This window comes from Microbispora sp. KK1-11 (genome assembly GCF_006874435.1).
GTDB lineage: Bacteria > Actinomycetota > Actinomycetes > Streptosporangiales > Streptosporangiaceae > Microbispora > Microbispora catharanthi.
The window spans coordinates 1-56,654 of record NZ_VIRJ01000044.1 but is presented as its reverse complement, the minus strand read 5'-3'; the positions used below and the strand labels follow the sequence as shown (position 1 = coordinate 56,654).

Sequence of the window (56,654 nt, the reverse complement as noted above, 5' to 3'; positions counted from 1 at the left end):
GGATCGTGCCCGAAGAGCATCATGAGCAGGGTCATCGAGGCGGGGGCGATGAGCGCGCCGCCGACGCCCTGCACACCACGGCCCAGGATCTCCACCCAAGGGCTGCTCGCCGCGGCGGCCACGGCCGACCCGGCGATCAGGATGAGCCAGCCGGTGGTGAAGATCCTTCGGGCGCCGAACAGGTCGGACAGACGACCTCCGAGCAGCAGCAGGCCGCCGAAGGCGATGACATAGGCGTTGAAGACCCACTGCAGCGTGTCCGGGGAGAAACCCAGGTCGCGCTGCATGTCGGGTAACGCGACACCGATGATCGAGGTGTCCATGATGACCATGAACTGTGCCGCGGCGAGCACGACCAGTGCCCGCCACCTGCGCGGATTGACGGCGTTCATGCCGCACTCCTGTTCTTCGCGTCCGCCCCGCGATGGGAGGATGCGCTAGTGGGTTGGGTGTGATGCCGAATCGGACCGACCCCACAGGTGGGCGTGCATGCCAGTGCACGCCCACCGCCTTCTTCGGGGCTCGACCCGCTAGACCTGGCTCGCCAGCTGATAGCCGGCCTGTTCCACCGCGGCGCGGATCTGCTCGTCGGTGAATCCCACGCCGCTGACGGTGACCGCGCCAGTCGGCAGGTCGACGGCCACCCCGGTCACGCCGCCGACCTTGCCGATCTCCCCGGACACCGAGGAGACGCAGTGGCCGCAGGTCATCCCGCTCACCGAATAGACCTTGCCGTCCGCCGCACTCGCCTCAGCGGCCGCCGCGGTCTGAGCCGACTCCGTGCCGCACGCACATGCAGTGCACATGCCGTCCTCCTTATGTCGCTTACCCCCATGGGGTATCTGTCGCGAGAGACCATAGCATACCCTAGGGGGGTGTCAACGCCGCGGAGCACGTGACCGGGCTTCAGGCGCGCATCACCCGCCGGTGGTGCTCCACCCCGCCTCCGTACGCGACCCCTACGCGCCGCCCCCACGGTCATCGGCGCGCAAAGGGGTTGCATCCGGTACCCGGGTACAGGCTTACCGTCAGAGGCGTGACACAGGACATCGCCCTTGACCAGGGATGGGCTCCCTCAGCATGCACCCTGCCCACCGCGGCGCAGCCGCTGCGGGCGGCCGAGTTCGACGCCCTGTTCGCCGAGGCGGTCCGGGCGGTGCGGCGCCCTGGGCGTGAGCGGCTGCGGCTGGAGCTCGTATTCAGCCCGGAGCACGCGGCCAGGACGGCCGAGCTGACCGCGCGGGAGAACGGCTGCTGCTCCTTCTTCTCCTTCACCCTGACCGTCGCCGACGGCAGTCTGGCACTGGACGTGGCGGTGCCGTCGGCGCAGATCAAGGTGCTGGACGCGCTGCAGGCGCGCGCCGCTGCGGCGGCCGCATCGGGGTCTGCCGCATCGCGAGGATCGGCGTGAGGCAGCATCTCGACGGGCCCTACCTGCGCAGCGGGCAGGTGGCCAAGCGGGCCGGGGTCAACCTGCAGACGTTGCGCTACTACGAGCGTCGCGGGCTGATCGCCGAACCGGCGCGCAGTCCCGGCGGGCACCGCGCCTACCCGCCGGAGACCGTCACCCTGCTGACCGTCATCAAGGCCGCCCAGCGGCTCGGCTTCACCCTGGACGAGGTCGCCGAACTGATCGACACCGGCCGGCGTGGTCACCCCACTCCCGACCTGCGTGCCCGCGCCCAGGCCAAGATCGCCGAGGTGGACGCGCGCATCGCCGACCTGACCACCATCCGCACCGCGCTGACCCAGGTGGTCACCGCAGGCTGCGACAGCCTGACGAACTGCACCTGCCCCGACTGCCCGCTGCCGTACGCCGACCTGGCCACCGGCCACACCCCCGAGAGGGGCTGACCATCGTGAGCACCCGCCCCGGCCATCCGGCCCCCGTCCCCCTCACCACAACGGGCACCGAGGCCGTCAGCCGTCCGCCGGGCGGTGACGGCCCGCCGCTGCGCAGCAAGATCGCCGCCGCCCTGGCGGTGCCGGCGTGCCGCGGATGCGGCGGGAGCGGCTGCGGATGCTGAGCACCCGCACCGCGGCGAGGAGGGTGACCCGGCGGCGGATGGGTCGCTGCCATGCGCTGTACTACCGGCCATGACCGTCATCCGCTCCCTGCTGCTTTTCGTCCTGGCCGCCCTCGCCGAGATCGGCGGAGCGTGGCTGGTCTGGCAAGGCGTACGCGAGCAGCGCGGCCTGCTGTGGGTCGGCGGCGGCGTGGTCGCACTGGGCCTGTACGGGCTGGTCGCCACACTCCAGCCGGACGCGAACTTCGGCCGTATTCTGGCCGCCTACGGAGGCGTCTTCGTCGCCGGGTCCCTGGCCTGGGGCATGTTCGTCGACGGGTTCCGACCCGACCGCTGGGATGTCATCGGCGCGCTCGTCTGCCTGGCCGGCGTCCTGATCATCATGTACGTGCCACGTGGCTGACCGAGCAAGGCGGGTGGACCGATCAACTTGGCGCCGACACTCGCTGAGCAGCTCCGAGAACCTGCCCTCATCTTCATCAGAATGAGCTCAAGGGCGGCGCCTCCGGCCCCGCGCCCGCTCGGGCCGCCCCTGCGCCGCACATCCATGAGCCGGACGCCCCGCTCACGTTCAGGCAGCGACAGTCAGCGCCTTCGCTGCCACCATGGCCACTCAGGCGACGCATGCTCGTCCAGCGACGTCCTGGCGAGAAACCGTCTGTCCAGCGGAAGAACCAAGGAGTACAGGTAGGGCCTGGCCCAAGGCGGCAATGCCGTGAGCGCCCGTTCAAGCCTCCAGCGTGGGGCCGCTCCGCAGCATTCAGGGCACATGCATGTCGGTGCGATCCGGTCCGCGGTTCCGGGGATCACCGCCTGTGTCCACGCGAGCAACGCCTCCGCCACCTCGCCCGGCCGCATTCTGGTGTGTTCAAGCCTGATCACCGCGGCCATGGGACGACGGCCGAGGCCAGGGACCTGATGGGTCGAGGCTCTGTGAGTTCCGCACACCGACCCACGTGCACAAACCTGAGAGGGGCGCCTACGCGGCATAGCCCTTTCTGATCGACGTCATAGCCATGATGATCGCACCCCCATGTAACGACCTGCGTCATCACTCGTCGCCGTCCGAGTACAGAGGTCGCGAAGTCGAGGAACACGCTAATGCTCAGCGGGCAGGTCGCCGTGGGTTTCGAGATGGCTGTCCGGTTCGGCCGCTTGTGATCCGACGCCCGTCCGGGTGGGTGCTGTCCGGGCCATGGAGGCGAGGAGGCGTAGTTTCTCGTCGCTCTCGCTGCCCTGATCGGCGTAGTAGAGGACCAGGAGCAGATCGTCTACAGGGAGCTTGTCCCGGTGCAGGCGCAGCTCACCCACGACGGGATGGTTCACGGTAGTGGTGCCGCCCTCGAGGTTGCGGATGTCATGGCGCGCCCAGAGGGTTCGGAAGCGTTCGCTCGACAGGGCGAGCTCGCCCACCAGTTCCACGAACCGCGGGTTGTCGATGTCGTCCCCGACGGACTTCCTGAAGGCGGCGATGAATCCTTCCGTGGAGCGCATCCAGTGCTGCTGGAACGCCTGCTCCTCGGGATCGAGCAGCAGCGACCGCAGGCGGTTGTACCCGGGCTGGAGGCGCGGAGAGAGCGCGACCGCGAGCCGGTTGGACGCGAGCACGTCGAACGCGCGCCCCTCCACGAAGGCGGGAACCTGCACGCTCGCCAGGAGCTGGTGCAACCGTGCGGGGACACGTTCGGGCTTCCTACGCCGCTGAGGCCTGGGGCGCGCGGCGGCCAGGCCAAGGAGGTATTCCTGTTCGAGCTCGTCGAGGTGCAGGACCCGCGCGAGCGATTCGAGGACCTGCGATGAGGGATTCTTGTCGCGGCCGCGCTCCAGCCGCAGGTAGTAGTCGGCGCTGATGCCCGCGAGCATGGCGACCTCTTCACGGCGAAGCCCCGGAACGCGCCGGTTCGTACCCGGCGCAAGCCCGGCCTGCTCCGGGGTGACCAGGGCCCGCCGGGCACGGAGGTAGCCGCCGAGCAGGTTGGCGCGGTCGTCGTCGCTCATGTTCGCCATCGTATTTCGGGCTCTCTCGGCCAAGGGGGGCCCTGACAGGACCCCGGAAGACGGGGGCACTGCCTCCATCCGGAGAACGGGCCAACACTGAAGGTGTCGCCGCGCAGGAGAGGAGCCGAAGGCGGCGATGCCGAAACCGTGCTGGTCGCAGCTCGCGCCGCCCTGTCGCCGCGTTGGCTCGGATGCGTCTCCGCTGCCATACGGCTACGCACTGCGTACGGGCGTACGCGGCCCCTGCCGGGAAGCAGCCGTGTTCCCCCATCGCGACGTGCGCCCGGGCGGACGCAACGGCCACTTTCCCGTCCGTGTGACGCGACCGACGGGAACCGTAACCCATCACTTCATCGACCGCGCCCACCGGCTTGCCGCTGGTCGGCGAGCCCTGAGCAGGAGCAATCAATGGACATCACCAACCGCACCGTCTTCATCGCCGGCGCTACCTCGGGAATCGGTCTCGAGCTCGCTCGCCGCTTCGCCGCAGCCGGCAGCTCCGTCGTCATCGGCGGCCGGCGAGCCGACCTGCTCGACCGACTCGCAACTGAGGGGTTCGGCACCGTTCCCATCGACGTGACCGACCAGGACAGCGTCGACCGTGCCCGCGACACGATCCTCCGCAGTTACCCGGGCCTCGACACGATCGTGACCATGTCCGGGATCGGCATCCCTGAGGACCTGCGCGATCCCGCGCACTTCGGCGCCGCACAGCAAATGATCGACACCAACCTGCTTGGCACCATCCGCGTCATCGACGCGTTCACCCCGCACCTGGTCGGGCGCGGCGCCGGCACCATCATCACGGTCACCTCGGGTATCGGGTTCCTTCCGTTCCCGGTCATGCCGACCTACGCAGCCTCGAAGGCCGGCGTGCACGCCTACTCCGAGGCGTTGCGCGCGCAACTGGACGGCACCGGCATCGAGGTGTCCGAACTCGTCCCCCCGGCTGTCGCCACCACGCCGGAGCAGGCTCAGCTCAACCCCCGCGCGCTCGACCTGGCCGAGTTCGTCACCGAGGTGATGGACCTGCTCCAGACCAACCCCACTCCGCACGAGATCCTCGTCAAGGGCGTGATGATGCACCGGTGGGCCGAGCGCGACGGCACCTATGCCGATCTGGTCGCCCAGCGGTCGCAGGCGCTCGCGATGCTCCCGAGCCGTCAGTAGGCACGACAGCCGCTCGGGGCGTCGGCACGCGGCAGCAATGCGGCCCGGACGGGCCCCGCAAGCGGGTCTCGACCGACCGGCAGGCGATTGCCCGGCAGGATCTCGTCCTTACCGAGGCCGGATCGAGGACCCGGTGACGTCGGAGGCGGACGCGGGCACCTCCAGCCGACACCACCCGCTCCAGCGTCCGAAGTTCGGCGAGCTACTCACGTACGCGCGGCGAGCATTGGCGGCGCCCCTTCTATCTGGGAATCAATAGTGCCGAATGAGGGCTATCAATCAGGTCCTCGTCCAGACGTACGCCACTTTCCGCCTCGATCACTGCCAGGCCTGCCGCCGTGATGTCCACCTGTGCCTCCGCCTCCTCGCTGTCGTAGCCGCTCACGAGCAACTCGCACAGGGCCAGGGATGTGGAGACGGAACTATGGGCGCTCAGACGCGCCCCGCGCGACATGTCAGGACACTTCACTGCGGCTTCCACCGGGGTGCCGACCTCAATTCTGCAATGGCTACGCAGTCCCGCGGGCGGGGGAAGACGGCGATCACGTCGATGTCTCCGTCCATCGACGTGAACCACCATCATCCGCAGATCCCGCAGTGGTCAGTGTGAGTGGCGCGGCGGGGCGCTGCCGCTGCCACCGGCGAGGAAGTCCAGGTCCGCGCCTCTGTCGGCCTGCAGGACGTGCTCGCTGTACAGACGTACCCAGCCCCGGTCGGCCGCCGGTCGCGGAGGCTGCCAGGCGGCGCGACGGCGCTCGAGTTCCGCGCGGTCGACCAGCAGGTCCAGACGCCGTGTCGGGACGTCGAGCCGAATCACATCGCCGGTACGCACGAGTGCGAGAGGGCCGCCCACCGACGCCTCGGGGGCCACGTGCAGGACGCAGGTGCCGTAGCCGGTCCCGCTCATCCGGGCATCGGAGATTCGCACCATGTCGGTGATCCCCTCGGTGAGCAGCCGCCGCGGCATGGGCACGTTCCCCACCTCGGGAAACCCGGGATAACCGCGTGGTCCGGCGTTCCGCACCACGATGACCGTGTCGGGGGTGACGTCCAGCTCCGGGTCGTCGGCCACGGCGATATAGTCCTCGATCCGGTCGAACACGAGCGCCTGTCCGGTGTGCTGCAGCAGATGGGGCGAGGCGGCGGAGACCTTCAGCACGGCCCCGGACGGCGCGAGCGACCCGCGCAGCACGACGGTCCCCGACCCGGCGGGCTGGAACGGCTCCTCCATCGTGCCGATGACCTCTCGGTTCCAGCACTGGGCACCGCTGACGTTGTCGGCCACGCTCTTCCCGCTGACGGTGACGTGGTCCAGGTGCAGCAGGGAGGCGATCTCCTTCATCACCGCCGGGAGTCCGCCCGCGTACGCGAAGTCCTCCATCAGGTACGTGCCGGAGGGCATCAGGTTCACCAGCATGGGCACATCGGCGGTGAGCGTGTCGAAGTCCTCCAGCGACAGGGGGACGCCGAGGCGCCCGGCGATCGCGAGCAGGTGCACCACGGCGTTGGTGGAGCCGCCGATCGCGGCGTTCACCCGGATGGCGTTCTCGAAGGCCTCCCGGGTGAGCACCGTGGACAGCCGCTGGTCCTCTTCGACCATTCCCACGATGCGGCGCCCGGCGGCGTGCGCGAGCGCGTACCGGCGGGAGTCGACCGCGGGTACGGCGGCGGCCCCCGGCAACTGGACGCCGAGGGCCTCGGTCACGCAGGCCATCGTGGAGGCGGTCCCCATGGTCATGCAGTGCCCGCGGCTGCGGGACATGCAGACTTCCGCCTCGGCGCAATCCGCCGCGGTCATCCGGCCGGCGCGCAACTCCTCGGTGAAACGCCACACGTCGGTGCCCGAGCCGATGTCCCGGCCGCGGAACTTGCCGTTCAGCATCGGGCCGCCGGTGACCATCAACGTGGGCAGGTCGACACTGGCCGCGCCCATGAGCAGCCCGGGCGTGGTCTTGTCACAGCCGGACAGCAGCACCACCCCGTCGAGCGGGTTGGCCCGGATCAGTTCCTCCGCCTCCATGGCCAGCAGGTTGCGGTAGAGCATGGTCGTCGGCCGCATCAGCGGCTCCCCCAGGCTCATCGCCGGAAACTCCAGCGGCAGGCCGCCGCTCTCCCACACGCCGCGCTTCACCGACTCGGCCAGGTCGTGCAGGTGGGCGTTGCACGGCGTCAGCTCCGACCAGGTCGTGGCGATGCCGATCACCGGCCGGCCGTCGAAGACGTCGTCCGCGAACCCCTGGTTGCGCATCCACGATCGGTGAATGAACCCGTTGCGGCCCTCCGCTCCGAACCACTCCTGGCTGCGCAGCGGGCGATTCGTCATCGACATCGGAACACCTCTCTGTCGTTGTGATTGACTGCTGGACGACCGGCCGCGGCTACCTCAGGCCTCCGACGGACAGTCCGCCGCGCCAGTGCCGCTGGAGGGTGAAGAAGGCGACGATGAGCGGGATCACCGACACGAGCGCGCCCAGAATGATGAGGCTCCAAAGGGAGGTACTACCCGCGTTGTTCGCCGAGGCGATTCCCTGCCAGAGGCCGAGGCCGACGGTGACGGGGAACAGGCGGTTGTCGGAGAGCATGGCGAGAGGCAGGAAGTAGTTGTTCCAGGACGCCACGGCGGACAGGAGCAGCACCGTGACCACCGCGGGCCGCATCAGCGGGAACGCGACCTGGAGGAACGTCCGCAGTTCACCCGCGCCGTCGACCCGCGCCGCGTCCAGGATCTCGTCGGGAACCGCGTCGCGCGCGTACACGTGCATCAGGTAGACCCCGAACGGGTTGAGCAGTGACGGGAGGATCACCGCCCAAATCGTGTTCGTCAGGCCGAGCCCGGAGAACATCATGAAGGTGGGGATCACCAGGGCGGTCGCGGGCACCATCAACGCGCCGAGCAGGATCGAGAAGCTGAAGCGCCTGCCGGCGAACCGGTACTTCGCGAATCCGTAGCCGGCCAGGACGGCCAGGATCGTGGCGCCGATCCCGCCTGCGAACGCGTACAGCGTGGAGTTGAGGATCCACCTGCCGTAGATGCCGCCGTCGTAGGTGAACAGTCGCTGGAGGTTCCCGAAGTAGTCGACCCGATCGGCGAACCACAGGGTGTTGCTGCCGCTGAACAGGCCGGGGGCGTCCTTGGAACCGTTGACGATGACCCACCAGAACGGCACGAGGAAGTACACGACCAGGAAGCCGAGGAGAATCTGCACAGGGAGGTGGCGTTGGGGACGGCGGCGTGCGCCGGCGCCGGAGCTGCCGGTCATCAGAAGAAGCTCCTCCGCTTGCGGGTGAAGAACAGGAAGGCGTAGACGCAGACGAACACGATCCCGCCGAGGGCGAAGGAGATCGCCGATCCGTAGTTGAAGTTCGCGAGCCCGAACGCCTGCTGGTACGCGTACATGTTGGGGGTGAATCCCGGTGCGATCGTGCCGGCCGCGAGGTATCGCAGAATCTGTGGTTCGTTGAAGAACTGCAGGGTGCCGATGAGCGAGAAGACCAGGATCAGGAGCAGCGCGGGGGCGATCAGCGGGATTTTGATCCGAAGCGCGATCTGCCATTTTCCGGCGCCGTCCATACGGGCGGCCTCGTAAAGCGTCGGGTCGATGCCCTGGAGCGCCGCATACAAAATGATCATGTAATAGCCGGCCCACTGCCAGGTGACGACGTTGATCAGGCCGTAGAAAATCAGATTGCTGCTGAAGAAGTCGGGCGCGGTGGCGCCGAACAACCCGAAGATGTCGGAGAGCGGCCCGAAGCTCTTGCTGTACAGGAATCCCCACATGACGGCCCCGATGACCGTGGGAATGGCATAGGGGAGGAAAATCATGAGACGGGAGAAGCGGGTGAACAGCGAGGTCACGGCGTCCAGGATCAGGGCCATCGCGAGCGCGATGATGATCTGCAGCGGGATGGCGACGAGCGAGAAACGAATGACGAACCACGCCCCGGAGAGGAAAGTCGGGTCGGTGAACGCCTTCACGTAGTTGCCGAAGAGGACGAAGCTGATGCCGCCGATCAGCTTCTTCTGCCAGAGGCTGAGGTAGAACGCGTACGCGAGCGGCGCGATGAGAAGCGCGAGGAAGACGATCCCGAATGGCCCGACGAAGAGCCACCCCATCAGGTGCTCACGGAGGCGCACCTTGCCGCGGACCTTGTGCGCTTGCTCTTGAGTGCTCGCCGCACTCTTCTCGGTCAGGAGGGTCAACTTGGGCTCCGCAAAGTCGATGCTGGGGGTCACGGGTGGGCCGGCCGGGGACGGACCGGCCCACCCGTGTTGTCACTGAACGGTGAACCCTTGCTCCTTGGCGTAGCTCACCACGTCCTCCTGAATCCGGTCAGCGGCCTGCGCACCGGTGACGGAGCCCTCGATGAGGGCGCTGACCTGCTTCGTCATGGCGTCGAAGTAGTACTGGCCGAACGGGGCGTAGGTCATACCCTTGTAGGCGTTCGCCGCGGGGACGTAGACCTCCTTGTTCGCCTGCTGGCCGTCGAAGAACGCCACCTTGAGGTCCACGAAGTCGGGCTTGTTGAGCGCCTTGAGATTCAGCGGGAAAATGATCTGGTTGGTCCAGCCGTCGGTGAGCGACTCCTCGTCGGCGTAGAGGCCGTACGCCGCCTTCGCCGCGAGTTCGGGGTTCTTGGCCTGGCTCGTCACCGAGAAGGCCGACCCGCCCCAGTTCACCTGCACCGGGTTGCCGGGATCCCACTGCGGAAGCGGCGCCACCGCGAACTTGCCGGTGTCCTTGCCCTTGCCCACGCCGGCACCCGTGAGGTATCCGGGCGCCCATGCCGCCGAGATGTACGTCGCGTACTTACCGTTGACCACACCGGCGATGTACTCCGGCGTGAACTGGTCCTGCGTTCCGACCAGGCCCTTCTTTGCGAGGCGCCCCCAGTAGTCGAGCACATCCTTGGATGCCTGGTCGTTCAGCTTGATGCCGATCGATTCCGGCCGCGCGGGATCGTAGGCGAACGGAGCCGCGCCCTTCTGGATCTGCAGCGCCATCATGACGGCCGGCACGTTCGCGCCCAGGTCGCCGAACAGCGGGCCGCCCGCGTCCTTCACCTTCTGCGCCGCCTGCTCGTACTCGGCCCACGTCTTCGGCGGCTTGATGTCGTACTTGTCGAAGATGTCCTTGCGGTAGATCATCGCCATCGGTCCGCCGTCGACCGGCACGCCGTAGACCCCACCACCGATCGAGACGTCCTTCCACGCGCCCGGGCCGTAGTTGTCCTTGACGGCGTCATAGCCGTACTTCTTGATGTCGACGAGCGCCTTCTGGATCTGGAAGGTCGGGATCCGGTCCGCCTCGATCATGATCACATCGGGGGCGCCGCTGCCCGCCGAGATGGCCGTCTGGAACTTGTCGTACTCGTCACCGCCCTGGCCGACGTTGGTCCAGCAGACCTGCACCTCGTTGTTCTGCTTGTTGAAGTTGTCGACGACGAGCTGCGTGTTGGGGTACCAGCCCCAGAAGGTCACGACCGGCAGGTCCTTCTTGCTGATCGTGTTCGTGCAGTTGCTCGCGTTGTTTCCGCCGGCGTTGTCCGCGGCCGGGGCGCTTCCGCCCGCGGTGCTTCCGCCCCCGCCCACGTCGGGGGCGCAGGCGGCGAGCGCACTCGCTGCGGCGAGCACGGCTGCCGTGGCGATTATCCTTTTCGTCTTCATTGACATGATCTCCCCTTCGGGATCACAGCGCACAAGGGTCCATGCGCCGCCGCTGAGGCCGGACTGTCGGACGGGACGGGGCACGGATGGCACGATCCGCGCCCCTGTCCCTCCTGCCGATTCTGATGTGAGCGCTCACATATCGCCGTGTCCGAAGTTCATCACCGGGGCGGGAACCCCGGGGTCCCGGTGGAGTCACCTCGGAACGTGCCTGACTAGCGCTTGAACAGGCGCGGAGCCAGGTCGATGAGGTTCTTCTGCCACACGTCCCAGCCGTGCGGCCCGGGGGTGACCCCGTCGAACTCATAGTGGACGCCGAGGTTGTCCATCGTGGTCAGGCCCGCCATGAACGACGGGTTCACGAAGTCGGTCACGTCGCCGACGTACACGCGCAGCAGCTTGGTCCCGTTGTTGATCGCCGCCACGTCGACGCCGGCGCCGCTGCCGAACCCGGCCGAGAACGCCCCGATGTAGGCGAACCGGCCCGGGTGCGCCTTGAGCATCCCGAGCGTCTGCCCACCACCCATCGAGAGGCCGGCGAGGGCCTGCCGCGACGGGTCGCTGGAGACGTTGTAACGGGCGCGGACGGCCGGATCGATGTTGTCCAGCAACTCCTTGTTGAAGTCGGACACGTTGCCGTTGCCCATCACGACCACCATCGGCACCAGGTTTCCGTCAAGGAAGTGGTGGTCGAGGATCTGCTTGGCGCGTCCCATCTCGACCCAGTCCGTGTAGCTCTGGCCGCTACCGTGCTGGAGGTAGAAGACGGGGTACGGCTCCGCGCGGTCCGGGTCGTAGCCGGGCGGGGTCCACACCAACGCGGTCCTGTCCTGGTTCGCCACGGTGCTCCGGTAGGTCAGGCTCTCGACCTTTCCGCCCTGACCGGCGGGAACGTCCGAAAGCAGGCGCGACCTCTCTCCGGAGACGAGGAAGGTGCTCCACGTCGGCTCGGAGGTCACCTTCGTCGGGTTCGACGCGTCCTTGACCGAGACCCGGTCGACGATGAACTTGTAGTAGTAGAACCACGGGTCCAACGGGCCCACGGTCGCCCGCCACCGGTCGCCCTCACGGGACATCGGGATGCGCAGCCAGCTCCCGCCGGGAGCAGTGTTCGCCCATACCGTGACGTGCTGAGCGTCCGTGAAGCCCGTCGTGGTCTCGAAGGTGACGAAGCCGCCCTCGGACACGAACGGCGTCGGAGTGGTGCCTGCTGCGGGCGGGGTGAACTCGCCCTTCAGCGGCCCGTGACCGGCGCTCGGACCGTGATCCGACACCTTGCGGAACAGCCGCGGCACGAAATCGACCAGGTTCTCCTGCCAGGCGTTCCAGTTCGCCCCGGCGTCGGGGTTGACCCCGTCGAACTCGTACCTGATTCCGGCGCGGTTCAGCGCCTTCGTCAGGCGATTGGTCGCGTTGTAGGCCGGGTCGGTCACGTTCCCGGTGTACAGACGCACCAGCTTGACGTCGCGGTTGATCGCCTTCGCGTCCGCCCGGCCGGCGCTGTCCGCCAGCAGGCCCGAGAACGAGCCGACGTAGGCGAACTCGTTCGGCTTGGTCAAAGCGGCACGCAGCGCCCGCGTCCCGCCCTCGGACACACCGGCGATCGCCTGGTGCGCCGGGTCGCGGAGGACGTGGTACTTGTCCGCGGCCGCCTTGCGGAGGTCCTTCAGCTCCTTGTCGTCAGCCGGCCCGTCACCGCCGCTGATCACGACCACCATCGGCTCCATGGAGCCCTGGGCCGACAGGTTGTCGAGGATCTGCTTGGCCCGGCCGAGGTCGAGCCAGTCGGTGGCGTTCTGCCCCTCGCCGGACTGCAGGAACAGCGCCGGGTAACTCTTGGGTCCCTTGGGATCCCCGGCCTGGTAGCCGGGCGGCGTCCAAACCAGAGCCGACCGCTCCTGCTTCTTGACCTGGTAGGTCAGGGTCTCGACCTTGCCGCCCTGTCCCTGAGGTGCGTCCGCCAGCAGGCGCGCCGAGTCGCCCGCGACGAGGAAGGTGCTCCACAGGGGCTTGGACGCCACTCCGGCGCCGTTCGTCGGGTCCTTGAGGCCCTTGGTGTCGTCGCCCGTGACCTGGTAGGAGTACAGCCCCGGCTTGAGCGGGCCGAGGACCCCCGACCAGACGTCGCCCCGGCGGGTCAGACCGAACTCCGCCCAGGTGGAGGAGGGACCGAAGTTCCCCTCGACAACCACCTGCGACACCTGGCCCGCGTTGGCCTGGACGTAGGCCGCCGGGACGGTGAACGACGCGTAGCCGTCTTCCGAAACACTCAGCCAGGGTGTGTCCGCCGCCGCCGGCCGCGGTGCGAGTGACACTGCCGCAATCGCCATGGCCCCGGCGGCGATCGCCGCCGGGAGCCGTCGTGCGCCCGTAGGACGCATCCTGCCGTGATACGATAACGTCATACCGAAACTCCTTTGATGGTCGGCAGCGGGTGGGGCCTCTCAGCCGACCTAGCTTCTCGGGATGTGACGCGGTTTCTGTGTGTCTGCACCTCCGTTCGTCACCGGTTCGTCGTGTATTCCTGAATGCCAGGTGCACCTGGATGGTGCGCCTGTGGCCGGATGTCAGGGTCTCGTTGTGATTTTCGGTGGCGCCGTGGAGCCGCGAACCAGCAGTCGGGTCGGGAGCAGTATTCGGCGGGGGCCTTCCCACTCGCCGATCACCAGCGACTTCAGCATGCGCGCCGCCTCATAGCCGAGGCGGTACATCGACTGGTCCACCGTGGTCAACGCCGGCTCGGCCAGCGCCGACTCAGGGATGTTGTCGAATCCGACCACCGACAGGTCGCCGGGAACGCCGAGCCCCAGCTCCTTCGCGACCTCCAGAACCTTCAGGGCCATCCCGTCGCTCGCCGCGAAGATCGCCGTTGGCCGGTCCGGCCTTTCCAGCAACGCGCGTGCCAACGGGATCGCGGACTCGGGATTGAAGTCCCCTCTGCCGATCAACGTCGGATCGACCGGAACTCCCGCTCCGGCCAGCGCCGTGCGGTACCCCTCCTCACGCGACCATGCCGCCGCGAGGCTGGCACGGCCCGCGATGAATCCGATGCGCCGGTGGCCCAGGCCGAGCAGATGCTCGACCACCTGGGTGGCACCCGCGAGGTTGTCCGCCGTCACCGACGGCGCCGTCGAGTCCCTCGCCGGATCGATGACCACGACCGGAGTGCTGCTCCGCACCTCGCCCCACGGCGTGACGACGATGCATCCGTCCGTGAGCGTGCCCGACAGGCGGGTCAGATGCCGCTGCTCCCAGCCCTCCGAATACGTCCCGTAGAGGTCGCTGTTGGCGTAGATGATCAGATCGAAGCCCGACTGGGTCAACGCCTCCATCACACCCTTGAGCACCTCGGCCGTGTAGGACTGGAAGCTGTGGGTCACCAGACCCAGGACACCGGTACGGCTACGCCGCAGACTCGTCGCCACCAGACTCGACTCGTAGCCCAGCCGCTCAATGGCCGAACGGACCTGCGCGGTGGTGCCGGCACTGACGCCGTAACGCCCGTTGACCACTCGCGACACGGTTGCGACGGAGACGCCGGCCAGCCGGGCGACATCACTCATCGTCACCGGAGCTCCGCCATCGGCCATGCGGCCCTCTCTGTTTGCAATCGTTATCGGTTACGTTTCCGGTTTTTAACGTAAGCGAGAACTATCCCAAACACAAGACCTTTACGGCCTCCCACTATCCCGACCGTAGGCCTTATAAAGGACATGACCAGAATGCAGAAGGCCGGCCAGGGCAGGGCGGCGCTGCCGGCATCGACGACCTGGCGATGTCCGGCATCCCGCTGGCGGCCGGTGTTGGGCGGCGGGTGTTGGGCGGATGGCGAACGGCGGGCCGCGGAGTGCTGCTCCTCCGCCACCCGCCCGGAGCCACGGCTACCCGTCTCGCCTCACACCGTCGTCATCATCGGAGCGGGTGACATCACGTTGCCGACGTCAGTTGGCTGACGCTGACTGTGCCCGTGTAGGCCTTTTGGACCTTCGGCCGGTCAGCGTCGCCGGTGATGGTGAACGTGCCCGCGAAGGTGTGGGTGTCGGAGGAGAAACCGACGTACACCTCGATATGCCCGGTTTCTACCGTGTAGTTCATATCTCGGGCGTAGAAGCCAAGCTGGCCTGTGGGCAGGTGGAAGCGTATGGCCGTTCGCCGCCCGGCACCGGCGGACACGCGGGCGAAGCTCTTCAGTTCGAGCACCGGCCTGGTGACCGTCGCCTGCGGGTCACGAATGTAGAGCTGAACGACTTCCTCGCCGGCTCGATCGCCGATGTTGGCCACGGTGACCTCCACCGCGAGGCTGTCCCCGGCGGTCACTTCGGTCCGGTCCAGCGTCGCCTGTTCGATCACGAACGGGGCGTACCCGAGACCGTGACCGAAGCAGTATCGCGGGCTGACGGGCGAGTCGACGTAGTCGCCGTGCCAGTGTGACCGGCCGCCGGACACCTTGTGCCCGTAGAAGACGGGTATCTGGCCCACGGAGCGCGGGTAGGAGATGGGCAGCTTCCCGCTCGGGTTCACCTCGCCGAGCAGAACCTCGGCGATCGCTTGTGCCCCGGTCTGCCCGGGCAGCCAGGCCATGAGCACCGCGGCGCATTTCTCGTGCAGGAAGTCGCCGCCGACCGGTCGACCGGCGACGAGCACCGCCACCACGGGGGTGCCGGTGGCGACGACGGCACGTACGAGGTCCTCCTGGACACCGGGAAGCTCCAGGCTGGACCGGTCCCGCGACTCTCCCGTGGTGGCACGGGTCGTCAACCCCGAACGATCCCCCAGCACCAGCACCGCGACGTCGGCCGCCGCGGCGGCCGCGACCGCCTCGTCGAAACCGTCCCTCGATGTATCGATCACGTCGCAGCCACGCGCGTAACGCACCCGATCCCCCAGGCGGGCCACGAGCGCGTCACGCACCGAAGGCAGCCCGTCCGTACTCTCCTCGATCTCAAGGTCGTCCGGGATCGTCATCGTCTGGCCGAGCAGGCCCTGCCGCTCGCGCGCCTGCAACAACGACTCCACATGCGCCGCGAAGGAGTAGTCACCGAGCAGGTGCCGCGCGTCGTCGGCGTTCGGCCCGATGAGAGCGACCGTTCCGGCACCCGGCCGCAGCGGCAGGATGCCGTCGTTCTTGAGCAGGACGAGGCTGCGCCGGGCCGTCTCGAGCGCCACCTCCTGGTGCCGCTCGGCGTTCACCGCGACCGCGACCGCGGCCTCGTCGACGTAAGGATTCTCGAACAGGCCGAGCTCGAACTTGTGCCGGAGAACCCGTGAAACCGCTTCGTCCAGTTCCCCTTCGCCGACCTCGTCGGCGTCCAAGGCGCGTGCCAGCGCGCCCGCGTACGCATCCGTTGCCGGAAGCTCGACATCGGTACCAGCGGTGAGCGCGAGAGCCGCCGCTCGCTGCTTGTCCTCGGCGAAGTGGTGATACGAGTGGAGATGGTCGACGGCGAAGTAGTCCGACACGACGGTTCCCGTGAAGCCCCACTCCCCACGGAGGACATCGCGGAGAAGCTCACGGTTGGCATGGCAAGGAATCCCGTCCAGCTCGTGATAGCCGGCCATCACCGACTCAAGTCCCGCCTCGCGGACCGCCGCCTCGAACGGATACAGATACACCTCGCGGAGCAGACGAGGTGGCAGGTGCGCCGGCGCCCAGTTCAACCCGCCCTCGGAGGCTCCGTAACCAACGAAGTGCTTGGCCGTCGCGATGACACCCTCCGTCAGAGAAGCGCCCTGGAGGCCCCGGATGAACGCCACGCCCATGCGGGCCACCAGGTACGGGTCCTCCCCGTAGGTCTCCTCCGTCCGGCCCCACCGCGGGTCGCGCACCACGTCCAGCACCGGTGAGAGCCCCTGGTGGCTTCCCATCGCGCGCATCTGCGTACGAACGGCATCCGCCAGCCGCCGGTTGAGTTCCGGTTCCCAGGTGCTCGCGACACCGATGGCCTGAGGAAAGATGGTCCCCTCCCGCGCCATCAATCCGGAGCACACTTCCTCGTGCACGATCGCCGGTATGCCCAGCCGAGTCTCTGTCATCAGGAACCGCTGGATCGCATTCGCCACCCGCGCCACCTGTAGCGCCTTCAGACTGGTGGCTCCCGCGACACGAGTCACGTGCCCCAAGCCATGCCGAAGGACTGTCCGCGCCCGCTCCGCCGAGAACCGGCCACCCTCGAGCACAGAGAACGCCCAAGCACTCCCCAACTGCGCGAGCTTCTCCTCCCGGGTCATCCGGGCCAGCAGATCCGCCACGCGCTCCCCCACGGGCGCGGCCGGATCGGCGTAAATCGCTCCAGACTCCCGCCTCACAATGGTCACCTGGTCACCCCAATCACCGCTAGGACCTCGTTCCCGGCGTAATCGACGACACCGCCAGCTGCGTCTCAACCTCCGCCGCGAGCCAGACGTCCCGAGCCCGGCCCTCGCCTCGCCACCACCGATTCCCCCGGACCCGCCGGATTGAAAACGTAATCGGTAACGTTTGCAATGCCACCGTCCCCGATCACGTCTGCTTTGTCCAGAGTTCTCACCGGAGACCTGCGCGACCGGTCGGCCCGAGCCTCCGCGTTCCCGAGCCCGAGCCGGCTTCTCGTGATGAATCGCTTCGAGGAGATCGCCGGCTACGTGGTCTGCAATGACATGAGCTCACGATCGGTGGAGGGTGAAAACCCGCTCCACCTACCGCAAGCCAAGCTGTACGCCGGCAAGGTCACTCGCGGGGCCGGCTCGCGCGCCGCCGCGCCGGCGATGGTGTTCAAGCTCGTCGAGTCCGCCCAGGCCCGGTGGCGCGGTGAACGCGCCCCACCTCGTCGCCCCGGTCCGTGCCGGAGCCCGCTTCGAACACGGACACCTCGTCGAACGACGCGAGGCTCACGCCGCTTGAACGAGCTCACCCAGACGGGCGCTCGGCCGCATCACGACGACGTGGCCGGCCCCCGGTCGGAGCCGACCTGAGTCAGCCGGCCCCTTCGACGTACGACGCCAGGTTGGCCAGCGAGGAGGCGATCCCTGCCTCGTGTACCGCTTGGTCGATGCCGGGTGGCACGTCCGTGGCGGTGACGGTCACCTCGGTCCCGTCACCGGCGGCAACAAGGTGCCAGGTCATCGTCATGGTGCCCGCGTACGACGGGTCATCGGCCTCGAACACCGCCCGCTGCACCACACGCTCCGGTGGCACCAGGTCGGCGAACCCGACTTCTACGACATCCGTCGCATCTGACGTCTTACCAGGGCTGCCGGTGGGGTCGAGGTAAGTGAGAACCATCCGGAACCCGCCACCAGGCCGGGGATCCCACCGCTCGATCTGCCCGCGCATGCCGTCCGGCGGCAACCAGGCCTCGAGGGACTCCCGGTCGAGGAGGGCGCCGTAGACAGTCGACGGTGGTGCCGCGATCATCCGGCTGGCGCGGTCGGTCCTGTCCATGGCCCGAGTCTAGGGCCGAGGAGGATCTCTGGCCCCATCCTCATCGAACGGCAGAGAAACCGGCGCCAGGAATCACGACGGAACCCCCGATTGGCGCCATCGTGCGGAGCAGGACTCCGCGAGCCCACCGGCGCGCCCTCCGCCCCGATCTGATGAGCACTGGGGGTCAGCCGCAGGCCACCTGGGTGACGTCGCGCACGATGTAGTTCCAGTAGTCGGCGTTGGGCCCGGAGATGTCGGCTATCCCGCCTTTGATCCAGATGCACATGTTCTTGCCGTACACCCTCACCGGTCCGGCGTAGTACTTGTACATGCCACTGTCGGAATCGAAGTTGTTCTTCGTGTGGTTGTCGTCGTAGGCGCTGTTGTTCATGGTGATGTACATGTTGGTCGCCATGCCGTAGAAGACGAAGCTCGATCGCTTCACGAGAACGGCGCAGTTCCACGCGCTGCCCGAGTCGTAGTAGAGAACGACGTCGCCGTACGTGCCGTACTGGTCGCTCACCGGCAGCTGCCGACCTGCGCGCCCGTACTGCCGTATCCGCTCGCGTCGGCCGCGGTCGCCGGCAGGACGGACAGTCCGGCGGCCGTCGCCAGGGCCAGCGCGACGTGTAGCAGTTTCTTTCCCTGGCCGACGACCGCGGTCGCCGCCGCGTGCTCGATCGGCGCGGGGAGCACGGCGGCGGTCGCGGCCTACATGGCAAGCGCTCCGCCGGAACCGGCGGTCTGCGCGGCGCGCCGACCCTCGGCCGCGGGCTGCTCGCAGGTCTTTCCGTTCGGCGACACGCGATCCGGCGGGACGCAGTACTCGCGTGGCCGGCCGGGAGCCGGTGTAGACGGAGGCGCCAGTGGCACTTGGGGTGTAGCCGCAGGCCCGTGTGGCGGTCTCGTTCTGCGGCTCTTCGTTTCTCTTTTCGATCAGAACTTTCCCGGCCCGGCGGCACTCCAATACCGCATGAACAACGGTGACAGAGGGATCCGCAAGCACAAGGTGGTTCGGCTGGGGCGTCCGGCCATTGCGGCGGCGCTCGCCGCGGGGATCGCATTGACCGGCGTCACGGCGGCGAGCGCGGCCGCCGACGCCACCACCGGTGCGGGCGGCACGTTCGGCCCGTACGGCTACGGAGGGGTGCGGCTCGGTATGACTCTCAAGCAGGCCGAGGCGACCCGCAAGATCGTGAAAAAGCTCGACGAGGGTCAATGCTCGGGGTGGGATCTCAAGGCGCACCCGACCGGCCGCGACGCTGTGGGCCTCTACATCTCCAAGAAGCTGGGAGTTGCCCTCATCGAAGCGCCCAAGGGCGTCAAGACGCCCGAAGGCATCAAGGTCGGCTCCACCATGAAGCAGGTCAAGAAGGCATACCCCCGACTCGACACCACGGGCAACTACCCCGTCGCTGCCGTTCCCGGTAACACGAAGGCCCTGTACTACTTCCTGTCGCAGCGAGGCAAGGTCTACGAGTTGGGTCTGGCCCTGAAGAACCAGGACTGCACCAACTAGACCGTACAGAACGATTCTGTCCGATCAGATTTCTGTGCGTCCTCCCCTGCCGAATCGCGCTCGTAGAGGATCGATGCGGCGGCGCGGCGCGCCGCCGCATCGTGGCCCATCGCCCGCCTGCCGCCCGGGCATGCGGCAGCCATCCAGGCCGCAGGTCAGTCCTGACCGGCTTCGAGATAGCCGGTGAGATAGTGCAACGATGCGGCGATGTCCTCGCCGGTGCCGTGCGGCCGGCGCAGCTCGTCAACGAAGATGGCGATGTCGGCGAGCCGCCACCAAAGCGGATAGAGGTCGAGGGTGGCCGGTGTGACGGTCCGGCCGGTGGCCCGGGTGTAACGGACGAGTACGTCATCGTCGCCAACCGGGTCCTTGCCGAGCATGCGGGCGAGGGCGGGGGTGAGCATCCACAGGTCACGCTCTGGCGGAGCGATCTGCACGGTGCCCCAGTCGATGAGCCGCAGCCCAGCCGGGGTACGCATGACGTTCCCCGGGTGCGGTTCGCCGTGCGTGACCACCCACACCGCCGCGGTGTTCCGTACCTGGTCGACGCGCCGATCGAAGTCGGCGAGCAATCGTCGGACCTGCCCGGCATGAACGGACAGCAGCTTGCGGGCCGGCTCGGCACAAGGCCCGTCGGTCCACCGTCGATCGAGGTCCCGCAGCGCCTCCTCCAGCTTGTCCCGTGCGGGCAGAACCAGGTCAGCTCTTGGTGCGGCGTCCGCCACGATCGGGGTTGCCTCGTGCAGCTCGGCCAACAGGTCGATCACCTCGACGCGGTCCTCGGGCCGGTGCACGCCGAAGTGCCCGGCGGCACCCGCCACCATCGGAAACACCGACAGGGCGTACCGCGAGGTCAGCCGCCGGACCGCAACGTCGGTCACGGTCGGGATCGGCGCGAGGACGAAGTCGAGCCCCGCGTCCCGGCGCAGTGCCAGGGCAGCACCGAGCGACCGGCCAAGCCGATCGAACGCGCCATCACGACCGACGTCCTCCACGCCGAGGTCATCCACCTTGACGAACCACGCCGTCCCACGCTGATCCACCACCGACCAGTGGTAGCTGCCTGCGCCCACCGGAAGGTACTCAACCGAGTGGGGCTCAATGCCCCAGCCCTCGGTCAGTGCCACCATCAGTTCGGCCTCGGCCAGACCCGCCGGTCTGTCCCTCATACGCCCGAATCCTGCCTCATTCGTCAGAGCCGCAGGTCACTTAGAGAAGGCTCCTGTCAGAATTCCCGCCCGACTCGGCCGAGCGGATCCCTCGACTACCGGCCCTGGGATCCGGCCGACACAGACCGCCGGCACGGCATCCGACGTCGGCCGGAAAGAGCACATGAACGGCAGTTCCGCCTCACCGGCCGCGACTCGGCCACGCATGCTGGCACCGGCCTCGGCGGACGCCGCAACGTCCGGCGCCGCGTTCGACGGAGCGATCACGCTGTGACTCCGCTTTCGTGAACACGGGAGTGGCGTTCGCATCGCCGGCAGATGCCGGCGTAACTGCCGGCTTCAACACTCAGTGGTCGAGTTCCTCGGACCAGGCTTCAGGCTCGGCGATCCAGCCCGCTGTCAGGATGAGGCGGGTTCGACGGTCCACCGTGAGAAACCCGAAGGGCCTGGAGAAATCCAGGTCTATGCGTCTGACGCGGTAGGGATGCCGAGGGACCACCCCGCCTGCGGCGACGCCGACGGCGGTTACCGCAGCAGACTCGAACCCGGTGGCTTCAAAGGTGGCGAAGGCGTTCTGTTGGGCCTGAGTGACGGCGAGAGGCTCGGTGCTGATGCCGGGAAAGTGCCCCCGGGTCACGTCGGTCACCGTCGTCAGGCCGAATACCTCGGGCAGACCCAGTAGATCATGTGTGGAACTGATGCTGAACCGCGGCACCGTGACATCGAGCAGGTCCTCGGGGGCGTGGGCGCGTACGAAGCGAACGGTCATCCCTGGGCCTGGGGCACCCGCAGAAAGAAGGTCCGCCTCGATGGCGGTTCGGCGCCCGGCTACCATGTCGATACCCGCGGTGAGAACCTGGCCGGGTTTCGCGGAATCCTCACCAAGCACCAGGTGAACATCGATTCCGCCCGTACCCATGACACGAAGCAGGGTCAGGAGGCCTGCGGGCGTCTCGGCGACCCTGGCCCGGTCGAGCACTCGAGTCGTACGACGTAACACGTGGATCTCACGCCCAGCCCACGGCCCACCCTCGAAGACGCCGACGCCGTCGGTGAACGGCCGGAGCCATGTGGTCCGAACGGTGAGCGCCATAGCCAGGACCAACAGCATCTCGTCTGTCACCTTGAGAGGCATGGCGGGAATGAGCCCACCGGTCTGCTCATCCGCCCACCTGTCGAGCCGAAGTTGGTCCGCAGCCGGGTCTGAGGTCAATTCGCCGTGCACACCAGCGGGAAGCATGGCGATCCAGTCCGGACGCAGTGGCAGATCCGCCCGGAACCACAGCCCCAGCGCCGCCCTGACAGCTGGAGAGCCGTCCATGATCGACAGTACGGTTCGGGCGGCCTGAGAAGCAATGGTGCCGTCCATTCCGACAGCATCCTGAAGCTCCTCGCGCTCTCGTCCATCGACTCCTGCTGCCAGGTACGCCAGCAGCGGCCATACAGCTGAACCGGCCATGACGACCGTTTCCCCCGAACAGGTCGCCGCCCACCGGGCGGTCAAGGCGTTCACCGCGGCCACCGCGTTCGATCGGGACTGCACATCCATGCGGGCGAACGTACAAGAGCAGTCTGTGGCAGGCGAGAACATTTCGGCACTGACAAGGACGCCCCGGCGCTGCACGAGAGCGCCGGGCCGGACCGCCCGGCGTGACCCGGGACCGGTCACCGTCCGCGTGCCGCGGACGGGAGCGGACGCGGACCGGTGCGGCGAGGGAGCGGGGCCCGAGGGCGCCCGCTCCCCGCTCGCGCGTCGCCGCGCCGTGACGCACGGTCGTGCCGGTCGTGCCGGTCGTGCCGGTCAGCCGGTCGTGCCGGTCAGCCGGTCGTGCCGGTCAGCCGGTGGTGCAGGCCGAGCCGTTGAGGCTGAAGGCCGAGGGGTTGGGGTTGCTGCCGGAGTAGGTGCCCTGGAAGCCGAACGAGGTGGAGGCGCCAGGGGCCAGTGAGCCGTTGTAGGACACGTTGCGCGCGGTCACCGACGAGCCGCTCTGGCTCACCATGGCGTTCCAGGAGTTGGTGACCTGCTGGCCGCCGGAGAAGGACCAGGCCAGCGTCCAGCCGTTGATCGCGCCGCTGCCGGTGTTGGTGACGGTCACGTCGGCGGTGAAGCCGTTGTTCCACTCGTTCTTCGAGTAGGACACGCGGCACGCGCCGGTGCCTCCCGGCGAGGAGGGCGAGACCGAGGGCGAGGGGCGGGGGGAGGGCGAGGCAGCCGAGGGCGAGGGCGAGGGCGAAGGATCGGTCGTGCCGCCGATGGTGATGTTGGAGCTGCCGCTGCTCTGGTAGCCCTCGGTGGCGAGGATCTGGTAGTCGTGGCTGCCGAGGGTCATACCGTTGCGGGCCCACGCGTCGAAGTGGTTGCCGACGCTGATGGTGCCGCCGGTCCTCTTCTGCTGCCGGACGCTCCAGTACTGGTTGAAGGTCTGGTTGCCGTCGATCGAGGGCGCGTTGTAGCGGGTGGTCTGGTAGATGTCGTAGGTCCCGCCGTCGGAGGTGACGGTGCCCTTGTACGTCCCGGTGGGCCGGTAGGTGCCCCAGTTGTCGACGATGTAGTACTCCACCAGCGGGTTCCGCGTCCACCCGTACAACGCCAAGTAGGCGTTACCCGAGGGGTTGAAGCTGCCGGAGTAGCTCACGTTCCTGCGCGCACCGGGTTTCCAGCCCTTGCCGGCGACGAAGTTGCCGGTGTTGCGCCATGAGGTGCTGTAGTTGCCGCCGGAGCCCAACTCCATCGAGACCGTGCCCTGGCTGTCGGTCCAGAACGAGAAGAAGTATCCGTTGTTGGTGCCGGTCTGGTTCGTGGTGATGGCAGCGTGGGCGACGCCGGGCAGCAGCGCCACGGCAGCGGCCAGCACCACGGCGCAGACACGGCCGATCAACAGCCGCACACCGCCGCGCCCGCGGCTTCTCATCGGAATGTGATTCATGTACCTACTTCCTCCTCAACGGGCCGGCGGCGGCCGGGCTATGTGATGCGGACTGCCGGGGTGACGGCCACCACGCGCCGGCGTCGCACACCGCGGCGGAGGTTGGCCGGTCGTCACGCGGTCGCCGACCTGAGGACCATGTCGCGGCTCGTGACCCGGATCGACAGTGGTCGAGGCCCTTCGTGCGGGCGAAATTATCGGACAGACGGCGAAAGTGTCAGCCCAAAGCTGCGGGACTGTCAACGACTCGCGTAAAGCCGGTTCCGTCCATGGTGTCGTCTCGACGCGGATCGGTCCTGGTCACGGGCGATCGGCGGCGGAGCGGGCGCCGACGGGGGCGATGAAAGTTACGTGGAGCCCGCCGGGCACGGCCCGAGGAAGCCGGGCCACGATGGTGCGCTCCTCAAGTTTCCGCGGCGCCATGAGCCGCGTCTTCGCAACCTTCAGCAGCGCGATCAGGGGGTTTCCTCGGCTGTCCGCCACCCGAAGCTCATTCCGCCGAGCGGCCAGGGGACATGCCCTGATGCGAATCCTTGCCCCTGGCAAGGTCTCCCCGCAGGTTCGAGGGGATCGTTGGCACTCCGAGCGAGAAGGGCCGATATTTTTCGTCCTTATACCGATAATTTTCGCTACGACTCGGGCACCACCAGCCCGGCAGCCACCCGGGGCGCGGACGGGGGCCGAGAAAACCCTGGTCCGCCCCGGCACTCGACTCTGTGCGTCGTCCTCGTCCCAGCTCGGGCGCACCGGGATCGCGCAGCGGGTGCGAACCGGCTCGACGTCGGCGAGCTCGACCTGCGTAACCGCCGCGCCCGGGTGCGGCGCAAGGGCGCACGAGGGCGGCGCGAGCCTTTCTCTCAGCTCGCGCCGGGTCGATAGGTGGCGATGACGACGCCGGTACGGGTCGTCGTGGAGTCGACGAGCTCGAAGGACTCCGGAGGGGTTTCCTCGAACAGACGGCGCCCCGAGCCCAGCACCACCGGGTGGACCAGGAGAACGAACTCGTCGACCAGGCGGCGCGGAAGCAGCGACCTGACCAGCACCCCGCTGCCGAACACCACGAGGTTGCCGTCCAGTTCCTCTTTCAGACCGGCCACCGCGTCCGCGGCGCCGCCCTTGAGAAGGGTGGAGTTCTGCCAGGTCAGCGGCTCCGCCAGCGTGGTGGAGGTGACGTACTTCTGTACGCGGTTGAGCGCGTCGGTGAACGGGTTCGGCGCCTGCGCGGGCCAGTAGTCCGCGAAGCGCTCGTAGGTGGTCCGGCCGGCCAACAGGGACCAGGCGTCCGTCATCCGTGCGCCCATCGCCTCCCGCATGGCGGGGTCCTGACGCCGGGCGGCCCATCCCCCATGCCGGAATCCGTCGCGGAGATCCTCGTCGGGGTGTCCCGGTGCCTGCATGACGCCGTCGAGTGTCAGATGCTCGATCGCGACGACCTTGCCCATGCCGTGTCTCCTTCGTGGTCGGGTTCGCCGGGAACGCCCCGGTCTCACCCTCTACACGAACGGGAGACGGCCGGATCGACAGCGGGGTCTCCCCCGTTTCCCGACCCGCCACTCGTCGTCCACGATCTCCCCGCCGGGGACCCGATGCGCACCGAGCGCCGCCACAGAACCGCTGGGCGCGTGTAACTCCCCAGGAATGGCCGCATTCGGCCAGCAGGTAATCGTGGTCTCCGCGTCACGCGTCTCCCAGCAGTCCCAGCGGAACCGGGAGATGTCATGTCTTATCCCCCTTTATACGAGGAGCAGCGAGCTCAGCGCCGGCGCGGCCGCAGCAGTGAGCGGATTGTCACCGTGATCGCCGTCGTGGTGGCCATCGTCGCGGTTGCGGTTGCCGCAGTGCTCGCTGTGCTCCTCGTGCGGAAGTCCGACGGCTCGACTACGGAATCGGCCGATTCGACCGCGGCCGCCCGCGTCGCGGCAAAGTCGTCGTCGCCCAGCCCGAGCCGGCGGCCCGCTCAGCCGAAGACCCGGGCAGGCGCCCGGGCCGCCGCGCAGAAGGTATTCGACCTGTACTCCTCCGGCCAGTACGGCCCGTCCTGGGACCGCTGGACCAGCGCCGCCCAGAAACTGGTGTCCCGGCGGGATTATGTGCGTCGCTTCACGCTCTGCCCGTCTGTAGCCGAAGGGCTGCGGTTCACGATCTCGGCGGTATCCGTGACGGGAAGCCGTGCGAAGGTGACGGCTGCGCGGTCGATCGCGACCTTCACCTACGACTTCGTGTACGAGCGCGGTGCCTGGCGATTCGTCCCCGATGCCGAGCAGCAGCAGGAGTACAGGACCAAGTCCGTCGACCAGATCGTCCGCGAGGAGCGCGCGGCCGGGGTATGCGGCTGAGCGACATCAGCCATCTCGCCCGAACCAGAGCCTGTACGGGTTCGGATCTTCAGGTCAGGAGACTTCGGATCAACAAGGTGGTACTCCGCAGGTAGAGCCCGGAGACGGCTTTCGGGGTCTTGCCGAAGCGGAAGGCCAGGCCGCGCTACTCCTTGATTCGATTGACGCAGCGCTCGGCTGCGTTGTGCTCCTTGTACAGCTGTGGAGCGCGGCTGCCCCAGCTGCAGCCGCAGGTCCGAGATCGGGCCCCGCTCGCCCAGGGGCGGGTGGGGCTCGATCCCGGACCACTCGTCATCAGTCGGTCACTCAGGCCTCACGACGAGGTGATCTACCGGCGTCGACGGCTCCGGCGCAGCTGGATGCGCAACAGCGTGACCTCGGCTCCGTGCAGGCGCTAGCGGGCCGTGAGAGTCCAGAGGTGGTCGGCGGTGCCGTTGTCCTCCCACTGGAGGACCTGGGCGCCGGAGGACTTGCTCATGCCGTTGACGCCGAGCAGCAGACCGCTGTTGTAGTTGCGGATCTTGTAGTGGCCGTTCCCGTCGGAGATGAACGACCACAGGTGGTCGGCGGTGCCGCTGTCGCCCCAGATCAGGGCGGTCCCGCCGTTGCTGGTGCTCATGTTGGTGACGCCGAGGACCAGCCCGCTGGCCCTGTTGGTGATCTTGTAGAGGCCGGAGCCGCTGTCGACGAGGGTCCAGGTCTGGGTGTTGCTGGACGAGGGAGTGGCCTGGTCGACCAAGGTTCCCTGGGCGGTGCCGGAGTTCTGCGTGTCCAGGGCGAGGCCGCTGTTCACGTTCTTGATCTGGTAGGAGCCGGCCAGCGAGCCACCGGGGTTGCCGCTGCCGCTGCCCGGAGTGACGACCAGGTGGTATCCGTAGGTCGCGTTCATCGCCGGGATGGGCACGCTGACGGAGCCGTTGGTCACGGTGTAGTTGGACTCATTCAGCGTGCTGGGCCCGGAGACGGCCACCGTGCGCCCGGGCGAGGGGGTGTACTCGACCTTCACGTGGACGGTCCCGCCGAAGGCGCCGAGCCCGTTGATCGTCACGGCGCTGTCGCCGGAGCCGCCTCCGACGATGACGCTGAGCTGGTTGCCCGCGCTGTTCATCGCCGCGGCGCCGTCGATGCCGGTCTGCGCGGGCGGAGTGGTCGTCACCATGTTGCCGCTCATGTCGGCGTACCACTTGTAGAGCCAGTAGGCGCCGTTGGGCGAGCCGCCCCGGCCGGTGAGCAGGTCGCCGAGCGTGCCGGACTGGTTCCAGAACGCCAGCTCGGCGTCGTGGATGCCCAGCCGCTCGAACTTGGCGATGTAACCGACGAGCGCGCCGGGGACGCCGACCTCGGACGGGGCGGCGTACTCCTCGATGGCGATCGGACGCGGGCTGATGCCGTACTTCTTCTCGAGATTGACGACCGTGGCGACGTCACCGGCGATCTTCGACGATCTGATCAGTTCGTGCCAGGCGATGATGTCGGGCACGGTGTTGGTCGCGACCGCGTTCCGCAGGAAGTTGTCCATGTCGCTGATGTTGTCCGAGAAGCTCGGCCCCTGAATCGGGGTCGTCGGGTCCTTGGCCCGCACCTCGCGGTAGGTCCTGGTCCAGAAGTCCTCATAGGTGCCGTTGGCCGAATTCCAGGTGTTGTCCGACTCGTTCCACAGCTCATAGGCGGCCAGGTTGACGCCTGACGCCTTGACCTGGGCGATCTGCTGGTCGACCAGGCTGAACCAGTTGCTCCAGCTGAACTGGTACGGCCAGCCCGCGTAGAGGTCGGACAACCGGTTCACGACCTTCGCGCCGGCCCTGGCCGCCTTCGGGGCGACGGTCAGGATGTCACCCGTCGGCTGCTGCTTGCCGCCCTGCGGCTTCTGGACGAAGGTGTTCGGCTTGATGGCCTGGACGAGGTTGTCCGCCGGATTCGTCGCGTCCGCCAAGCCGTACAGCGAGCCGGTGGCCACGTGCGTCACCGGACGGAAGGGCTGGTTCGCGTTGACCACCAGGGTGGTCGAGGCGCTCGCGGCGGCGTCGGCGGGAGCGGCGGTGAGGGTCGCGCCGGCTGCGGTGAGTGCGAGCGAGGTGAGCAGGGCAGCGGCCTGCCCGGCTCTGGGTCTGGTCGTCTTCACTGCGTCTCTCCTGAGGAGTGGTTGGGGGGGTGTCCGCGGAGCGGACCGCGGGGGTCGCCGGCCGGCTACGAGGGTGACTCGACGCCGGCCGCCGGGGCCGCGTCCACGGGTACCGGCGGCCGGGTAGCCATGGCCTCGGTCCTCGACCGCCCCGGTCGCGGAGGGGGCGGAAGACTCGCGGGACATGGATTCCCCAGATCGGTGCCTGTGCGGCGGTCACGACGACGCAGCGCACACAACCCGGGTTGGGCAACTGTGCGCAAAGGTTTTCCGAGCCGGAAACGTACGGTGAACTTGTCTGGCCGTCAAGACTTTCAGCCAGGTGAGTTTTTTTCCTGCACACGTTGGCCGATAAAGGAAACCGGTGGGACTATGGCCGCAGCAAGAGTGAAGAGCAAAGGATTGCGTCGGTCGGATCCGGACCGTACGATCACAAAGGCAAGGACCACGTTCGGCGACGTCGCCGCACCGGCCGACGCCAATGCGGGCACCGCGCCGAAGACCCTCAGCGAAACCGGGCATACGTCCCGAAATGCCCGGCGGGTCCTCGACGCCGTCCAGACCCTCGGATTTCCGCCCCAACCGGCAGGCACAGAGCCTGCAGACCGGCCGCAGCTGGAAGGTGGGCCTCCTCGTCGGCTACGACACCTGAGACACCATGACCCTCGCCGCCCTCCCCCGCTCACCACGAGTGACAGCGGCCTGGCGTAGGTGAGCACCGGATATTTCGCCATGTCCGCGCGTCCCGTCCTGTGGAGCCCGGACGGGCCGCCTACCTTTCCCGGCGCATGGAACGGCCGACGGATCGACATCATTCGCGCCCGGCCGATGAATTTCTCCGACGCGGCGCCTCTGTACCTGTAGACGGCCGGAGAACGGTGCGGCCGATTCCCTGTGTGACTCCAGGCGGATGAGGAGTGTCGTCCAGATGAGCGAGACAGTCGTGGTGCGTTACGAGACGCGCGCCGACGCGGCGGCGGAGAACCAGCGGCTGGTGGAGCGTGTGTTCCGCGAGCTGAACGAGACGGCCCCGGAGGGGCTGCGCTACGCGGCGTTCCGCCTGGCCGACGGCGTCGGCTTCGTGCACGTCGCCCTGATCGAGGGGCACGACAACCCGCTCCGGCGGTCGGCGGCGTTCGCCGAGTTCCAGCACGGCGCGGCCGGTCGCATGGCCGTCCCGCCTGTCAGTGCCGGCGCCACGCTGGTCGGCTCCTACCGCCTGTTCCGGTCATGACTCATGCGAAGCAGAAGGAGAAGACGATGACTCTCCCACGGACGGCGTCACGCGACGAGTGGCTGGCGGCGCGGCTGAACCTGCTGGAGCAGGAGAAGGACGCCATGCGGGCGCAGGACGCCGTCACCGCGCGGCGTCAGGAGCTGCCGATGGTCAGGATGGACAAGGACTACGTCTTCGAAGGCCCGGCCGGCGCGGCCCGCCTGGTCGACCTGTTCGAGGGCCGCCGTCAGCTTCTCGTGTACCACTTCATGTGGAACGAGGACTGGGAGGACGGCTGCCCGAGCTGCTCGTTCGCGGTCGACAACGTGGGCCGGCTGGAGCACCTGCACGCCAGTGACACGACATTCGCGCTCGTCTCCCGCGTACCCCTGGCCAAGATCGAAAGGTGGAAGGCGCGGATGGGGTGGACCGTCCCGTGGTACTCCTCGGCCGGGAGCGACTTCAACTACGACTTCCACGTCACCAACGACGAGGCCGCCGCGCCGGTGGAGTACAACTACAAGGACAAGGCGACCCTGGAGCGGGAGGGCCTGGGGTACGCGACGCACGGTGACGCCCAGGGCATCAGCGTCTTCGTCCGCGACGAGGACAGCGTCTTCCACACCTACTCGACGTACGGCCGGGGTGCGGAGGTCATGCTGAGCACCTATCACTACCTCGACCTGACCCCTCTCGGCCGGCAGCGCTACGTCAACGAGTTCCCCTACCACGACACGTACGACGGCGGGGCGGACCATTCCCACCACGCCCACCATCACTGAGCAGACGCCGACGGCATCGTGGGTGACGCCTCGTCAGGAGGCGTCACCCGTCCGTCTCGAACACGGGAGTCCTTGAATGATCGAGTCCCTGACACTCAGGTGGATGCTCATCCTCGTGCTCGCGGGCACGGCGGCGTGGTTCCTGATCCGCGGAGTGCGACCCGGCTCAGGTGGGGCGGCGCCGGGAGCCGCGGAAAGGATCTCCGATGTGGCGCACGCTCTCATGGCCACGGCGATGGCCGCGATGTTCTGGCCGATGGGATGAGTGAAGGGACGATGACGCGGATGGCACAGCCGCCGGCGCCCACGGGGGCCGCCGGCACGCCCGACGACGAGTTTGTCCGGCGGAGCGAGCCCTTCCGGCGCGAACTGCTGGCGTACTGCTACCGCATGCTCGGGTCGATCCACGACGCCGAGGACGTGCTCCAGGAGATCTACCTGCAGGCGTGGCGCGGCTACGCCCGCTTCGAAGAGCGCTCCTCGATGCGCACCTGGCTGTACCGGATCGCGACCAGGGCGTGCCTCAAGGCGCTGGAAGGCAACGGCCGGCGCCCGCTGCCGTCCGGCCTGGGCAGCCCGAGCGATCACCCGGACGAACCGCCGCGCCCCGGGCCGGCTGAGGTGCCGTGGCTGCAACCCGCCCCCGACGCGCTGTTCGGCTCGGCCCCGGCCGATCCGGCCGCCATCGTCGAGGCGAGGCAGACCATGCGGCTGGGGTTCATCGCGGCATTGCAGCACCTGTCCGGCCGGCAGCGGGCGGTGCTGATCCTGCGCGACGCGCTGGCCTGGCGGGCGAGTGAGGTCGCCGGCCTGCTCGGCACCACGACCGCCGCGGTCAACAGCGCGTTGCAGCGCGCCCGGGCCCAGCTCAGCCAGATCGCCCCCACCCAGGACGGGATAGCGGAACCGGCCGACCCGGCTCGGCGGGCGCTGCTCGACCGGTACGCCGCGGCGTTCGAGAGCGCCGACGTCAGCGTGTTGGCGGGGGTGCTGACCGAGGACGCGGTCTGGGAGATGCCGCCGATCCCCACATGGTTCGCGGGGAGGGAGACGGTCCTCCGGTTCCTCGCGGCCAGGGTCCTGGCCGCGGGCGAGCAGCGGATGGTCCCGACGAGCGTGAACGGGCAGCCCGCGTTCGGGTCCTACTCTCGCGACGGCGACGGCGTGTACCGCGCGCACGCCCTTCAGGTCCTCACCGTCACCGCCACCGGTGTCGCCCGGGTCGTCGCGTTCCTGGACGCCGGCCTGTTCGGGCCGTGCGGACTGCCGCCGGCCCTCGACGGCGCCGCCCCCCGAGAGGGGTTCGATCACCAGCGCCCGCACACCGCGATCGGGCATTGACCGCCGGCCGGACACGCGACCGACTACCACGCCCAGCGTCAGCCCCGACCCGGAGCACTTCGGTCGGCGAAGTGCTCGCGGGTGGTGGCGCGGAAGACCGATGCCGGCAACTGTTGCCGTCGCCTGAATCTGATTTTCACCCGCTCCCACAGCACGGCGTTGGCCCCCTGGCACGCTCATTCCGAGGCGGCAAGCACCGTCTCGCGGGTGGTGCAGGTGGCGCGCATCCTGACCGGCATGATCAGGGCAGAAACAGCTCACATGTTGCCGGAGCTCATTCCGGTTGGATCGATATCGATTTTTCGGCGCATTGGCCGCTGTAAGGTTTTTCAGCGGCATAGTAGTTTGCGTTCATGTTCAGCCCAATTGCTGCATGCCGGACAGCCGCTCTGCGACCCACAGTCGTCTGGGTGGCCGTCGCCGGGGTCATCGCCGCCGGGTCGCCGATCGTACTGGGCCCGTCCCCCGCGTACGCGGCGGATTCGGGCTCCTCCGCCAACGCCGTCATCGTCTGGGACCGTAACGCTCAGACCGCGATTTGGGACATTGCCGGCCAGCAGCCGCAGGTCCAGGCTCGCAGCTTCGCGATGGTGCACGGAGCGGTCTACGACGCGGTGAACGCGATCGCCGGTGCTCCCTACCAGCCGTACCTGGTCGCACCGGCCGCCAATGGCACCGAATCGACGGACGCGGCCGTCGCGACCGCGGGTTATCGGGTGCTGCAAGCGCTGTTTCCCGACCAGCAGGCGAGGTTGAAAAGCCAGTACGACGAGTCGCTGGGCGCAGTACCCGACGGCGCCGCGAAACAGCGTGGAATCACCGTGGGCACTCAGGCGGCCGATGCGATGATCGAAGCGCGGCGGGACGACGGGGCGTTCGGCGACCAGACCTGGCCCGTGGGCACCCACCCTGGTCAGTGGCGGCCGACGCCGCCCGCGTTCGCCTCGGACGGGGCGTGGGTCGGTCACCTCAAGCCGTTCCTCATCCCCAGCGCGTCCATCTTCCGTACGTCCGGTCCGCCGGCGCTCACCAGCCGCCAGTACGCCCGGGACTTCAATGAGGTCAAGACGGTCGGCTCGGCGACCAGCACGGTCAGGACAGCCGACCAGACGCAGGCCGCGATCTGGTGGCACGACCGGCATCTGGCCGAATGGGAGATCAAGCGTCAGCTCGCGACGCGGCAGCGGCTGAACACCCTTCAGACGGCGCGGATGTTCGCGATGGTCGACCTGGCCGAAGCAGACGCCACGATCGCCTGTTACAACGAGAAGGCGGCATGGAACTTCTGGCGGCCGGTCACCGCGATCCGGCTGGCCGACACGGACGGCAACCCGCAGACGTCCGCCGACCCGGAATGGACGCCGTTGCTTGTCACGCCACCGCACCCCGACTACACGTCCGGGCACACCTGTTTCACCGCGGCGAGCATGTCGGCGTTGAGGCACTTCTTCGGCCGGGACGACATCCCCTTCAGCGGCTACAGCGCCGACTCGGGCACCACCCGGTATTTCCGCGGTTTCTCCCAGGCGCTCGCCGAGGTCGTCGAAGCCCGCATCTGGGGCGGCATCCACACCCGCACCGCAGACGTGCAGGGCGCGAAGATCGGCGCGCAGGTCGCCGCCTACATGGTCTCGCACTACTTCAAGCCGAGGCCGAGGGGCCGGTAGAGCCTCGCAGCACCGCCACCGCCAACGCCCCTTGGAAGTCAGACAATGTCCTTGCCGCCTCCGACTGGTTCCAGCGCACGGCTGTGCAGATCCTGACGTCATCGGCTGCCCTTCGGCTGCTCGCCAGCGATGGACGGACACGACGTGTTCGCACCGCCGCCGACCGCCGGCTCGCCGAGCAAGGCGGGGCTTGTTCTGGCTAGGCTCGCGATAGGCCGTACGGGCTGCGCAAGGCCCGGCAGGCAGGCGACGTTGACGGGCCAGGGGGCGGATTCGGTCGACTCCGCCCCCCGCGCCGGGTCTAATCAGAGTCTGTGCCCCACCTACTGGAACGGGCCGCCGATCCATTCGGATCCGATCCCGACTTCCGCCTCCCCTTTTCGCCCCTGTGATGGCCGCCACAGCACGCCGCACGGGCAGAAGATCGGAATCTCATGAGCCGCGAACCAGACCCTGCCGTTCTCTACCCGGACGTGGCCGCACACGGTAGCCTCGCCGCGGCACTCCAAGCCGCAGCCACCGACCAAGGCATGTCCCTTCCCCTGACCGTCACCCCGTCCGATCCACTACGTCATGCCACGTTCGCCAGCGTCGTCCCGCATCGCCATGCGTCCTACGTCACAGCGTGGCATCACGAACGGTGCTGGACCATCTGGGGCTCGTCGAACAACCGGCTCATGATCTGCGGCGCTACCAAGGACCTGCGTGAGCTTCCCCAAGTGATCCGCAGCTGGACCGACGGGGCCAGCCTTGATGAGATCGGGCAGGCCGCCCCCTTTGACCTCCTGACCGGACGTTTCGAGGTCCCCGACAACAACTCCACCGGCGTCATCGCCTCAGAGTGGCAGTGGCTGCTCAAGGACGCCGACGACGCCGACTGGCCGCAGTACCAGGCGCTCATCGAGTCCGCCCACGCCGAACCGAAGCTCCGCAGGCTCTATCCCTTCACCAGCCACTGGGCACTGAGCTTCTCCGACACGCCCGACTACCCGTTCTCCCCGCCCTTCGTCTCGATCGACTCGCCACGAGGAACCGGCGACTACACCATCAGGGAATGGTGGAACGGCCCCGCCCTGAACCAGGTCAGCACACCCGCCGAAGCGATCGCCATCGCCGTGGACCGAATCCCCGCCGACCTGCTGCAGGCGTCTTCTGAGATCCCTGCACAGGACTCCTGACATCGGCACCGGGCGACCTGGGAAGGGACACGATCGGGCATGGCCGACCGCATCTACCTTCGGCATTCCACCGACAAGCAGACCGACGCCCGCCAACGGCACGCCCTGCCGCTCTGCTGGCCGCCGGCGCCCCCGCCGATGAAGACCTGTCGGGGATCGACCTGTCCAGCGACGGCCCCGGCACCAAGATGACGGTCTCGGTCCTTGCCGCAGTGCTGAAGTTCCAGCGCGACATGATCAGCGAGAGCACCTGGGAAGGCGTCGCCGCCGCCGCCGGGGCCTTCGGCAAGACCCTCGACCGCCCCGCCGTCCTCAACTCCGAGTCCCTTGATCCTTCTCGGTGGCAACGGCGGAGGCGGAGAGGAGCGTCGCAGCGGCGAGGCTGCCCCAGAGGGCGGCCGAGCCGCGGGAGGCGAGAGCGGTGATGACCATCGGGGAGACGGCGAGGCCGAAGCCCGTGGAGAGCTGGAAGCGGGCGAGGGCGCGTCCCAGGAGATGGGCCGGGGCGAGGGCGGTGACGAGCGCGGTGGCGCTGCCGGCATAGATGATCTCGCCGATCGTGCAGAACACGGACACCGTGGCAATCGCCGGGGCACTCCAGCCGTGTCCCAGTGAGGTGGCGGCGAGGAAGCCGAGGTAGGACGCGGCGAGTACCACGCCGGCGACCCCCAGCACGGTCCGCCGGGAGAAGCGGGACATCAGGACGGTGACTGGAACCTGCAGGGTGACCACCAGCACAGTGTTCGCCACGAAGATGGCTGCCGACCACACCGGGGATGCGTGCAACTGTGTCACCAGGACAAGGGGGAGCGCGATTTCGGGGACGTTGAGGCAGAAGACGTAGACCACGTTGGCGGCCAGCAGCGCGCGCATCCGAGATGCGGACCCGCCGGCCTTGTCCTTGGCCGGAGTAGCGGCTGGATGCGTGCGCAGGTGGACCGACCATGCCAGGGCCGCCGCGGCGAGATAGGCGAGCCCGGTGACGGCTGCCAGCGCCCGCAATGCGATGGTGCCGCCCGCCAGGCATGCGGTGGCGAGGAGGGCGCCCGTGCCCAGGCCGGCGTTGCGCAGGGCGCGGCCTCCCGCGAGAGCGGCGTCGCGTTCGCGGCCGTGAGCGACCGTGGCCACGAGGGCGGCATGGGCGGCCGGCCAAGCCTGGTTGCCGATGCCGAGGAAGAGTGCCGCCGTCGCGAACAGCCAGACGTGCCCCGTCGGGGCGGCCAGCAGCAGCGCCACGCCCAGCACCCGCACCAGCATCGACGCTGCCACGACCGTGCTGCGTGCGCCCCGGTCCAGCCATCGGCCGACCGCCGGCATGCACACCAGGCCCACGACGACGCCGACCGTCATGGCGATGCCGGTGACCGGCGCGGACAGCCTCAGCACCGTCACCCCGTAGAGCAGCAGAAAGGGTCGCAGCAGGCCGGTGCCGAGCGCATCCACGGCCAGGGCGACGGCATAGCGGGGGCCTCCGGAGGCACGGACGAGGGCGCGCGGCTCGATCCTGGTGGTGGTTGCCATGGCGTCAACGATGCGTTCGGCAGCCCGGCCGGCTGTGTCGGTTGACGGACACCGTCAATCGACGCGGTCGTCGGCCATCCGACCAGCGATGATGAGGGGATGACGTTGAGGATCGACATCGGAGGCCTGCCGTCCGGGCGACTGCGGTTCGCTGCCTCCCCACTGGCCGAGCTGACCGCGATGCTGCACGTGCTGGCCGAACCCGCGCATCACCCGCAGCTCGCCGGCTGGGCCGGGGACGTCTGGGCTCGGCTGCGGCCGGAGCTGGCCGAGCGGTTGCGGGAGGCGGAGTTCCTTTGGCGTTCCTCACGAGCCGACTTTCTGGTCCCCGCTCGTCCCCGGTCGACCCTCGCCGAGGAGTTGGACGATGTAGACCGGATCGACGACGAAACCTATGTGACCGCCGCGCTCATCACCACATGCGGCAGCAACCGGATCCACTTCGCCGCGCCGTCGCCGCTCGCCGACGCGACGGCGCGCGAGCGGGCCCTGGACCTGGCCCAGGCCCGCGGCGCGCTCCAAGAGGCCTTCGCGGAACGGCTGCTCGCGGACCCCGCAGCCGTGCGAGCGCGGGTGCGTCACACCCTCGAACAGTGCGCCGAGGCCTTCTTCGACGCCGCCTGGACGGGTGTCGCCGTGCAACTCGCCGCCGACCTGCGCCTGAAGAACGACCTGCTGAAGCGCCAGGGCCTCGGGGCGGCACTCGCGTCGGTCTCCAGCGCCCTCACCCTGGCGCCGGACGGCAACTGCATCATCGTGGACAAGCTGCAGGACAATGCGACCGCCGCCCACGATACCGGGGTCACCTTCCTCCCCAGCGTCTTCGGCCGTCCGCACCTGGTGGTGGTTCACGCGCCCGGGTGGCAGCCGGTGGTGCAGTACCCCGTGGCCGAGGCAAGTCCATCGGAGCCGGTATCGCTGGAAACGGTAACGCTACGGCTGGAGGCACTCGCGCATCCGGTACGACTGCGGCTGCTGCGCACCCTGGCCCGCGGCCCGCACACCACCGGTGAGCTGGCCCACGCCTGGGGACTCTCACCCCCGGAGGTGTCCCGCCACCTCGCTGTCCTGCGCCGCGCGGGCCTGCTCACGGCCCGGCGGCACGGTCGTTACGTCCGTCACACCCTCAATCTCCCCGGTCTGACAGCGCTGGGTGCCGACCTGCTGACGGCCGTACTGCGCTGAGTAGCTTCGGTCTGGGGTTGCCGTGGTCTTCGCCGAAGATCGGGCGGACATGCCCGATAGGCTCCGCGGACGCGGCGTTCATCGCTCTCGGGCATGGCCGAGGGTCGGTGGATCGGCTTGGGCCCGCGGTCGCGTTGTGCACGATGCCGTGGTTGGGGTTCGTGCCGGACGACGTGGTGTCGGCGCCGCGAGCAGCGGTGGCACGGCTGGCCGACCGGCTCGGCGCCGACCCGGATGTGATCCGCTCCTTGGTTTCGGTGAAGGGCCTCTCGGCGATGGTGTCATTGATGCTCTTCGCCGTCCCGCAGGCCGGGGAACCGGGAGCTGGCAGGACGCGGGCACGAACTCTGGGACGCACTCAGAACCCGGCTGGACGCCTCCGGACTCTTCGTCGGCCTCGACGCGGAGGAACAGGGCGCCCTGCTCGCGCTGCTCGCGAAAATGCGACCGCCGCAGAGCCCGTACTCAGGACGAACACGTGGCGTTCTCGTGCCGGGTGACGGATCGTTGCGGGCCCGCTATCCCTTGGTCATGAGGTACGCGGCAGCCGGCGGATACACCCCTGCCGAGCAGGAGCGGCGCGAGCGGCTGTGCTTGGAGGCTGCACACCCCAGAAACAAGCAGCGCGGCCCTTTAAACGAGATGTTTACAACGCTACGTTGACAATGAATAGTTGTGGCTACATCCTTGGCGGTATGAGACCGACCACCGAGCAGCCCCTCGATCCGTTCACGTCTCCGCGTCCGGAGGCGGCGCGCGCGCAGCGCGTCCACGCGTCGTTGTTCCGCATCGCCGAGCGGCACGCCGCCACCGACGAGCAACGCGGACGGCAGGTCCACTCCTTCGTGATGGGACCCCACGAAGCCGTCAGGCTCGTGTCGTTCCTGCTGAGCGGGGCCGCGCAGCTCGATGACGGCGAGCCGGAGGTGGACCAGGCCGACATCACGGCCGCCTTGACTCTCGTCCCCCAGGCCCGGGCCGAGATGGACGAGTTGGAGGCCGCGCTCCTCCAGATGGCGCGGGGGCGCGGCATGACGTGGCAGGAGATCGCCTTCGGCCTTGGGCTCGGCACCCCGCAGGCCGCCAGGCAGCGTTACGAACGGCTGATGGACCGCACCGCGATCGACCTCGACGAAGGCCGGTAGGCGGCTCCTGGGCGGACGCGGCGGCCAGGAGCGATTGGGCGGCCGAGGTGTAGGCCGGCCCCCGCCACACGTGGGGGCCGGCCTTCATCGTGGTCAGTGTGCCGTGCGCACCGCCGAGACCAGTCCGCCTGCGCCCTCGTCCTGCTGCGACGGGGTGAGCACCGGACGTCCGTAGGCCTCGGCGCGCTCACGCAGGGTGAAGGTCTCCGCCTCCCAGCCGAGGCCGTTCAGCCAGCCAACCGGGTCTTCCGGCATCTCCCATACCCACATCGACGCTGCCGATCCCGGAGTGGCGTCTCCGCGGAAGCGTTCGACCACACCGCGCGAGCCCAGTGTCAGGCCCATCCTGCTGCCTGCAGCGGACAGCGCGCCGACCCGTTCGAGCAGCAACTGCACCGCGTCCTCGGGCAGGTAGATCAGCAGTCCCTCGGCGATCCACACCGTCGGCTGCGCCGGGTCATGCCCGGCCGCGGCCAGGGCGGCGGGCCAGTCCTCGCGCAGGTCGACCGGGACGGTGATCCGCTCGCAGCGTGGAACGGCCCGCTCCTGACGCAGCACAGACGCCTTGAAATCCAGCGGTTCGGCCGTGTCGACCTCGAACAGCCGGGTCCCCGCAGGCCAGTCCATCCGGAAGGCCCTGCTGTCCATCCCGGCTCCGAGCAGCACGACCTGCCGGACGCCGGACGCGACCGCCCGGTCCAGCAGGTCGTCGAGGAACTTCGTCCGGATGACGATCGAGAAGGCCACACCGAGCCAGCGGCGCCGCGCCGCCTCGTCCGCGCGCGGGGGTGGCGGCGCCCCAGGGTCTCTCCCGCCGGCCGTGGCGAAGGCCTGCGCAAGCGGGTCCCGGAACAGCGGCTGCTCGCGTGCCGTCTCCATCGCCCTCACCCGGGCCACGCCCAGGGCTGTGGCCCACACCCCGGACGGCTCGACCCGTCCCGCCGCATCAGTCATGCGTTCAGCCTAGCCAGGCCGGGGCGTCACACCGGCGTGGCGGGAAACAGCGCTCCGGGCCACAGGTGCAACCTGGCGGCGACCCGTCCGCTCTCAGGAAGGAATCGCTCGAAAATGTCCCAGGTGCGCCGGCGGGTGAGTTCACCCCGGGCGGTAGCCCAGAGACGACCGGCCTCGTCGTTCAGCAGGTAGTGCCGAAGCACCCGCTCGTCGGCTGTCACGGCAGAAAGTCCCCTCTGCTTACCGGCTCGGCACCCGAGCTTGGCAGGGTGCCTGCTGCATGATCAACACCTTTCGATCGCGGACGCGAGGCCGAGGTCGCAGTGAGCAAGGTCATGACCGAGCGGGAGATCCCGAGGTCACGCACCCTCTCTACGCCTTCGCGGAGCGCGGTACCTCGGACTCCGAGGCCACGCACAGTCGGCCGACGCCCTGCGAGATAGCCGTGACAGCCGCCGGGGCGGGGCACTCACCTTTCTACCTTGGCCTGGGCCATATAGAGGAGTTGCAGTCCGCGGTCTTCGTGCAGTTGTTCCAGGTAGCGACGTGAAACGTCACGTCGTCGCGGCGAGATGGCATACCTCGATGTGCTGGCGTCCCTGCTTACCGTGACCCGTCCGACGCCGCTTCACTCGCCGCTCCAGCCGTCTGCGTCGGCCTGAGCAGGTGATGCGGCGAGCAGCAGGCAGCCAGCAACGAACATCGGGCGAGACCTTTATCCAGGTCCAGCGTAGCTTTCATCGGTGGGATCACAAAGTTTGCTTATGTTAACGCTATCTTCCGCCGCGGCTGGAGGTTAGGGTCTGCATTCAAGACCCGGACACCTGCGACATATGCCCCATCCCCCCAGTTCACGCCGTCCCCCCACATCTCACAGCGAGGTGAACCTTTGTCTGTGCTGCCCTCGTCTCGTCGGAGCGCTCAACGAGGCCTGATCACGCTGGGCCTCGCCGGCACGCTGACCACCCTTTCGGGCTTCGCCTCTCCCACGCGTGCGTTCGGCCCCGCCCCGAACGGGGCCGTGCCTCACGTGTCCACAGCGACCGGATCAAGGAGGATCGATTGAGAGTGCGACCGCAAAGGTCACGTCGCAGGCTGAGCCGCACGGGTAAAGGTGTCGCGGGCCTGGCACTGGGTGCGCTTCTCTCGGTCTCGCTCGCAGCGACGCCCTCGCACGCTGCCGAGGAGAAGCTCGACGAGGGTCTGGTGCACCACTTCGCCCTCGACGAGACCAATGGGACGACGCTGGTCAACTCGGGTAGCGCGGGCTCGGCGGCGAACGCCACGCTCGTGCATCCGGAGAAGGCGACCTTGACCGGCGATGGAGTCAGGTTCAACCCCGACTCCTACGAGAGCGCCCTCGACGGTGCGTACGTGGCGCTGCCGAAAAACATCACCGCCGGCATGTCGAACCTCACCGTCGACTATGACGTGTGGATCGATCCGGCGAACGTCGGCGACCACCAGATGTGGAGCTTCGGCGCGAAGTCCGGCTCGTGCGACGTCGACACCGGCGCCCAGGGCTCCATCTTCGCGTCGAACACCCAGCGGTTCCGTATCGCGGTGGGTTCGGCGAACCTCCAGCAGAACCGGGTCCGCATGACCGAGGGAGCGTGGACGCACGTCACCTACACCCAGTCACTGAACGCGAACGGTACGAGCTGGACCGGCAGGCTCTACCTCGACGGTGTGCTGCACGCGACGTCGGCGAACCTGACCACGGCGCCGTCGGTGAACGCTGCGGGGACCAACTGCAACTTCCTCGCTCGCTCGCAGACGTCGGGCAACTATTCGTTCCGCGGAACGATCCGGGACTTCCGGGTCTACGACCGGGCAGTGAGCACCGACGAGACACTCGCCCTGGCGAAGAGGACCGTCTCCGAGGGCGTTCGCGCCGACGCCGAGGCCATCGACCTCGGCCTGACCAGTGCGATCGTACGCGACATCGCCCTGCCCAAGGTGGGCTCCGTGGCGGGCTCGACCATCACGTGGACGAGTTCGGACCCGTCGGTCGTCCAGGTCTACACCCCGCCGGCCCTCCCCAGCGCACGCAAGGTCGCGGTGACCGGCAGGATCACCCGACCCGCGAAGGGGCAGCCCGACGCGACAGCCACGCTCACGGCGACGGTCCGCAAGGGCGCCCAAGAGGTCACCACACGGGAGATCCCCATCGTGGTGAAGGCCGAGTTCGACGACGCGCAGGCGGTCGACCGTGACACGTCCGACCTGACCCTGCACGCCACCGACCACGTGCGCGGAAACATCAACCTCCCCGTCACCGGCGAGTTCGGATCCACGATCACCTGGAAGTCGACCACCGACCTCGTCACCCCGAGGGGTGAGGTGACCCGCCCGGCCTTCGGCCGTGCGGATGTCGACGCCGTCCTGACGGCGACCATCACCAAGGGCTCGGCCTCGAAGACGAAGTCGTTCCCGGTGACCATCACCGCCATGCCCCGTTCCGAGGAGTACGAGCGGTACTTCATGGGGTACTTCAAGGGCGAGGGGATCGCCGACGGCGAGCAGATCATGTTCGCAACGTCCAACGGAAACACCGCTCTGGACTGGACCGGTCTGACCGGAGGCCGGCCGTCGCTCATCTCCCAGCTGGGCGACCAGGGCCTTCGTGACCCGCACATCGTCCGCTCACCCGACGGCGACACGTTCTACATGATTGCCACCGACCTGAACTGGTACGACCAGGGCGGATACGCCATCAACGACACCCAGTACATCGAGGTGTTCGAGTCGCACGACCTGGTGCATTGGACTCCTCAGCGGCACGTGAAGGTCGCGCCCGACAACGCGGGCAACGCCTTCGCACCCGAATCGCTGTGGGTCGAGGAGATCGGCGCCTACGCCGTGTTCTGGGCACAGTCGCTGTGGAACGACCCCGTGAACCGCACCGGTCAAGGGAACGCGCAGATGTGGTACACCACGACGCGCGACTTCCAGACGTTCTCCGGTCCCAAGGTCTGGCAGAACCCGGCCCCTCTGTCGCGGATCGACACGACCGCGATCCGGGTCGGTGACTACTACTACCGTGTGACCAAGAACGAGGCCGGCAACCAGGGCTCGGACATCTTCTCGGAGAAGCACACCGACTTCCTGGACAGCAACATCAACAACTGGACGTTGGTCGCTCCGGCTCTCGGGCGCACGACGTGGGTCGCCAACCAGGGGTACGAGGGGCCGATCATCTTCAAGGCCAACCCTGGTGACACCTCCTGCCCTGGCCAGTTCTACCTCTGGGGTGACCGATACACGAACGGTGGTGGATACCAGGCCGCGTGCCACGACAACATCGAGGCTCCCACCTGGAACGCCAAGGCGATCACGATGACCAACGCGGGCGTCGCCCGTCCGCGTCACGGCACCGTGATCCCGATCACCCTCCGCGAGTGGAACGACATCCGTGGGATCCCGAACAGCGACGTCACGACCACCACTGAGGTGGCTGTCGAGCCGTACGCGAGCGGGGCCCAGACGACCACGGCCACCGCCACAGTCGAGGCAGCTGACGGGTTCGAGACCGGCGGTCAGGTGCGGTTCAGCATCGGCTCGTGGTCGAAACTCGCCTACCTGAAGGACGGCACGGCCACTGTCACGCTGCCGACGGGTCTGCCTGCGGGTGCCCGCACGGTCAAGGCCGAGTACCTCGGCTTCGACTACTTGAAGGCGTCGGAACGTACGGCGTCGTTCGAGGTGCCCTCCGGCACGGATGCCGTCAAGGTCCATGCGAAAACCGCGCCGGCGTCGGTTGTCCGCGGGGACACGTTCAAGCTGAACGTGACTGTTGGGCCAGCGCGCGGGCAGAAGAAGAACGCTCCGACCCCGACCGGCGAGGTCACCATCACCTTCGGCGGCACCGTGCAGGTCGTGCCACTGGCGGACGGCGAGGCCGTGGTCACACTGCGGACTGCCGATCTGCAGCCCGGGGCGTACACGGTCCACGTCGCCTACTCCGGCAACCCGACCTACCAGCCCCACGCCGCCGACTACCAGAAGTTGACGGTGCGGTAGCGACAGGTGGCGGGCCGGCGAGCTCATCCTCGTCGGCCCGCCCAGTTATTTGTGGGGCAGATCCTGGAGACGAGCTCGGCCGTCGATCGTGGCCGGCCCCGCACGACGCTCAACCAGCGCTGAGATGTGATGCACGGCTCCGCTCCAACTGCGAGCGGCTTACAGCGCGTGACCATTCCAGGTTCCCCGATGCTCTTGGCCTGCACCTGAGCCCGCCCGTCCCTGGTCGACAAGATCATTGTACGCCTCGCCTGCGTCCGTCATATGGTGCGATGCCCCAGACTGATCTTGAGGTGCTCGTCGAGTACCGGATCACGGGATTGGTGAAGGAGATCTGTCGGACTTCGACGCCCCGATCCCCTGGGGGTATGAAGGGAACAGCCTCATGGGTGTCAGCCGGGGGCAGGCGCTCATCTAGTACGGGTGACGCGTCAGGTGTGCCCCTATTCCAATGCCACCCGCGGCAACATCGAGGTCACACTGACTGTGAACGGCACCCAGCTGTAACACGCGGCGTGCGGTGGGTGCCTACCGGGGCCTCGGGCGTGCCCTTCGTGCTGCCGCTGGTCTGCTTTCACGCGGCGACGGACAATGGGGTCCCTACACCGTGGAGGTCAGCGTGGCGATCAGACATGGCCTCTCGGCCCTGGCCGCACTCGTCATGGCCATAGGCTGCTCGGCGGGCGGTCAGGCGCCCGAGGCCGCACGGCCGTCCGTCTCCTGTGGGTCCGCTGTCAGCCGCGAGGCGCTTCCGACCTGGGCGAGAGCGGGCTTCAGCGACGACGGATCCGGCGTCCCCCACGTGTTCAGCGAGCACGGCGACATAATCGCCGTGCTGTTCGAGTACCCGCCGAAGGCGTCCGCCGATCCGGACGACGCCAACAAGATCCTGTGGGTCTCACGGCTGCCGCAGCAGCCGATGCAGCCGCTGACGATCGAAGCCCGCCTGGATGGTACGACGACCTCGGTCAGCCGCGAGATCAGCGGCGGCGCCGGGCCGTCGTCGGTCAACCTGCCCCGGGCGGGCTGCTGGCGCCTGACGTTGAACTGGTCCGGCCACAGCGACGCCATGACGCTCACGTTCACCTGACCGCCAGCCGTACGGCGTGCCGGTCTCGATGACGCTCGGCCGGGACCGCGAAGACGCGCGGGCACGGGGCGGGTGCGCCGGGGGGCGCTGCGCGTGCTCGCCCGGCGGATCGCCGTCAGCGGGCCGGCACTGGAGATGACCTTCTCGGGAGCGACGCGCTACTCTCCCGCTGCCGGTAGGAGTAGGCGTCCACCCCGAGGTCCTTCTTCGCCAGGCCGTCGATGACCGCGTCCGCGCCTTCGAGAAGCCCCGTGACGAAGGAGTACAGTTCCGGCAGGTCATCGGCCTGGACCCGCTTCATCCACTGCTCCAAGCCGTCGCCGGTGAGCCGCAGCATCATCTGGGCGAAGGCGCAGACGTGCTCGCCGAGCGCGGCCAGGGCCGGGAAGGCTGCGGTTAAGGCCTGCAGGTGCTGGTGTTCGTCGGCGTCGAGGCTGTCGGGGTGGCGGAGGAACCAGCCGGTGACCTGGCGAACGGTAGGCGGTGATGGCGGCGGCAGGGCGATGGTGGTCTGGGACCTCCAGGGCCGGACGTAATCGCGCACGGACCTGCGTGTGTCGCGGAAGCCCATGGCCGTGATCTCCTGGTAGAGCTGCTCGGCGTCGGTGCAGCCCTGCTCCCAGCGGTGCCGCAGGTAGCCGGCGTACTCTTCGAGCATCTTCGGGCGCTTGCCGCTGTCGTTGTGCACGAGCAACTTGAACCGCGCCGAGTTTCGTGGAGGTGTGATCCACCCACAACGTGCACCTTTCGTCTCGCACCGCCGCCCTGCGGGATGCCGGCCAGGGGTCATGGCCTGACCAGCGGAATGAGCACCTCATCGACGATGGAGGCGATCTCGCCGGAGTCCACGAGACCGCCCTCCCATGCCTGGAGGAGGATCAGGCGTGGCCCGACGGAGACAACGCGCGGGGTGAGGCTGCCGGCTGCGGCTTCGCCGCGTTCGACCGCCTGGCGCAGGACGGACAGCAGTACTTCCTGGTGCGGGCGGACCACCAGCCGGTGGACCTGCTCGAACAGCTCGGGATGGCGGTGGCGGTGGGCGATGAGCGGGAGCAGCGCGCGGCCGCGCGGCTCGTCGAGCGCCCGTACGAAGTGCTCGAGCAGGGCGATCAGGTCATCGCGTAGTGTGCCCGTGCCGGGCGGCGCCGGCGGGTCGCCGAAGCCGGTCGCGGGGTCGCTCAGCGCGGCGAGGACGAGTTCGGCCGGGGTGGACCAGCGCCGGTACAAGGCCGCTTTCCCGGTCCCGGCCGCGGAGGCGATCTTGTCGAACGTCAGCTCCTCGAAGCTGCTCCCGGCCAGTTCGGTCAGGACGGCCTGGAAGATCGCGGTGGTGAGGACGTCTCCGCGGCGGCGGGTGGGACTCATGAGGACCGATATATCACGCACCTCGCCGTGCTAGCCTCCGATAGTGAACAAACTTGTTCCTTAAACAAAGCGGGTGACCCATGTCCACTGACGGCAGGACAGCCTTGCGCAATGTGCGGGTCTTCGATGACAAACGGCTCGGCGAGCCCCGCACCGTCGTCATCGACGGTGCGCTGATCGGCGACGATCCCGCAGGGGCGGAGGAGATCGACGCGGCGGGAGCCGCGCTGCTGCCCGGACTGATCGACGCGCATGTCCACCTGCACGACCCCGGGAACCTGGCCGCCCTGGCCGCCTGGGGAGTGACGACCGGACTCGACATGGCCTGCTGGCCGGCCGAGCGGGTGGCCTCGCTGCGCGAGACCGAGGGAGCGGCCGACTTCCGTACTGCCGGACTGCCCGCGATCGGGCCGGGCGGCCACCACGCCCGCATGCCGGGAATGCCGCCGGAAGCCGTCATCCTGACGGCAGCCGATGCCCGGCGGCACGTCGAGGCGCGGGCGGCGGAGGGTGTCGACTACATCAAGGGCGTCGCCGAGGCCCCCGGCGAGGGCGGGCCGCCCGCGGACGCGCTGCGCGCGCTGGTGGAGGCGGCACACGAGTACGGGCTCACGACGATCGTGCACGCCGCCACTTCGGGCGCCTACACGATGGCCGTGGAGTCGGGAGCGGAGTTCGTCACGCACACGCCGATCGCCGGCGGGATCCGGGCACACGACGTGGCCGCGATGAGGAGCGCCGGCCAGAGGTCCATCCCGACGATCACCATGATGGAGGCGTTGCGCACCGCCTTCATGACCTCCGGCCCGCCGCCTGGCCGAACCGACCACCTGGAGGAGGTGCTGGGCGACGTCGGCCGTCTGCACCGGGCCGGTGTTGAGATCCTCGCCGGGACGGACGCGAACGCCGAGCCGTCCGCGCCGCTGCCCGTGCCCCACGGCGAGAGCCTGCATCACGAGTTCGAGCTGATGGCGCGGGCCGGGATGACGCCGGTGGAGATCCTGCGCTCGGCGACCGTGCTGCCCGCCCGCGCCTTCGGCCTGGCCGACCGGGGCGCCGTCCGGCCGGGCATGCGGGCCGATTTGTTGCTGGTCGACGGCGACCCGACCCGGGACATCACGGCCACCCGCGACATCCGCGCTGTCTGGTGCGCCGGTCGCCCCGTCACTCCGGCCACCGCTCGCAAGACCTGAGACGCGAGCGGAGGTTCCCGTACCCGCGGCGGCGTCGAGCAGATCGAGGTGGCTTGCCGCTCACGGCTTCACCATCGTGCGGACGAATGTGGCCGCGCGGGTCATCGCCGCGTCGGCCTCGTCCCACGAGGCGGCGAATGACTGGAAGACGTGTGTCGCCTGCGCGGTGACGTCTAGGGTCACCGACACGTCGGCCGCCACGAGCCTTGCCGCGAGCCGGGTGGAGTCGTCCAGCAGCACCTCGTCAGTGCCGACCTGGATCAATGTGGGCGGCAGACCGTGCAGGTCCGCGAACAGCGGGCTGTGCTGTTCTGCCGCGGATGCGTCGCCGAGGTAGTCATGCACGCGGCGTTCGAGGGCGGTGCGGTTCACGATGAAGTCCGCCTCGGCCCGGACCGTCATCGAATCGCCGCTGAGGGTGAGGTCAACCCATGGCGAGAACAGCAACGCCGCGGCGGGCATCGGCTCGTCGGCGGCGGAAAGAGCCGCCAGGAGGCCGAGCGCTACCCCGCCGCCGGCCGACTCGCCGGCGACCACCACCTGTTGCGGATCGACGCCGGAGGCGATCAGGGCGCGATAAGCGCGTACCGCGTCCTCGGTGGCGGCAGGGGCGGGATGCTCGGGTGCCAAGCGGTAGTCGATGGTGATCACCCGTGTCTGTGACCTGCGGGCGAGGTCTGCGACGATCCCCAGCGAGCTGCGCGCCGACCCGAGGACATACGCCCCGCCGTGGAAGTACAGGACGGTGCCGGCGCAGGGCTCTTCCGCGAGTTCGACCAGAAGGCCAGGGATCGTGTCGTAGTGGGCTTCGGTGACGATGACGTCCTCAGGGACAGGATGGTGGGACAACAGCTGCTCGAACAGGGCGCGCTGTTCGTGGACCGCACCGCCGAGATCGAGGGGGGACGACGCGCGCCACTGCCTGATGGCCTCTCGCTGCTCGCGGCTCATATCTGCTCCTTGCTGTGGGTTGGTCGGCTTTGTTCCGTACGGGTCTTGACGTTCAGCTCAGACGGCCCGAGCGTGCTCGATGAAAAGGTCGGCGAAGGCGTCCGGCTGGTCGATCGGGGTGATGTGACCGCAGTCCTCAAGCAGGTGCTGGGTGAGGCAGCCGGTGATCGGTTCGAGCTGGCGGGCGGTGGCCGCGCCGATCGCGCCACCGCCGATGGCGAGGGTCGGCGTCGTCAGTCGCTGGTCCTGCGCCCAGTTCCCGATCCATTCCGCGGTGGCCGGCACCGCGCGGTAGTGGTCGAAGGCATTGCCGAGACTCGTTCTGCCCCGATATGCCGCGACGATCACCCGTGTAAGGTCTGCCGGCACACCTCGGCGACTGCCGGCGGAGAGGAAGAAGCGGACGTAGCGCTCCGCCGAGTTCTCCAGGACGTCCTCGGCCAGACCACCGGGCGCCTGGTGGAAGCCGAACCACCACGGCGGCCCCTGCCGTAGGAAGGCCTCGGCGCCGGGCAGAAATCCGATCAACCCTTCGGACAGGGTCAGGCTGGTTACGCGCTCGGGCGACGATGCCGCCAGGGCGAATGCCGGAGTGACACCTAGATCGGTGCCGACGACGTGTGCCTCGCGGTCACCGAGGACGTCCAACATTCGGAGCAGGTCCGTGGCGATCGCGGATGCCTGGTAGCCGCGGACGGCGGGCGTGCTGTCGCCCAGCCCGTGCAGGTCCGGCGCGACGGCCCGGAAACCTGCCGCAGCCAGCCGGGGTGCGACATCGCGCCAGATAGCGCGGGTGTGCGGGAAGCCGTGCAGCAGCAGCACAGCCGGCCCCTGCCCGAGAGTCTCCACGGCGAGTTCGACCCCGTCGATCGGTATCCGGTGCACGGTCGCGCCGGGAAGGTGAGGAGAAAGAGTCATCTGGCGCACAGGTGCCCTCCCTGGTTACGCTTGGGAACGTGGTAACCGTAGGAGACCTTCAATGAACGGGGAAGACGGCACTTTCCCGACACCAGGTGACCTCGTGGTAACTGCCTCGCGGCAGGGGAACCTGTTCGATCCCCTGTGCCCGACAAGGCTCCTGCTCGACCGGGTCGGGTCGCGATGGACGACCATGGCGGTGCTGTCGCTTGCCGCCGCCGAGGGCGAGCTGCGGTTCACCGAGCTGAAGCGCGAGATGACCGGCGTGTCGCAGAAGATGCTGGCGCAGACCCTCAGGGCGCTGGAACGAGACGGACTTGTCGCTCGTCGTGTCGAGGCGAGCAAGCCGCCACGCGTTTACTACCGTCTGACCGACCTGGGCACCACGCTCGTTGCACCGCTGCGAAGTCTGCGAGCCTGGGCTGAGCAGTACATGCCTCTGATCCAGCACAACTGCGACATGTTCGACGCCGCCGACCGCCCGGACGGCCACGGCTGACAGCCGCGAGCCGAAGAAGGACTCCTCCAAACTGCGTGGTACTGGCATGGATCTCGAAAGGCAGGTGAAACTGCCGTTGTTTCGCGCGCTACCACGCTTCGAACAAGAGGATCGCTGCAAAGATGCCGGACCGCACTCCTGATCATCGGTCGGCTTACTCGTACGGCTCGCTCGGTTCTGGGATTTCTGTCACCCGGCTGGCGGTCATCTCCGGTGGCACGGTGCCGTTCGGGATCTTGCGGGACCTTGGCGGGACCCAGGTGCCGGTCACCTCGACCCAGGTGTCGTCGGGCGGTGGAGCGGCGCCGAGCACGGCCACCTTGAGGGCGATGGCGTCGGCCGCGTAGCAGCTCATCTGCATGCGGGTGACGTACCAGCGGTCCTTCTTCGAGCGCACGACGAAGCCGGTCAGCCGGACCTTTCTGCCGGTGAGCGTGCGCTTGCGGAAGTCCCAGGCCCGGCCGATGAACTCGCCCACGGCCATCGAGGTGATCTTCTCCGCGGAGAGCGGGACGTAGGAGCCGGTCGTCGTCGGGGGCCGGATGGGCGCGTCCTCACCACGAGCGGCGAAGGCGCCCAATGCGGGGGCGCGATCAGGACGATCGCGAAGACGGGCAGGGACCGCAGCCACCCCACCTTCGGCGCTCGTGAATGGTCGTGGCCTTCGGCATGCTTTCCCGGCCCTTCGTGGACGTGTTCATCGTGATCGTCCGCGTAGGGACGCCGCCGCTCCTGGACGAGGCCGATGACCCCGAGAGCGAGGACGACCACCCCTGCCGCAAGCAGGACGGGGCGGAAACCGGGTTTCACATAGTTGAGGTACGACGTCGTCAGGAGGGTTATCCAGAGCACGACGCCGCCGAGCAGGGTCAACACGAGACTTTGCGACATGCGGCTCACAGGAAGACTCCTCCGGACGCCGAGCTGACCACGACGGCGAGCAGAAACGTCAGCGGAACGAACCGCGTCGCGAAAGCCCGGCCGAAGGCCCCCGCCTGCAGGGCGATGAGCTTCAGGTCGACCATCGGCCCGACGACCAGGAAGGCCAGCTTCGCCGTGGGGGAGAACGCGGTGAGTGAGGCCGCGACGAACGCGTCGGCCTCCGAGCAGATCGATAGTACGATCGCGAGAAGCGCGAGCACGACCGCCGACAGCACGGGGACGTCCGCAACCGAGGTCAGCCACGCGCGGGGCACCACCACGTTCAGTGTGGCCGCCGTGATCCCGCCGACCACCAGGCATCCGCCCGCGTGGAGGAGGTCGTGTCGCATGGCGTCGCGGAACCCGGCCCACTTCAGAACGACGGCGGGACGAAGGCCGCGATGGCCGCCGACAGCAGCACGCCGAAGACGAGGAACGGCAGCGCCTGAACGCAGATCGCCACGAAAACGGTCGCCCAGGTCTGCGTCGTCAAGGCGTTCGGAACCCCGGGGGCCATCAGCCGCCGCTTCCAGCCAGGTGTCAGGCAGCCTCGCCCACTTCTTCCTGGACTAAGCGAGGGCGACGAGCGTGGCGAGCGTCATCGCGGAGATCCTCCTCTCCCCGCCCAGCGTGCTCGTCGTCATGGTGACCGCGGGAGGCGTGCTCACCGCGACCGGCGGGCTGCCGGTGGAGAGCCTCATCGCGTTCCTCGTGTTCGGGACGGTCACCACCGCGGGCCTGATGACGGTCATGATGTCGGTGCACCCGCTGGTCACGGCGCTGAACGTGGCCCACGGCATCCGCGAGGTGCTCTCCAGCCCGGAGTTGCCCGTCCCGGCCGACCCCACCCACTGTCCCTCTCCGGCGGCGAGCAGCAACGCCTCGTCATCGCCGCCGCCCGGCTCAGTGCCCGGCGCATCGTCGTGTTCGACGAACCCAGCTCCGGCGTCGACCGCCGCCACCTCCACTCCATCACTCAGATCACGCGCGATCTCGCCGCCGAAGGCGTCGTTATACTTCTCATCAGTCACGACGATGAACTCATCACCCTTGCCGCAGACCAAGAACTCAAGCTCAGACTCATCAATGAAGCATGACGGTTCCGATCACGGAAAGTGCGCCTGATCCAGTATTGGAGCGCCGCCGTCACCCGACGGTTAACGCGGGTGGTGTCTACGCGGAAACCGGCGGAGGTCTTCACTCCGTCGGCCGGCGAAGTGCGCGCGCGACCGCGGGTGCCGTTCCGCGATGACTGTGAAGTCGCCGCCTGACCGAGTTTCCGGCGTCCGATTGTTTTGACGTCGGTTGAGGGCTCACGGCGGGAGCGGAGCGTTCTGCAGCCTTCGCTCGATATCGCCCTGGTGTAGTGCCGAACTCCCTTTCGAAGGCGTGCGAGAGTGCGTACGGGCTGCTGTAGCCGACTCGGCCGGCGATGGTGGCCAGGGTTTCGTGGGTGTCGCGGAGCAGGGTGGCGGCAAGGATCACGCGCCACCAAGTGAGGTAAGCCATCGGAGGGCGGCCGACCAGGGTGGTGAACCGGCGTGCCAGAGTGGGACGGGAGACGCCCGCCTCTGCGGCCAGCCGGTCGATGCTCCACGGCACGGCCGGTTTCGAGTGCATCGCCCGCAGGGCGGCGGCCGTCACCGGGTCGCCCAGTGCGGTGGGCCAGGCTCCGCTGGTGGTCTCGGTCATCCAGGAACGAATCATGTAGACGAGGAGGAGATCGAGCAGGCTCGGGAGGGCCACGCAGGAGCCGGGCCGCACCTCGTCCAACTCACCGGCGAGCAGATCGATCGCGGCACGGAGTTCGAGGTGGCTGCCTACTCGGCTGGGGAGGTGGACGACCTCGGGCAACTCTGCCATGAGCGGGTGCATGCGGCTGCAGTCGAGCCAGTACTTGCCGCAGAGCAGCTCCGTCTCGTCACGCCCAGATCGGGCCCGCGGCCCTGTCCCCGTGAGCCATTGCTCGAACGGCACCGCCTTCTCCTCCGCGGCCGCCGCATCGATGGGGCAATCGGCGATCACATGCCCTGTGCCATGAGGCAGCAGCACCGCGTCACCCACGCCCAGAGTTACCAGGACGCCGCCGTCGGTCAGCAGCCAACTGCTTCCCTTCAAGACGACGTAGAAGCCCGCGCCTTCGTACGGGTCCAGCCGCGCGCACCAGCTCCCACTCGTCCGCACCCGGTGGAACCAGGGGTGCCCGAGGTGCGCGGCAGAGATCGCGTCGCTCACGACATCCATCCATCCAGGTTACCTTTCGCATCATGCGTGAGACAGATACGTATTTTTTCGAGCTTGATGCGTATCGAGAGGATCATCCGGTGCTCTTAGGGTCGAGCGCATGACGAAAGAGAACGAGAGTGTGCAGAGCATGGTGCTGGGGGACGTCGAGGTCATCCGACTCGTTGAATGGCATGAACCGTTCCTGCCCACCACAAGCATGTTCCCGGCAGTTGCTGCCGATGTATGGAGGGACAACGAGGACTGGCTGACACCGGACCACTGGGAGCCGGACAGCGACCGGGCGGTGCTTGCTCTGCAGACCTGGGTGCTGCGCAGCGGTGGGCGGACCGTCCTGGTCGACACCGGCGCGGGCAACGGGCGCGAGCGACCGGGCATGGGGCCCTTCCACCAGTCTCAGAGTCATCTCCCCAGCCTTCTGGCGGAGGCTGGTGTTCGCCCGCAGGATGTGGACGTCGTCGTCAACACCCATCTCCACGTCGATCACGTCGGCTGGAACACCGTCGACGCAGACGGGCAGTGGGTACCGACATTTCCCAACGCCCAATACCTCATTCCTGCCGCAGACGACTTCCATTACGGTCCGGACAACGCGTACGGCAACGGCGCGCAAAAGGTCGACCGCCTGATCTACGAAGACAGCATCGCGCCCATCCACGAGGCCGGACAGGCCGTGCTTTGGGACGGCCTCCATCGCATCGACGAACACCTCACCCTGGAGTCCGCGCCCGGCCACACCCCCGGCTCATCCGTGCTGCGACTCGCATCCGGGAGCGACCGGGCGGTTTTCGTCGGAGACATGCTGCACAGCCCGGTGCAGATCCTCCAGCCCTGCTGCAACAGCAACGCCTGCCTCGCCCCGGAACAAGCGGTGGACAGTCGCCGCCGGATTCTCGGGCGGGCGGCCGATGAACAGGAACTGCTCGTCCCCGCCCACTTCGGTGGTGCGGGCGCGGTGGAAGTCCGACGGGAGGGCGATGGATTCGCCCTCTCCGGATGGGCAACGGCCAACCCGAAGAAGACATCGTCAATCTCCGAGTGAGCCTTGGCCCGGCGTTTCGCGTTCGGTCCCGGATGAGGCTCCCCGCCAGTTCGGGGTGGTCCCATCACGAGTTTGCGAGCCATGGGCCGATCACCGCGAGGTGGATCACCGCTTCTGAGCGGTGCGGGTGTGTCTCGTTCAGATCGTGCGAGCCTCCCTTAGGCCCGCAACGCCTCGCGAACGGCGCGATCGTCGCCACCGAGCCTCAGCCTGGAGAAATCCACGAGCCGTCCCGCGCGGAACCACCCGACCTCCCCAGCCTGGAGGCCTTCTTCATGACGCACTCGTCGACCGACCAACGAGCGAGCGGGGCCCTCGTCCCGGTGCTCGCCTTCACGGGCATCGTGGTCTCGGTGATGCAGACCCTGTCGGTCCCGGTGATCAAAGACCTGCCGCAACTGCTGGGCACCGAACCGAGCAACGCGACTTGGGTCATCACCTCGACCCTGCTGTCCGGCGCCGTCGCCACACCGATCATGGGCCGTCTCGGCGACCTCCACGGCAAGCGCAGCATGCTGATCCTCAGCCTCGCGGTGATGGTCATCGGCGCACTCGTCAGCGCCCTCACCAGCGACCTGCTCACAATGATCGCAGGCCGGGCCCTCCAGGGCTTCGCGATGAGCGCGATACCCCTGGGTATCGGCCTGATGCGCGACATGCTCCCCCGCGAGAGGCTCGGCTCGGCGACGGCCCTCATGAGCTCCTCCATGGGCGTCGGCGGCAGCCTCGCCCTGCCCGCCGCGGCCCTGGTCGCCCAGCACACCGATTGGCACGCCCTCTTCTACGGCGCCGCCGGCCTCGGCATCCTATGCATCGCCCTCACCCTCCTCGTCGTCCCCGAATCCCCGACCCGCGCGCAGGGCACCTTCGACGTCCTGGGCGCGATCGGGCTGTCCGCTGGTCTGGTCCTCTTCCTGCTGCCGATCACCAAGGGCAGCGACTGGGGCTGGACCTCCGGGACCACCCTCGGGCTGTTCGCCGCGGCGGCGGTCGTACTCGTCCTGTGGGCCGTGATGGAGCTACGTCTCAAGGCGCCGCTGGTGGACCTGCGCACCACGGCCCGCCCCTCGGTACTCTGCACCAACCTCGCCTCGATCACGGTCGGCATCTCCTTTCTGGCCGCCTCGCTGGTCCTTCCCCAGCTGCTCCAGCTGCCGAAGGCCACCGGCTACGGCCTCGGCCAGTCGATGGTGGTCGCTGGCCTGCTCGTGGCACCGCTTGGCCTGACCATGATGTTCGCGGCCCCTCTCTACGCCCGGCTGTCCGCGAAGTACAGCCCCAAGGTCACCCTGATCCTCGGCATGGTGATCATTGCGATCGGCTACGGGGCCGGCCTCGACCTGATGAGTGCCCCCTGGCAGAGCCTCGTCATCACGGTGATCCTGGGTCCGGGCATCGGCCTCGCCTACTCCTCTCTCCCCGCCCTGATCATCGGCGCTGTCCGCGCCTCGGAGACGGGCGCGGCCAACGGCCTCAACACCCTGATGCGCTCGATCGGCTCGTCGGCCTCCAGCGCCGTCATCGGCATGGTCATCGCCAACACCGCGAACGACGTGAACGGGGTCGCGGTCCCGACCATGCACGGCTTCCGCGTCTCCTTCCTGGTCGCGGCAGGTACGATGGGCATCGGCCTGCTCATAGCCCTCCTCCTGCCCCGAACCCGCCCGCCTGATCTCATCCAGCAGCAACTGCCTTCCAAGCGGCCGCGTCTGGGAGGGCATCGAGGTGACGGTGTCCGTGTCCGGCGCGATCTGCAGGTGTCACCGGAATACGGCAGAAACGGGCGCGCTAGTGATCGTCGGTCGTAGACTGCGGCGTTCGGAGGACGAGTTGTGGCCGATGAGCCTGCTGCCGAGCATCAGCCAGTCGGCGAAGCCGTGGAAGGCTTCGTTGCGGCCGGTGAACCACTCCGACTTTCGTGGAGGCCCTGAAACCAGCATCATCTGCTGGCTGAAGGGAGAACGACGACACGATGCCAGCCCCGAGGAAGTACCCCCAAGAGCTTCGTGAGCGCGGTCCTGGCCGGGGCGGTGGTCCTGGTGACCCTCGCCCTGGCCGCATGCCAGCCCTACCGGGACGAGATCTTCCTGATCGTCAATGAGACCGGCGAGAACGTCGTGGTCACCTGGAGCGGCGGCGTGTACACCAGCCTTCCCCCCGGCCGATCCACCGAAAAGATTCCGCCGCCAAACCGCTGCCGCGTCACTCCCCTGCCCGACGACCGGTTCACCGCGACGACGGAGACCGGAAAGCGCTACACCTACGCGCGGCCCATGTGCCCCGGAGAGACGTGGCACATCCGCAAGCCTTTTCCATCCTGAAAGCGCAGCTCATAGCCGGTGAGCCCATCGATCGTCAAGGCTTGGCCGCGCCGACCGCAAGCAGTTCAGCACCTTTTGTGATGCTGGAGTCATGAGCGATCTCGAGCCTGTGGATCTGAAGTTGCTCGCTGGGCTCGCCGCGAAGATTGATCCGCTCATGCAAGACGTCCTCGTTAGCGGGGATGTGGAGCAGATACGCGGCTTCGTCCTCGAAGCAGCGTGGAACTGTATGGAGCGGCCGTACTTCGAGCACCTGTGGGGGGTGGGCGGGCTCTACCGCGCCTGGATGGAAATCGACGACATCCTCGACGGCTGGCCCGTCGACTACGGGGCCGACACCGATGCCCTGGTCATGCGCGAGTTCAGACTCGTGGCCCGGGAGTGGCTGGACATGCCGCGGACGGAGACCGGGTTCCGGGACTACGTGCATCGGTGGGAGAGGCGGGTGGCGGAAGACACCTGGCCCGCACCCGGAGGAGCCCATTGGCGGCAGCGGCTGGCCTCGTCCGGCGATCGCGACGACTCCCGCCAACCTTGATTTCCACAACCTGACGACGCTGGTCACCACAGAAGAAGGCCGGGTTGACGCTCCCACGCCCGCATCCGGGCAAGGGAGCGTCTGGTAGGCGGCGAACTACCTGCTGATCCCGGGGGTTCCGGCGCTCCTCACGGTGGTCGCGCTGTTCACCTGGCTGGCGGTCGGCCGAGTGCTACGGCCGGTCTCCGCGATCAGGGCGAAGGTCGCCGACATCACCGCGTACGG

Annotated in this window: 54 protein-coding genes and 2 pseudogenes (1 of these 56 running past the window's edge); 25 read left to right on the top strand and 31 right to left on the bottom strand. The window is 68.2% G+C overall.

What is annotated here, in order from left to right; translation table 11 throughout:
• Window positions 1–392, bottom strand: the beginning of a protein-coding gene (locus tag FLW16_RS39335; RefSeq protein WP_142566079.1) for an MFS transporter. It extends 1,036 nt beyond the left edge of the window; 392 of the gene's 1,428 nt are visible here — the first part of the coding sequence; it begins with the start codon at window positions 390–392; the stop codon falls past the left edge of the window.
• 138 nt (window positions 393–530) lie between these two features.
• Window positions 531–806, bottom strand: a complete 276-nt coding sequence (locus FLW16_RS39330; RefSeq protein WP_142566078.1) for a heavy-metal-associated domain-containing protein — start codon at window positions 804–806, stop codon at window positions 531–533.
• Window positions 807–1,036: 230 nt separating this feature from the next.
• On the opposite strand from FLW16_RS39330, the gene FLW16_RS39325 reads away from it, so the two are divergent.
• The 4 genes from FLW16_RS39325 (at window position 1,037) to FLW16_RS39315 (ending at window position 2,430) form a co-directional block, all read left to right on the top strand.
• On the top strand, window positions 1,037–1,411 hold the full coding sequence (locus FLW16_RS39325) for a hypothetical protein (RefSeq protein WP_142566077.1): 375 nt from the start codon (window positions 1,037–1,039) through the stop codon (window positions 1,409–1,411).
• Window positions 1,408–1,854, top strand: a complete 447-nt coding sequence (locus FLW16_RS39320) for a MerR family transcriptional regulator (RefSeq protein ID WP_142566076.1) — start codon at window positions 1,408–1,410, stop codon at window positions 1,852–1,854. Before FLW16_RS39325 ends, FLW16_RS39320 begins: the two co-directional genes overlap by 4 nt.
• Window positions 1,855–1,859: 5 nt before the next feature.
• Window positions 1,860–2,027 carry a hypothetical protein gene (locus tag FLW16_RS44200; protein WP_185949793.1) on the top strand — a complete coding sequence of 56 codons (168 nt, stop codon included), beginning with the start codon at window positions 1,860–1,862 and terminating at the stop codon, window positions 2,025–2,027.
• A gap of 70 nt (window positions 2,028–2,097) precedes the next feature.
• The gene (locus FLW16_RS39315) at window positions 2,098–2,430 is read left to right on the top strand and encodes a YnfA family protein (protein WP_142566075.1); all 333 of its coding nucleotides are present in this window, start codon (window positions 2,098–2,100) and stop codon (window positions 2,428–2,430) included.
• Window positions 2,431–3,125: 695 nt separating this feature from the next.
• On the opposite strand, the gene FLW16_RS39310 is transcribed toward FLW16_RS39315, so the two are convergent.
• On the bottom strand, window positions 3,126–4,025 hold the full coding sequence (locus FLW16_RS39310; RefSeq protein ID WP_142566074.1) for a helix-turn-helix domain-containing protein: 900 nt from the start codon (window positions 4,023–4,025) through the stop codon (window positions 3,126–3,128).
• Between the two features lie 408 nt (window positions 4,026–4,433).
• Between FLW16_RS39310 and FLW16_RS39305 the strand changes: the two genes are divergently transcribed.
• Complete coding sequence (locus FLW16_RS39305; protein WP_142566073.1) at window positions 4,434–5,195, top strand: SDR family oxidoreductase; 762 nt, start codon at window positions 4,434–4,436, stop codon at window positions 5,193–5,195.
• Window positions 5,196–5,436: 241 nt separating this feature from the next.
• Here the strand turns inward: FLW16_RS39305 and FLW16_RS44195 are convergent, their stop codons facing one another.
• The 8 genes from FLW16_RS44195 to FLW16_RS39260 form a co-directional block, all read right to left on the bottom strand.
• Window positions 5,437–5,580, bottom strand: a complete 144-nt coding sequence (locus tag FLW16_RS44195) for a hypothetical protein (RefSeq protein WP_185949792.1) — start codon at window positions 5,578–5,580, stop codon at window positions 5,437–5,439.
• 216 nt (window positions 5,581–5,796) lie between these two features.
• Window positions 5,797–7,524, bottom strand: coding sequence for an IlvD/Edd family dehydratase (locus FLW16_RS39290; RefSeq protein ID WP_142566071.1), 1,728 nt, complete (start codon window positions 7,522–7,524; stop codon window positions 5,797–5,799).
• Between the two features lie 49 nt (window positions 7,525–7,573).
• Complete coding sequence (locus tag FLW16_RS39285; RefSeq protein WP_142566070.1) at window positions 7,574–8,455, bottom strand: carbohydrate ABC transporter permease; 882 nt, start codon at window positions 8,453–8,455, stop codon at window positions 7,574–7,576.
• The gene (locus FLW16_RS39280) at window positions 8,455–9,396 is read right to left on the bottom strand and encodes a carbohydrate ABC transporter permease (protein ID WP_142566069.1); all 942 of its coding nucleotides are present in this window, start codon (window positions 9,394–9,396) and stop codon (window positions 8,455–8,457) included. Before FLW16_RS39280 ends, FLW16_RS39285 begins: the two co-directional genes overlap by 1 nt.
• Window positions 9,397–9,468: 72 nt before the next feature.
• Window positions 9,469–10,860: an ABC transporter substrate-binding protein gene (locus FLW16_RS39275; RefSeq protein WP_142566068.1), complete on the bottom strand. Its 1,392-nt coding sequence runs from the start codon at window positions 10,858–10,860 to the stop codon at window positions 9,469–9,471.
• Window positions 10,861–11,075: 215 nt separating this feature from the next.
• Window positions 11,076–13,265, bottom strand: coding sequence for an esterase family protein (locus FLW16_RS39270; protein WP_142566067.1), 2,190 nt, complete (start codon window positions 13,263–13,265; stop codon window positions 11,076–11,078).
• Between the two features lie 162 nt (window positions 13,266–13,427).
• Entirely contained in the window at window positions 13,428–14,450 is a 1,023-nt protein-coding gene (locus tag FLW16_RS39265; RefSeq protein WP_142566066.1) for a LacI family DNA-binding transcriptional regulator, read from the bottom strand.
• 337 nt (window positions 14,451–14,787) lie between these two features.
• Window positions 14,788–17,175 carry a glycoside hydrolase family 3 N-terminal domain-containing protein gene (locus FLW16_RS39260; protein WP_221891512.1) on the bottom strand — a complete coding sequence of 796 codons (2,388 nt, stop codon included), beginning with the start codon at window positions 17,173–17,175 and terminating at the stop codon, window positions 14,788–14,790.
• Window positions 17,176–17,562: 387 nt separating this feature from the next.
• On the opposite strand from FLW16_RS39260, the pseudogene FLW16_RS44775 reads away from it, so the two are divergent.
• Window positions 17,563–17,740 (top strand): annotated as a pseudogene (locus FLW16_RS44775) (IS256 family transposase); the annotation flags it as partial.
• Window positions 17,741–17,812: 72 nt separating this feature from the next.
• Here the strand turns inward: FLW16_RS44775 and FLW16_RS39250 are convergent.
• The 3 genes from FLW16_RS39250 to FLW16_RS44190 all read right to left on the bottom strand — a co-directional run bounded on the left by FLW16_RS39250 (window position 17,813) and on the right by FLW16_RS44190 (window position 18,958).
• Window positions 17,813–18,280 carry an SRPBCC family protein gene (locus FLW16_RS39250; protein ID WP_142566065.1) on the bottom strand — a complete coding sequence of 156 codons (468 nt, stop codon included), beginning with the start codon at window positions 18,278–18,280 and terminating at the stop codon, window positions 17,813–17,815.
• 166 nt (window positions 18,281–18,446) lie between these two features.
• The gene (locus FLW16_RS39245; RefSeq protein ID WP_142566064.1) at window positions 18,447–18,785 is read right to left on the bottom strand and encodes a hypothetical protein; all 339 of its coding nucleotides are present in this window, start codon (window positions 18,783–18,785) and stop codon (window positions 18,447–18,449) included.
• Window positions 18,782–18,958, bottom strand: coding sequence for a hypothetical protein (locus FLW16_RS44190; RefSeq protein WP_185949791.1), 177 nt, complete (start codon window positions 18,956–18,958; stop codon window positions 18,782–18,784). Before FLW16_RS44190 ends, FLW16_RS39245 begins: the two co-directional genes overlap by 4 nt.
• Window positions 18,959–19,235: 277 nt before the next feature.
• On the opposite strand from FLW16_RS44190, the gene FLW16_RS39240 reads away from it, so the two are divergent.
• A complete protein-coding gene (locus tag FLW16_RS39240; RefSeq protein WP_260616093.1) occupies window positions 19,236–19,781 on the top strand; it encodes a hypothetical protein in 546 nt (181 codons plus the stop codon).
• A 155-nt stretch (window positions 19,782–19,936) separates the two neighbouring features.
• Here the strand turns inward: FLW16_RS39240 and FLW16_RS39235 are convergent, their stop codons facing one another.
• The 5 genes from FLW16_RS39235 to FLW16_RS39215 form a co-directional block, all read right to left on the bottom strand.
• On the bottom strand, window positions 19,937–20,950 hold the full coding sequence (locus FLW16_RS39235) for a phosphotransferase (protein WP_221891511.1): 1,014 nt from the start codon (window positions 20,948–20,950) through the stop codon (window positions 19,937–19,939).
• A 346-nt stretch (window positions 20,951–21,296) separates the two neighbouring features.
• Window positions 21,297–22,499: a serpin family protein gene (locus FLW16_RS39230; protein ID WP_142566063.1), complete on the bottom strand. Its 1,203-nt coding sequence runs from the start codon at window positions 22,497–22,499 to the stop codon at window positions 21,297–21,299.
• A gap of 286 nt (window positions 22,500–22,785) precedes the next feature.
• On the bottom strand, window positions 22,786–23,877 hold the full coding sequence (locus FLW16_RS39225) for a glycoside hydrolase family 11 protein (RefSeq protein ID WP_142566062.1): 1,092 nt from the start codon (window positions 23,875–23,877) through the stop codon (window positions 22,786–22,788).
• 300 nt (window positions 23,878–24,177) lie between these two features.
• Window positions 24,178–24,360 carry a hypothetical protein gene (locus FLW16_RS39220; protein WP_142566061.1) on the bottom strand — a complete coding sequence of 61 codons (183 nt, stop codon included), beginning with the start codon at window positions 24,358–24,360 and terminating at the stop codon, window positions 24,178–24,180.
• Window positions 24,361–24,734: 374 nt separating this feature from the next.
• Window positions 24,735–25,319, bottom strand: coding sequence for a dihydrofolate reductase family protein (locus FLW16_RS39215; RefSeq protein WP_142566060.1), 585 nt, complete (start codon window positions 25,317–25,319; stop codon window positions 24,735–24,737).
• Window positions 25,320–25,670: 351 nt separating this feature from the next.
• Between FLW16_RS39215 and FLW16_RS39210 the strand changes: the two genes are divergently transcribed.
• Entirely contained in the window at window positions 25,671–26,213 is a 543-nt protein-coding gene (locus FLW16_RS39210; protein ID WP_142566059.1) for a hypothetical protein, read from the top strand.
• Between the two features lie 394 nt (window positions 26,214–26,607).
• Here the strand turns inward: FLW16_RS39210 and FLW16_RS39205 are convergent, their stop codons facing one another.
• A complete protein-coding gene (locus tag FLW16_RS39205; protein ID WP_221891510.1) occupies window positions 26,608–28,335 on the bottom strand; it encodes an RICIN domain-containing protein in 1,728 nt (575 codons plus the stop codon).
• A gap of 928 nt (window positions 28,336–29,263) precedes the next feature.
• Between FLW16_RS39205 and FLW16_RS39195 the strand changes: the two genes are divergently transcribed.
• The 6 genes from FLW16_RS39195 (at window position 29,264) to FLW16_RS39170 (ending at window position 34,519) form a co-directional block, all read left to right on the top strand.
• Window positions 29,264–29,569, top strand: coding sequence for a hypothetical protein (locus FLW16_RS39195; protein ID WP_142566057.1), 306 nt, complete (start codon window positions 29,264–29,266; stop codon window positions 29,567–29,569).
• Between the two features lie 26 nt (window positions 29,570–29,595).
• The gene (locus FLW16_RS39190) at window positions 29,596–30,333 is read left to right on the top strand and encodes a DUF899 domain-containing protein (RefSeq protein WP_142566056.1); all 738 of its coding nucleotides are present in this window, start codon (window positions 29,596–29,598) and stop codon (window positions 30,331–30,333) included.
• 76 nt (window positions 30,334–30,409) lie between these two features.
• On the top strand, window positions 30,410–30,598 hold the full coding sequence (locus tag FLW16_RS39185; RefSeq protein ID WP_142566055.1) for a hypothetical protein: 189 nt from the start codon (window positions 30,410–30,412) through the stop codon (window positions 30,596–30,598).
• 20 nt (window positions 30,599–30,618) lie between these two features.
• Entirely contained in the window at window positions 30,619–31,674 is a 1,056-nt protein-coding gene (locus tag FLW16_RS39180) for a sigma-70 family RNA polymerase sigma factor (RefSeq protein ID WP_142566054.1), read from the top strand.
• Window positions 31,675–32,084: 410 nt separating this feature from the next.
• Window positions 32,085–33,341: a vanadium-dependent haloperoxidase gene (locus tag FLW16_RS39175; RefSeq protein WP_221891509.1), complete on the top strand. Its 1,257-nt coding sequence runs from the start codon at window positions 32,085–32,087 to the stop codon at window positions 33,339–33,341.
• 530 nt (window positions 33,342–33,871) lie between these two features.
• Window positions 33,872–34,519 (top strand): DUF6193 family natural product biosynthesis protein, encoded by a 648-nt coding sequence (locus FLW16_RS39170; protein ID WP_142566052.1) that lies wholly within the window; start codon window positions 33,872–33,874, stop codon window positions 34,517–34,519.
• A 312-nt stretch (window positions 34,520–34,831) separates the two neighbouring features.
• Here the strand turns inward: FLW16_RS39170 and FLW16_RS39165 are convergent, their stop codons facing one another.
• A complete protein-coding gene (locus tag FLW16_RS39165; protein WP_142566051.1) occupies window positions 34,832–36,040 on the bottom strand; it encodes an MFS transporter in 1,209 nt (402 codons plus the stop codon).
• A gap of 99 nt (window positions 36,041–36,139) precedes the next feature.
• On the opposite strand from FLW16_RS39165, the gene FLW16_RS39160 reads away from it, so the two are divergent.
• The 3 genes from FLW16_RS39160 (at window position 36,140) to FLW16_RS39145 (ending at window position 38,370) form a co-directional block, all read left to right on the top strand.
• The gene (locus FLW16_RS39160) at window positions 36,140–37,225 is read left to right on the top strand and encodes a helix-turn-helix domain-containing protein (protein WP_142566050.1); all 1,086 of its coding nucleotides are present in this window, start codon (window positions 36,140–36,142) and stop codon (window positions 37,223–37,225) included.
• Between the two features lie 17 nt (window positions 37,226–37,242).
• Window positions 37,243–37,725, top strand: coding sequence for a DUF4158 domain-containing protein (locus tag FLW16_RS46365; RefSeq protein WP_221891508.1), 483 nt, complete (start codon window positions 37,243–37,245; stop codon window positions 37,723–37,725).
• 195 nt (window positions 37,726–37,920) lie between these two features.
• Window positions 37,921–38,370: a DNA-binding protein gene (locus FLW16_RS39145; RefSeq protein WP_142566049.1), complete on the top strand. Its 450-nt coding sequence runs from the start codon at window positions 37,921–37,923 to the stop codon at window positions 38,368–38,370.
• Between the two features lie 93 nt (window positions 38,371–38,463).
• Here FLW16_RS39145 and FLW16_RS39140 read toward each other — a convergent pair whose 3' ends face one another.
• Window positions 38,464–39,324, bottom strand: a complete 861-nt coding sequence (locus FLW16_RS39140; RefSeq protein WP_142566048.1) for a class I SAM-dependent methyltransferase — start codon at window positions 39,322–39,324, stop codon at window positions 38,464–38,466.
• 26 nt (window positions 39,325–39,350) lie between these two features.
• Entirely contained in the window at window positions 39,351–39,545 is a 195-nt protein-coding gene (locus FLW16_RS39135; protein WP_142566047.1) for a hypothetical protein, read from the bottom strand.
• Window positions 39,546–40,392: 847 nt separating this feature from the next.
• Here FLW16_RS39135 and FLW16_RS39130 point away from each other — a divergent pair.
• A complete protein-coding gene (locus FLW16_RS39130; RefSeq protein ID WP_260616094.1) occupies window positions 40,393–43,347 on the top strand; it encodes an immunoglobulin-like domain-containing protein in 2,955 nt (984 codons plus the stop codon).
• Between the two features lie 619 nt (window positions 43,348–43,966).
• Entirely contained in the window at window positions 43,967–44,437 is a 471-nt protein-coding gene (locus FLW16_RS39120; RefSeq protein WP_142566045.1) for a hypothetical protein, read from the top strand.
• A 115-nt stretch (window positions 44,438–44,552) separates the two neighbouring features.
• Here FLW16_RS39120 and FLW16_RS39115 read toward each other — a convergent pair whose 3' ends face one another.
• On the bottom strand, window positions 44,553–45,125 hold the full coding sequence (locus FLW16_RS39115) for a hypothetical protein (RefSeq protein ID WP_142566044.1): 573 nt from the start codon (window positions 45,123–45,125) through the stop codon (window positions 44,553–44,555).
• Between the two features lie 98 nt (window positions 45,126–45,223).
• Complete coding sequence (locus FLW16_RS39110; RefSeq protein WP_142566043.1) at window positions 45,224–45,802, bottom strand: TetR/AcrR family transcriptional regulator; 579 nt, start codon at window positions 45,800–45,802, stop codon at window positions 45,224–45,226.
• Window positions 45,803–45,915: 113 nt separating this feature from the next.
• On the opposite strand from FLW16_RS39110, the gene FLW16_RS39105 reads away from it, so the two are divergent.
• The gene (locus FLW16_RS39105; protein ID WP_221891507.1) at window positions 45,916–46,995 is read left to right on the top strand and encodes an amidohydrolase family protein; all 1,080 of its coding nucleotides are present in this window, start codon (window positions 45,916–45,918) and stop codon (window positions 46,993–46,995) included.
• Window positions 46,996–47,055: 60 nt separating this feature from the next.
• On the opposite strand, the gene FLW16_RS39100 is transcribed toward FLW16_RS39105, so the two are convergent.
• Together FLW16_RS39100 and FLW16_RS39095 are read right to left on the bottom strand one after the other, a co-directional pair.
• Window positions 47,056–47,946: an alpha/beta hydrolase gene (locus FLW16_RS39100; RefSeq protein WP_142566041.1), complete on the bottom strand. Its 891-nt coding sequence runs from the start codon at window positions 47,944–47,946 to the stop codon at window positions 47,056–47,058.
• 57 nt (window positions 47,947–48,003) lie between these two features.
• Entirely contained in the window at window positions 48,004–48,864 is an 861-nt protein-coding gene (locus FLW16_RS39095; protein ID WP_142566086.1) for an alpha/beta fold hydrolase, read from the bottom strand.
• A 61-nt stretch (window positions 48,865–48,925) separates the two neighbouring features.
• Between FLW16_RS39095 and FLW16_RS39090 the strand changes: the two genes are divergently transcribed.
• Window positions 48,926–49,363 (top strand): helix-turn-helix domain-containing protein, encoded by a 438-nt coding sequence (locus FLW16_RS39090; RefSeq protein ID WP_142566040.1) that lies wholly within the window; start codon window positions 48,926–48,928, stop codon window positions 49,361–49,363.
• Between the two features lie 154 nt (window positions 49,364–49,517).
• Here FLW16_RS39090 and FLW16_RS39085 read toward each other — a convergent pair whose 3' ends face one another.
• The 4 genes and pseudogenes from FLW16_RS39085 to FLW16_RS39070 all read right to left on the bottom strand — a co-directional run bounded on the left by FLW16_RS39085 (window position 49,518) and on the right by FLW16_RS39070 (window position 52,528).
• Window positions 49,518–49,994 carry a hypothetical protein gene (locus FLW16_RS39085; RefSeq protein ID WP_142566039.1) on the bottom strand — a complete coding sequence of 159 codons (477 nt, stop codon included), beginning with the start codon at window positions 49,992–49,994 and terminating at the stop codon, window positions 49,518–49,520.
• 265 nt (window positions 49,995–50,259) lie between these two features.
• A pseudogene (locus tag FLW16_RS39080) lies at window positions 50,260–50,655 on the bottom strand (permease); the annotation flags it as partial.
• Between the two features lie 198 nt (window positions 50,656–50,853).
• A complete protein-coding gene (locus FLW16_RS45715) occupies window positions 50,854–51,315 on the bottom strand; it encodes a hypothetical protein (protein WP_260616086.1) in 462 nt (153 codons plus the stop codon).
• Window positions 51,316–51,481: 166 nt separating this feature from the next.
• On the bottom strand, window positions 51,482–52,528 hold the full coding sequence (locus FLW16_RS39070; protein WP_142566038.1) for an AraC family transcriptional regulator: 1,047 nt from the start codon (window positions 52,526–52,528) through the stop codon (window positions 51,482–51,484).
• Window positions 52,529–52,628: 100 nt separating this feature from the next.
• Here FLW16_RS39070 and FLW16_RS39065 point away from each other — a divergent pair, with 100 nt between their 5' ends.
• The 4 genes from FLW16_RS39065 (at window position 52,629) to FLW16_RS39050 (ending at window position 56,429) form a co-directional block, all read left to right on the top strand.
• Window positions 52,629–53,570, top strand: a complete 942-nt coding sequence (locus FLW16_RS39065; protein ID WP_142566037.1) for an MBL fold metallo-hydrolase — start codon at window positions 52,629–52,631, stop codon at window positions 53,568–53,570.
• Window positions 53,525–55,378 (top strand): MFS transporter, encoded by a 1,854-nt coding sequence (locus FLW16_RS39060; protein ID WP_260616085.1) that lies wholly within the window; start codon window positions 53,525–53,527, stop codon window positions 55,376–55,378. The genes FLW16_RS39065 and FLW16_RS39060 overlap by 46 nt, the downstream gene beginning before the upstream one ends.
• 198 nt (window positions 55,379–55,576) lie before the next feature.
• Window positions 55,577–55,891 carry a hypothetical protein gene (locus tag FLW16_RS39055; RefSeq protein WP_142566036.1) on the top strand — a complete coding sequence of 105 codons (315 nt, stop codon included), beginning with the start codon at window positions 55,577–55,579 and terminating at the stop codon, window positions 55,889–55,891.
• 91 nt (window positions 55,892–55,982) lie between these two features.
• The gene (locus FLW16_RS39050) at window positions 55,983–56,429 is read left to right on the top strand and encodes a hypothetical protein (RefSeq protein ID WP_142566035.1); all 447 of its coding nucleotides are present in this window, start codon (window positions 55,983–55,985) and stop codon (window positions 56,427–56,429) included.
• Window positions 56,430–56,654: the final 225 nt, after the last annotated feature.

What these genes read in the sequence shown, in the direction of transcription:
- FLW16_RS39330 (WP_142566078.1), bottom strand. Translation starts at nt 806, where the DNA reads ATGTGCACTGCATGTGCGTGCGGCACGGAGTCGGCTCAGACCGCGGCG.
- FLW16_RS39315 (WP_142566075.1), top strand. Translation starts at nt 2,098, where the DNA reads ATGACCGTCATCCGCTCCCTGCTGCTTTTCGTCCTGGCCGCCCTCGCC.
- FLW16_RS39310 (WP_142566074.1), bottom strand. Translation starts at nt 4,025, where the DNA reads ATGAGCGACGACGACCGCGCCAACCTGCTCGGCGGCTACCTCCGTGCC.
- FLW16_RS39305 (WP_142566073.1), top strand. Translation starts at nt 4,434, where the DNA reads ATGGACATCACCAACCGCACCGTCTTCATCGCCGGCGCTACCTCGGGA.
- FLW16_RS39290 (WP_142566071.1), bottom strand. Translation starts at nt 7,524, where the DNA reads ATGTCGATGACGAATCGCCCGCTGCGCAGCCAGGAGTGGTTCGGAGCG.
- FLW16_RS39285 (WP_142566070.1), bottom strand. Translation starts at nt 8,455, where the DNA reads ATGACCGGCAGCTCCGGCGCCGGCGCACGCCGCCGTCCCCAACGCCAC.
- FLW16_RS39275 (WP_142566068.1), bottom strand. Translation starts at nt 10,860, where the DNA reads ATGAAGACGAAAAGGATAATCGCCACGGCAGCCGTGCTCGCCGCAGCG.
- FLW16_RS39270 (WP_142566067.1), bottom strand. Translation starts at nt 13,265, where the DNA reads ATGACGTTATCGTATCACGGCAGGATGCGTCCTACGGGCGCACGACGG.
- FLW16_RS39265 (WP_142566066.1), bottom strand. Translation starts at nt 14,450, where the DNA reads ATGGCCGATGGCGGAGCTCCGGTGACGATGAGTGATGTCGCCCGGCTG.
- FLW16_RS39250 (WP_142566065.1), bottom strand. Translation starts at nt 18,280, where the DNA reads ATGGACAGGACCGACCGCGCCAGCCGGATGATCGCGGCACCACCGTCG.
- FLW16_RS39240 (WP_260616093.1), top strand. Translation starts at nt 19,236, where the DNA reads ATGAACAACGGTGACAGAGGGATCCGCAAGCACAAGGTGGTTCGGCTG.
- FLW16_RS39235 (WP_221891511.1), bottom strand. Translation starts at nt 20,950, where the DNA reads ATGAGGGACAGACCGGCGGGTCTGGCCGAGGCCGAACTGATGGTGGCA.
- FLW16_RS39230 (WP_142566063.1), bottom strand. Translation starts at nt 22,499, where the DNA reads ATGGATGTGCAGTCCCGATCGAACGCGGTGGCCGCGGTGAACGCCTTG.
- FLW16_RS39225 (WP_142566062.1), bottom strand. Translation starts at nt 23,877, where the DNA reads ATGAATCACATTCCGATGAGAAGCCGCGGGCGCGGCGGTGTGCGGCTG.
- FLW16_RS39215 (WP_142566060.1), bottom strand. Translation starts at nt 25,319, where the DNA reads ATGGGCAAGGTCGTCGCGATCGAGCATCTGACACTCGACGGCGTCATG.
- FLW16_RS39195 (WP_142566057.1), top strand. Translation starts at nt 29,264, where the DNA reads ATGAGCGAGACAGTCGTGGTGCGTTACGAGACGCGCGCCGACGCGGCG.
- FLW16_RS39190 (WP_142566056.1), top strand. Translation starts at nt 29,596, where the DNA reads ATGACTCTCCCACGGACGGCGTCACGCGACGAGTGGCTGGCGGCGCGG.
- FLW16_RS39185 (WP_142566055.1), top strand. Translation starts at nt 30,410, where the DNA reads ATGATCGAGTCCCTGACACTCAGGTGGATGCTCATCCTCGTGCTCGCG.
- FLW16_RS39180 (WP_142566054.1), top strand. Translation starts at nt 30,619, where the DNA reads ATGGCACAGCCGCCGGCGCCCACGGGGGCCGCCGGCACGCCCGACGAC.
- FLW16_RS39170 (WP_142566052.1), top strand. Translation starts at nt 33,872, where the DNA reads ATGTCCCTTCCCCTGACCGTCACCCCGTCCGATCCACTACGTCATGCC.
- FLW16_RS39165 (WP_142566051.1), bottom strand. Translation starts at nt 36,040, where the DNA reads ATGGCAACCACCACCAGGATCGAGCCGCGCGCCCTCGTCCGTGCCTCC.
- FLW16_RS39160 (WP_142566050.1), top strand. Translation starts at nt 36,140, where the DNA reads ATGACGTTGAGGATCGACATCGGAGGCCTGCCGTCCGGGCGACTGCGG.
- FLW16_RS39145 (WP_142566049.1), top strand. Translation starts at nt 37,921, where the DNA reads ATGAGACCGACCACCGAGCAGCCCCTCGATCCGTTCACGTCTCCGCGT.
- FLW16_RS39140 (WP_142566048.1), bottom strand. Translation starts at nt 39,324, where the DNA reads ATGACTGATGCGGCGGGACGGGTCGAGCCGTCCGGGGTGTGGGCCACA.
- FLW16_RS39110 (WP_142566043.1), bottom strand. Translation starts at nt 45,802, where the DNA reads ATGAGTCCCACCCGCCGCCGCGGAGACGTCCTCACCACCGCGATCTTC.
- FLW16_RS39100 (WP_142566041.1), bottom strand. Translation starts at nt 47,946, where the DNA reads ATGAGCCGCGAGCAGCGAGAGGCCATCAGGCAGTGGCGCGCGTCGTCC.
- FLW16_RS39095 (WP_142566086.1), bottom strand. Translation starts at nt 48,864, where the DNA reads ATGACTCTTTCTCCTCACCTTCCCGGCGCGACCGTGCACCGGATACCG.
- FLW16_RS39090 (WP_142566040.1), top strand. Translation starts at nt 48,926, where the DNA reads ATGAACGGGGAAGACGGCACTTTCCCGACACCAGGTGACCTCGTGGTA.
- FLW16_RS39070 (WP_142566038.1), bottom strand. Translation starts at nt 52,528, where the DNA reads ATGGATGTCGTGAGCGACGCGATCTCTGCCGCGCACCTCGGGCACCCC.
- FLW16_RS39065 (WP_142566037.1), top strand. Translation starts at nt 52,629, where the DNA reads ATGACGAAAGAGAACGAGAGTGTGCAGAGCATGGTGCTGGGGGACGTC.
- FLW16_RS39060 (WP_260616085.1), top strand. Translation starts at nt 53,525, where the DNA reads ATGGGCAACGGCCAACCCGAAGAAGACATCGTCAATCTCCGAGTGAGC.
- FLW16_RS39050 (WP_142566035.1), top strand. Translation starts at nt 55,983, where the DNA reads ATGAGCGATCTCGAGCCTGTGGATCTGAAGTTGCTCGCTGGGCTCGCC.